Below are 57671 nucleotides of genomic sequence, written 5' to 3' on the forward strand. Positions count from 1 at the left end.
CATTGAGTCCTCTGCTTCGCTTAAGATAATCCGAATCGGAGCAGGCATAAATAATGGAAAACTCCCTTTAGAGAACCTATCCCATCTTATATTTAATTAGTCCCAGCTACTTAAACCGAAAATAACTGCATTTAAGACAAACAGGAATAAACCAAATGACAAAAGAATGAATGGAAAGGTGAAGAACCCTAAGATGGGTTTTAACAGAGCATTCAAAATTCCAAAAACTGCTGCGGAAATTGCGGCTTTTCCAAAAGTGTCAATTTCTACGCCAATCGGCAGCCGGGAAATAATTAAAAAACTGATAGTAGTGACTAACCAAGTGATGAGGATTCCAACCATAACCAAAACTCCTTATCATCAATCGTTTTGTTACAGGGTCGGGTAAGTTTCCATCTTCAGGGTCATCAATAAATGTGACCAGAAAGTGACAGCAACCTTGGAATTCAGAATTAGCTGAATAACCAGCCTTGGAAACCAGCAAATCTCGCCGGGAAAAACCGAATCAATTGGGTTCTCCATTGCGGGAGTCCCGAACCCAATCCAAACCGTCGCGAAGAAAAACTCCTCCTTATCTTCCCCCGCTTGCGCTTGAAGTGAGAGAGTTTTAAGTAAATTTTTGTAATTGAGACGATTTGAATTTTTTGCCGGAGAAGATTCGTTTGGCGGTGGGAATTCAGGGGAGCGGTGGGTGAGCAGTGAGCTTGCGATCGCATCCTCAACTCTGGTAAACCTGGAAATCTCGCTTGTAGAGCCACTTTTTTCTACAGAACATCCGGAGGTTTTTCCGCCGTTTACATTGCTCTTGCGATCGCTATTTAAAGATTTCTGCGAGCGCACATCTCAACCCAAGTGGTTGAAAGCATTACGCAAATTACCGCTCCAGCTTGCAATCGCGGTCATCTCCTGCGAATTTACGTGTTAAACCGATTGATGCTGAGGCATTGCGAGGAACGGTTCGGTAATATTCTAGGTACCGCTGATTCGTCCAGTTAAATTGGCAATTACTGCAATTAATTCAGCAGGTTCAACGGGTTTGGCAATATGGGATTGAAAGCCTGCTAAAAGCGCAGCCGTGCGGTCTTGAGTTCTTGCATAGGCGGTCAGGGCGATCGCGGAAATTCTGCCTTTATTGTTTGACTCCAAAGCTCTGACGCGACGCAACAGAGCATAACCGTCTTCATCTGGCATCCCAATATCACTGATTAATATATCCATCGGTGGTGAAGATTGGGTCAGTGCTGAGATGGCTTCGTCTGCTGAAGCGGCGGCGATGACTTCTGCCCCACAAACTTCCAGCGTGTAGGCGAGCAAATCCCGCATATCCGGGTCATCATCCACGATCAGTATCCTCAATCCCTCTAGTTGAGAGGAGCAGTCAAATGGGACACTGTCTCCCACGGTTGGATGCACCCGGTCTGGTTCAATCGCTGTTGGCCCAACGGCAAGCAGGGGTAGTTTGACGGTAAATGTTGCACCTTGTCCTTCTCCGGGGCTTTGGGCATGCACCGTTCCCCCATGCAGTTCTACCAATTGGCGAACGATCGCTAAACCCAGCCCCAATCCGCCAAAGGAACGAGTGATGGAACCATCTGCCTGACGAAAGCGCTCAAAGACGTAGGGGAGGAATTCTGCACTGATGCCTTGACCCGTATCTGCCACCACAATCTCAATATGAGAATTAATCCGTTGCAGGCCAATCTGAACCCGCCCCTGTTTCGGTGTGAACTTGATCGAATTGCTGAGCAAATTCCAGACAATCTGTTGTAATCGCTCGGAGTCTCCTAAAACAGGGCCTGCTGCTGGATCGAGCACCGACTGCAAGCGAATATTCTTGGCATCAGCAGCAGGACGCACCGTATCGATTGCTGCCTGAATCGCGGGCAATAGGTCAACTGTTTGCACATTGAGGCGAATCTTGCCTGTAATGATGCGGGAAATATCCAGGAGATCGTCAACCAACTGTGCCTGGGATCTGGCATTGCGCTCTATCGTTTCCAGCGCCCGATGCATCTTGGCTGCGTCTACCTTGCTAGTTCTCAGGATATTAGACCAGCCAAGGATGGCATTGAGAGGGGTTCGCAGTTCGTGGGATACGGTAGATAGAAATTCATCCTTCAATCGATTCAGCTTCTCAGCTTCTACTCGTGCTTTCTGTTCCTGCACCAGAAGTTTAGCTCGCTCTTCTTCCGCTCGTTGACGCTGCCGAATCTCTTTGGCTAATTCATCGATCTTCTTGTTCAGCAGGGTGAATCGGCTACTGGCAGATTCCTTGTTTTTCAACCGTAAGAGAATAAGTGCCGGGGATTCAGGCGATCGCGGTCGGATGACCGCTCCTTCACAGCGACACAAGCAAGTCTCTCCATTGTTGGCATTGAAGGTTAATGAGCCAATCACCATTTCTCGACTGCTGGAACAAGCACGCAGATACTGTTTAACCTTATCAGCAGGATCGACGACCATCTCAAAGAGCATTTTCTCTTGCAGGAGCTGACGGGGTAGCCCCAGCATCTTGGAAAATGGCGGATTGGCAGCCAGAAGCTGACCATTTCCGGCAATTAGGAGCATGGGTTCGGGTAAAGGTCTAGCGAATTCGAGAAACTGTTCGGGTGTCACCCCTCGTCATCTCCCTCACTCTCTCCTTTGAAGTATTCTCTGCCGTGACTTTCTTCCGCCTCTGGGGTGGGTTTTAAATAAACAACCACACGGCATCCAGGCGCACCCATTGCGATCGTCTCTTGCAGTTCTACTTTGGCGTACCCCAGATTGTCCGCTGCAATGGAGCCAAAAACATTGGAGGTCATCATACACATAGCGGGGCGATCGATGACTTTTTCGGCAAACGGGCACGCCCGGTTCCCTAAGACAATCTTTTCATCCGTTTGTTCAATAATATAAAAGTCACCTTGGATTCGCTTCTTCAAATCTACCAAAACATCAGCAACTTGCTCTCGCGTTAGATGGGATACCTCTAGAGCCGCTTTATAGTCCCGGTCGATTTGCCTCCCCATGTTTTGACCCACGACACTAATAAACCCGGAGGCTTCCTCTAAGCCCACGACATCCTGTAATGTACCTGCCAACTCTCGAATTAAGGTACGTAAAAATATATCCCGCTCTAAAGGAATTTCGAGTCCCTTCATGGATGTTTCAGACTTAAGAGAACTATTCATAGCAATATCTCGTGAATGGGGATCGGCAGCCCTTACTCAAGGCTATAATGCCACCCGGCGAAGTGGCACTTTAATACATCTAAAGATAGATGTCTATACTGATACTACATGGTCAGACGAGCGCTCTGTGGCGAGAGGGCGATCGCTCGTCAGCTAGTAATGGACTACTACCAATCTTCATCCTCATAACGACCAAGCTCACCGGACGCAGATTGCCTTTGCTTCATCTGACCATATAGCAGCGTTCCGGTGCAGCAACTTGTTAGGCTGCGGTCTAGATTTATGGAGTAGTTGAACTCTTTAGATATGCTGCTATAGCTTTATCTAAAATATCACCCCTTGCAGAAGCTAGATTAATCCAGTGAGTCATCTCATCTTTAGATAAGACAGAGGCAGCATACAACACTGCTCTTTTATCCCAAGGTCCCAAAACGTCCAGACTATCTTTGTACTCTTTTACCCATGTCGTGTCACCTTTACGCTTTGCTATCAAAGCCTTTTCTCTAATTCGTTTGACCGAATCATAATTTATTGGCAAATCAATGCTATTAAATCGCTCATTTTGAAATAAATGAAATATCCAAATATTTACATAAGGCAATTCAATATACTTTTGAGACAGAATATGTTCAAATTCGTTTCTATAACTTTGAATTTGCTTTTCAGAAAGAACTTTGTTGAAATAAATAACAATCTCCCTGATCGCAGGTAGAAGCTTTTCAAAATTTTTTAGAATTATTGGCACCAAACTCCGATATCTATATCTAGTTGCCTGCCGTAAAATATGCCGAGCAATACCAAGATCGAGGTATTTTTCAACTACAGTTTTTTGAAGTATATCTTCGTATGCAGCCGTTATTATTTTAAATTTTTCATCATTTTTTAATTTTTCTAAATCAGCATTATCCTCGTCATTAAACACTGCTAAATATAGATTATTTAACTCAATTTTCTTGTTATATAAATACTCAGTAAATTCATCTAAAATTGCTTCTTTCTCAATCTTTTCTTCGCTCTTATGGTATTTAGTTTGAAATTCTTTGACAGTAATGATGCAAGTTTTCTGAGCTGAAAGCACAAGTCTGTGGGAGGTATATAAATAGCGAGTCAATTCATGCAATACGAACTGTGCTTGCTCTTTAGATGGAAAAAATATCCTAATATCATCTACCCATCTAGTAAAGTCTCGCGTAAAAGTTGCTATTTTTTTGTCGATGTCTCCCATGATTGCCTCAGCCAACACAATGCTGGGTGCAGGACCTACAGGAATTCCTCTTGATGTGTTGGTGTTGAGACACATTAAAAAATCTTCTAAGACTTTCGCATGGCTAACGTATGCCCTACTTCCTGCTTCAGAAATAATATTTTGTATACGATGGAGATAAATTTGATTGTAAAAGTCAGTAATGTCACACAATAAAACATATCCTTCTTGATAGGATATGGCTAAATTTTCAGACTTTTCAATATAATTTGACCAACCATCGCTGTCTTTATCAAAGAAAGAACCCTTGACACTAGTTTCTATACGATATGAACAGGCAATACGTTCAGTTGCGGGAATCCGATACTCTTCTATTATTTGACTAACTTCATAAACAAGAGCTGTATAAATAATTGCGTCTATAGGGTCAAGTTGATGGACAACACGAAAAGTACCGCTTGCTTTAAATGCCAGAGAGGAAAAAGGCGTTTTTGGAGCGTATGTTAATAGATCAAGCCCTTGAATATAACTTTTAACTTCTGACCAGTAGTGAGCTATCGCTTCATACTCGAATAGTTTGGGGTAGAAATCACTATCGTAATATTTAGTTAGATGCTTAAGTGCCCACTCAAGAGAAGTTTCTTCGAGCTTCATAATGACTAGATTATTAATATTTTACAAAATTAATATAACTGCTTAAAAACAAGCTTCAATCCTTATCAAGGAGTATTCACAGCCTGTTAAAGTTGCGCTCATCCATTCATCACTATACCCAAAATACTGTTTAACACATAACCTTAAGGAAACTTAACTTAACACTACAAGAGATAGCCTTACGGTACTGCCAAAGCCGCAAATTTGATTACCATAACTATAGATTCACTGTCAAATTTACTAGGTAACACCCTGACTTTCCAAATTAGTCTGCATATATGCTGGATAACATCTAGTCTTAAGGTATTAAACAGAAAACTCACAGAATAAGTCTGGGAACTTGGGGTGTTATCTGTCATATTTGATAGTTAAGCCTGAAGATCGGGGCACTTATCCGTCAAAAGTGCTGGATAACATAACATACCGATACCTGAGTTGTCGATCAGACTTCTCTTCGGTAGTGAACAATTTCTCTTGATTGTAGGGCGATCGCTAATCCAGTAAAAGCACGATCGCCCATCGGAATTCGTCACTCGGTTCATTGCTAACTTCAAGCGTGCGATCGCTCTCACTCATGCACCGATCCATCGGGCATGATTGCTCCCTGCAACTCTGCATCCGTCAGCACAGCGCCTGTCAAATCAGCATCTCTCAAATTTGCCTTGTGTAGAATCGCACCCGTGAGATCGGCATAACTCAAGTCAGCTCCTCGCAAGTTGGCTGCGCTCAAATCGGTTGATTTCATTCCTTGTTGTGGCGTTCGATTTAAATGAGCGCGGCAAAGCTTTGCACCATTTAGATTTGCCCTATATAAAACAGCTCCACTTAAATTGGCGTAGCATAGGTCTGCATCGCTTAAAATCGCATGACTCAGATCCGTCGCTTGGTCGGACGTAGGACGCAAATTGGCGTCAAACAAATTGGCACGAAATAATCTGGCGCGGACTAAATTCGCACCTCCTAAGGTTGCTTTACTCAAGTTCGCTCGCTCCAGATTGGCGTAACTCAGCTCGGCACCACTCAAGTCTGCCTCTCGTAGAATGGCTCGATCCAAATCAGCTTCGCTCAAATCAGTTCCGCACAAGAGCGCTTCGCTGAGGTCTGCCTCCCGGAAGCTGGCTCGGCTAAAGTCCGTTTTACCCAATCGCGCTTGCCGTAAATCTGCCTGATTGAAGTTCACACCATGAAAGTGAGCATTCTGCAAATCAACCTCTCGCAGGTTGACCCTTTGAAAGCTTCGTTTGCCTTCGGCATACCGATTCAGGATCTCTTCAATAGTCATCTCTGTTGCCTTTAAGTGTTGCAACTGTAGGGGGTTCTCTTGAAAAGAGGTTCGCTCAGCCATCACCGTTCAAGCTAGGTATTATTCCCCAGTCTCATTATAGAAACGCAGTTTGAGGAACTTGTCAGGAAATGCGATCGCTAAAAGAGATCCCGCCACAGGCAGGTACGCACCCGATTCGATCTCAACACGTTCCGGTTAACTCCGCCATCACCTCAGCGACAGACATAATTCGGTCTGCGCGTCCGGCGTATGCTCCGAAAAAGATTAAGCCGTTCTCTATATCTCTATCCGCTGCCTTGGCGAGTGCCTGAATGATGCAATAGGTTTTTCGGCTAACCCGACACAGGCAGCTTTCTAAACACTTAGCCATGCATTGTCGTTCTAAATCTGGGGATGCAGCGGCAGCGATGCCTCTTCTAATTGATGGATGGCAGCCAATGCTGATGGTGTAAGAAATGTCATCGGATAGTCACCAAAACGTCACATTCGCTGAGTAGGCTGATAGTAAGAACTGCAAAGTTCTACTCCTCACACCATAAAATACAGCCCTCTCGTTCAACAGCAAGAGGGCTTTTTCTTTAATGACAGCAGTTCCAGATCGTCGTCAAGCAATTGTCATCACAATTACTTGAATAAATCTTTGGGTGAAAATTGCGATCGCAAGAATAACTGCGTAATGTAACAAGTGTTTCCTTGCCGCCAAACTCCGATACCCGTCTCGGCGTATTCGGCTTGCAAAATATTTGCGCGATGTCCGGGACTATTCATCCATCCCTCAACAGCTAACGGTACGGGTTGGGGAGCATTCACACTTTTAAACAAATTTTCCCCGACCATCCAGTAGGAGATTCCCCCCGCACGAACCCGTTTAGTCAAAGTGCTGCCGTCTGGACTATCGTGGCTGAAGAAGTTCTCACGAGCCATCTTCTGACTGTAATTGCGAGCAACCCGTGCTAATTTTTCGTTGTTTTGAAGTGGATTTAAGCCATTCTTTTGGCGGACTTCATTGATCCGCTGACGGACAGAAGCTTCCATCTGGGCACTGGTGGGGGATTGAGCGGCGCTGTTAGGCAATTTCGGCGCTTCGGGTACATCCTGTCCAGGCAATTGCCGCAATAACTCTGCGGCAGGTTCGCACCCCACCAATCCTAGAGCCATCGGTATCCAGAATATCCAAGCTATCCTTGGTCGTCGCTGACGCCTGATGGTTGCCTTTAAATTTTGCGCGGGTATGCTTCTGCTGGTTGCTGTTTTAGTTTGTTGAATTTGAATCAATCGAAAAATCCTTTTGTGATTCATCGCTGCTGGCATCAGCCATCATGTTGAGCTAGTATTCTCAGCTTAGCGAGAACCGAGATGGCTGTGCTGGACGACAATCGGCACATTCGACTTTGTTTGCGATCGCTGTCACTTTCTAGTCACATTTGTTACTAACACTAAAGAAAACAGAATCTATGCAAGAAACTAATCTCCTTTGGTTTTTTGTCTGCAAAAGATAGACTTCTTGCCTCTAAAGGAGCCAACAAAATGACAGCAACAGCGAAAGAGAAATCAGTGGGAAATCAGTGGCATCATCTACCTGTGGGAGAAGTTGCTCAGAATTTAGACAGCAACATAGAAACAGGTTTGACATCCGCTGAAGTAACAAAGCGACAGGAACGTTTTGGAGCAAACGAACTCAAGGGTAAAGCCGGAAAAAGTCCCTTAGTGCGATTTCTCCAGCAATTTAACCAACCGCTCCTGTATATCTTGTTAATTGCTGGTGCAGTCAAGGCATTTCTAGGGGAATGGGTGAATGCGTGGGTAATTTGGGGCGTGACGCTAATTAACGCCATTATCGGATTTGTCCAAGAATCAAAAGCCGAAAGCGCGATCGCTGCCTTAGCTTCTTCTGTCCAAACAGATGCAAATGTACTGCGCGAGGGTCAAAAAGTACAAGTTCCTTCGACTGAGTTAGTACCGGGCGATCTCGTACTCCTCACTTCTGGAGACAAAGTACCCGCCGATTTGCGACTGGTGAAGGTGCGTAACTTGCAAGTGAACGAATCTGCACTTACCGGCGAGTCCGTTGCAGTGCAAAAAGAGGGGGGAACGGAAGCCCCGCTTCTGCACCTAAACGCACCCTTGGCGGAGCGAACCAATATGGCTTATGCTGGCAGCTTCGTGACCTTTGGTACTGCCAGCGGCGTTGTGGTGGCAATTGGGGAAGCGACTCAAACCGGGCGAATCTCCCAGTTAATGGATCGGGGAAGCAGCCTGACAACCCCCTTAACTCGCAAATTTGACAAATTCAGTCGAAAGTTGCTGTACGTCATTCTAGGAGTCGCCGCGCTGACGTTTGCAGTGGGATGGGGGTACGGCAATTCCTGGGTAAAAATGTTTGAAGCTGCCGTAGCCTTAGCAGTGAGTGCGATTCCCGAAGGATTACCCGCCGTTGTGACGGTGACGTTGGCGATTGGCGTTTCCCGCATGGCTCGTCGTCATGCTATTGTCCGCAAGTTGCCAGCCGTTGAAACTCTGGGTGGTGCCACAGTCATTTGTTCTGACAAAACCGGCACCTTGACTGAAAACCAGATGACGGTACAAGCCATTTATGCCGGAGGTCAGCACTATACAGCCAGCGGTAGCGGCTACAATCCGGCAGGGGAAATCCTGTTAGAAGAAAAGCCGATTAACCTGAACAATTTCCCCGTTCTTCTAGAGTGTTTAAAAGCCGGATTGTTATGCAATGACTCTCACCTGGAAGTCAAGGACGAGCAATGGGTTGTGATTGGCGATCCGACAGAGGGAGCGTTAATTGCTGTTGCCAATAAAGTGGGATTAAAGCAGTCAAACTTAGAGCGAGAAATGCCTAGGCTGGATGTTATTCCGTTTGAGTCTGAATTTCAGTACATGGCAACGTTGCATGAAGGTAAAAGCGATGGGGACGGGCGGGGAAACCCCGGTACGACGATTTACGTGAAGGGTTCGGTGGAGGCAATTCTCCAGCGCTGTCAGCAGATGCTAGATGCTGATGGGAGTTTGATCCCTGTGGATGGACAAACGGTGCATCGGGAAGTCGATGCAATGGCAGAACAGGGGCTACGGGTGTTGGCGTTGGCGAAGAAGCCCGTGTCAGCCGAGCAACAATCAGTAGATCATGGTGATATTGCAAAGAATCTGATTTTTATCGGATTGCAGGGCATGATCGATCCGCCGCGAAAAGAAGCGATCGCTGCCGTGCAAGCCTGTCAGGAAGCGGGGATTCAAGTCAAAATGATTACGGGCGATCATGCTGTCACCGCCGCAGCGATCGCTTCTCGCATGGAATTGAAAAGGCATGGGGAAGTTCTGGCCTTTACCGGGCAAGAACTTGCTCAAATGAATGAACAAGAACTGGCAACAGCGGTAGAAGATGGAGTCGTGTTTGCCCGTGTTGCACCGGAACAGAAACTCCGTCTTGTCGAAGCTTTACAACTTAAAGGCGAAGTTGTCGCGATGACGGGGGATGGGGTTAACGATGCGCCTGCACTCAAGCAAGCAGATATTGGGATTGCAATGGGAGGTGCGGGTACTGAGGTGGCAAAAGAAGCCGCCGATATGATTTTGACCGATGATAACTTTGCCTCGATAGAAGCGGCTGTTGAGGAAGGTCGTACCGTTTACCGAAATCTCCTGAAAGCGATCGCCTTCATTCTCCCCGTTAATGGTGGCGAATCGATGACGATTTTGATTAGCGTGTTACTCGCTAGAGAATTGCCCATCTTATCTTTACAAGTTCTCTGGCTCAATATGGTTAATTCTATTGCCATGACCGTCCCCTTAGCCTTTGAGCCTAAATCTCAGCAGGTGATGCAACAGCCTCCACGCAACCCGAATGAACCCTTGCTTTCTGGCAGTCTGTTAAAGCGGATCTTAGTAATTTCTGCTTTTAACTGGATTGTAATTTTTGGCGTATTTGAATGGATGAAACAAACAACCGGGAATATTGATTTAGCCCGCACAATGGCAATCCAGGCTTTAGTGGTCGGGAGAATCTTTTATCTTTTAAGCATTAGCCACTTTGGAAATGCTGTCATCGCCAAAATTCGTGGCATCGGACGCATTCGCAATTCCCCAGCCCTGGCAATTGGGATTGCCTGCACTTTGCTTTTGCAAGTAATCTTCAGTCAGTGGAGCCTAATGAATGGCTTATTCTCCACAACACCACTGAACTTAAATCAATGGCTCATTTGCCTGTTGGTGGGGTTGCCAATGATTGCAGTAGCCGCCTTCGTCAATCGCTTTGATCCACAACACTAATCCCATTTTAGATTTTGAGTTGTAGAAGGCTTGCGGTTATCGCATCTGTTGTCAGTAGCTATCCGATTCTGGCTGCAAGGCTGAAGACATGGCTTGTTGTTTAAGCGCGTAGACCCGTCCAAATTCTGTGCTTCTGGTTGCTGATTCCAAACAACCCAAACTTACTTACAGTTTCTATGCAGCTTAACGTCTTCTTGAAGATACATTTTGTCAGCACTCAGCGCTTTGGATTTCACTGGAAAATAGGGCTGTCAGGATGGAGTCTCCTCGCCCATGCGGGTACTGACTCTTTTGATGCGATCGCGCACCGTTATCCTCGGTTAAGTGGAGAGAAGGGGAGAGAACTGCCGATCCAAGTATGCGAGCGCCTTTTGCCCCTACATCATCCTCAATATTGCGTTTTGTAATACTTTTATGGCTCTTTTCCAGATCAAATTCTAAAATGCTATCATCTCAAATGAGAGTTGATTCGGTTGCAAGGTTTTGTTTTTATTGACTGGCTTTTTCGTCTTGGTCTTAACAGACTCCTCTCCGAAATCTAAATCTCCACGTTCCTATGATTTTGGAGTCGATCTATGTCTATTTATGTAGGTAATTTGTCCTACGACGTTACCGAAGCCGATTTAACCGGCGTTTTTGCAGAATATGGTTCTGTAAAGCGGGTTCAGCTACCCACTGACCGCGAAACAGGTCGTCCGCGCGGCTTTGGTTTTGTGGAAATGTCTACCGAGGCTGAAGAAACAGCTGCCATTGAAGCCCTGGATGGTGCTGAATGGATGGGTCGTGACATGAAAGTGAATAAAGCCAAGCCCCGCGAAGACAGAAGTTCGTCCGATGGTGGCGGTCGCAGAAACAACAGTTTCTCTCGTCGCTACTAAAACATAAAGAAGAAGCCCCCATTTCTGGGGGCTTTTTTATTGGTCGCTGGAGTGCGATCGCGCTCCCTTCGCGCCCCCTTCGCACTCCAGACAGGTGGAGAGTTTAAGGTCTGGGGGGATTACCACACTGCGGGCTAGGATTATTTAAACATAGCCAAATTCCTGGCATGAGGTCGGTGTTGTTGTTGTTCATAGTACTTGTGGTTGAAGGACTAGCTGCGGGGCTAGCTTCAGGACTGGCTTCAGGACTAGCTTCAGGACTGGCTTCAGGGCTAGCTTCGGGACTGGCTTCGGGACTGGCTTCAGGACTGGCTTCGGGACTATCTTCGGGACTATCTTCGGGGCTGGCTGGCGCATCTTGAGCGAATAACTCTTGGCTACTCACAGTTAAATCAGCTTGCTCGGAGCCACTACCAGCATTGGAGTGATTATTAGGACTATTAATTAGTGCAGTAGCTGGAAAACTCAGCAAAATTCCAGCACTCACAACCAACATCATGCCAACTCGCGTTTTAATTTGAGTTTTAAGATCTTTATTCATCGGTATCTACTTGGTTTCTCCTAAAATCGGGATGCACTTGATTAAAACTCATTCCTCTGTAATCGTCTTCCTACTTCCGATAGAAGTAGAAGTAAAGTATACTCAATGCTTAAGTAGTGGGCACTCCTTAATAAGATTTGACGAGAGCTAAACCACCAAAATTAGTATTTGTTGTTTTTTTTGCTGCTAAAGTCAAGCTAAAATTATTATTTTTCAAGGAGCAGTATTGGGGCAGTCCCTACGTTAAAAAAATTCTTTTTCGAGAGTTGGTATCGCGGTTCTCGCTAAGTATGCGCTCCACATTGAACCTCAAACCCACTCGGCTTTCGGAGAGAAGCCGGAGGGGGGTTAAACTGTACTGCTCCAAACGAAAATTGCTATATAGTTTTCTATGCAAGTAGGGAATCGGAAAGTTACGTAGAAGCGAGAAAATATTTAAAAGTAGATTAACTGGATTTCGGTAGCGTTGATAACAAATTGCCAAAACAAATTGCCAAAGTGAGCTGTCATGATGAGCAGAGCGACGAATGCACTCTTCTGAAAGCAAGTAGAGATTAATCCATTGCCGCTAGCACCGCCTTGGGTGCTAATTTATCTTTAAACCAAACAATTCTTGCCGGTACATCGTTCAGTTTAACACCGGCTTTCTCCAAATTTAGCCGCTCAGAAATCGCTAAAATTAAGTTCTCGCATTCAGCGCGACGCACCTGAGAAAACTTCTTTTGCAAGTATTCGGGACGCCAGTAGCCGACTATTTCGAGTAAGAACGTGCGACCATCAGGATGCACGAGGCGAAAGTCAGGAATCATGACACTGCCTGGAATGGGGATAAGGTCAACTTCTCTTTCTAATACCCATTCACTTTTCAGCGCGTCCCAGCGGTCGGCAAAGGACGCCTCTAACATACTGTCATAAGGCTTGCCAGGTGGATAGTGGGACACCAAACCACATTCAGAATTCAGCGTAAAGCGTCCGGTTTTCCAGTTGCCAGTGAAGGCATCGCGGTTTTGCAGCGTGGCGCTGAGACTCCATTTAGTGACGTGGAGTAAAGCTGGGAGGAGTTTAGCGATCGCTAACCCATAGCGCGTACTCGGCTTAAATAAACTGGTAGGGCCATCCACTGTTATCGTGAAGCCATGATCCGCATCGCCTTCAATATATGCCATCAATTGAAATAATTTGAGATAGCGGAATAACAGCTTATATTCGCCCGGAACGTTGCGGTGAGCATTCAGGGTAATTTGACTCGCACGATAGAAGACACCCTGCACCTGGGATAAATTGTAGCGGTGCAACAAATTTTCGGGCGTGGGAGTGTCAAACTGGGTGAGGATGCGATTCTCGGCTAAATCCGCGTAAAGTCCCATGCGAATTTGACTTGCCAGCACTTCTCGATCGAGTTCCTGGCTAAGTTTGTCAGCTAATAAGCTTAGTGTCTGCGCCGAGGCTTGGGGGCTGGGAACAGATTGAGCCGCCAGCGCAAAGACTCGTTCCCGCAATTCTTGCGGTTCCAAGGGACTGACGATTTCAAACGTACACAAACTGCTTTTGAGAATGTGGGCAAGTCCTCGCTTCAGGCGATAATCTGGACTATCTCCTTCTAACTCCAGCAACTGGCGATCGAGTTCTCCCTGCGTACAACCAAGCGCTTCCTGAAAACAGGTAATCAGATCGGATGCAATCCCCAAATTCTGAGCATCAATATTTAAGCGCTTCGGGACTATTGTTTCGCCATTTTGACGATGGATTAAAAGGTCGGTAGGTAACATTTGGATTTAGATAATTGCTAATTGCTAATTGCTAATTGCTAATCGCTAATGGGTGGTTCATCCTCCTCTCCCCATTTTGCCGGTGACTCCGCTGCTCGCTTAGCGACATTAGAATTTACCCCATAAATCGGTTTCGACGGCAAAATCTCCAATTGTTTACCTTTCTTCTCCTCTCTTTCTTCGCGTTCTCTGCGCCTTGGCGGTTCGTTTTTCTTATCTCCCCGCCGCCGTTGGGATGTACCTTCCTCGCTGGTATTTTCCGCCACTACCTCATAGAGAATAGCGCGTTTATTTTTATCCTGACTTTTCCGCAAAACCCGCCCCATGCGCTGAATAAACTCACGCTGCGAACCTGTGCCGGATAAGATAATTGCGATGCTAGCGGCGGGGACATCCACCCCTTCATTCAGGACGTGGGAAGCGATCAGAGTTTTGTATTCTCCCTCCCGAAACCGAGTTAATATCTCGTGGCGTTCCTTCACCGGCGTTTGATGGGTAATCGCTGGGATTAAGAAATCTTGGGAAATGCGATAAACGGTAGCGTTATCAGCCGTAAAAATCAGAATTCGTTCTGGGTGATGTTCGGCAATCAAATTGGCGAGAATTCGTAGTTTGCCGTCTGTCCCCAAGGCGATATCTTTCGCTTCCCGGTGGGCTAGCATCGCCCGACGTCCCGCTGGCGAACCAGCACTTCTCATCACAAACTGCTGCCAACCTTGTATGCTACCCAGAGAAATATTTGATTCTCGCAAAAAGTTGTTGCGGAGTTGAATTAACTCGTTATAGCGATCGCGCTCTAATTGCGATAACTTGACTTTAATCTGCACGATCTCATGCTCAGCAAGTGCCGAACCAGAAAGTTCCTCTGCCGTTTTGCGGTAAACTTCGGAACCAATGAGAAGATTTAGATCGGCGTGTTTGCCGTCAGAACGCTCTGGAGTGGCACTAAGTCCCAGTCGGTAGGGAGCGATCGCATATTCGGCAATCACCCGATTAAAATCAGTCGGTAAGTGGTGACACTCATCAAACACGAGCATGGCATAGCGATTGCCCAAGTTTTCGGCATGAATTGCCGCACTGTCGTAAGTGGCAACCAGAATTGCTGTTCTATCCCGCGAACCCCCTCCCAGCAACCCCACCTCTGCATCCGGAAAAGCTGCCGTCAAGTGGGCATACCACTGGTGCATCAAATCCAGTGTCGGCACCACAATTAACGTACTGCGCGGCGTCGCCTGCATCGCCAGTTGAGCCAGATACGTCTTCCCAGCCGCCGTAGGCAGCACCACTACTCCCTGACGTCCCGCTTGCTTCCAAGCCATTAGCGCCTCGGTTTGATGCGGGTAGGGTTCCATTTCCATGCTGGCGACGAGTTCCAGCGCTTGAAAACCCTTCGCCTCATCGATAAAATTTGTTTCTTCCGCTTGTAGTGCTTCTACCAGTTGACGATAGTGCATCGCCGGAATGCGGAACTTTTCCACGCGATCGTCCCAAGTCGCATATTCCACCCAAGCTTTGCCCCTAGGAGGCGGATGCAATATTAAAGTGCCACGATCAAAAGATAAAGTAGGGCTACGAGCCATTATTTTTTTAAATTCTTAATCCCCCGATAATTTTAGGAGACTTAATGCACAATGCGATTGAACCCTTGCAGTAATTGGAGCTTTCCCTAATTAAGGGATGAATGCATCGGGGGTAGTAAATAGACTCTCCCAACCTCACAACCCAACCGCGCAAAATTGTTACAGTATGGTGCAATCTTGTGCAACAGCGTAATTGGAGCTGATTTTTGTGTTTAACACTGGCATCATCAGTATTTTGCAATATAGAGGCGCTAAATCTTGACATCTGGCTATGATACGGATCGAGGAGCCATTAGGGTAGATGTGCGAACCAGCGAACTGACAAGTCAGCGCAACGCGATCGCGCTGGTGCGGGAGATTCGTTTTTCATTTTTTACATTAAGAATCGGTGTTGGCATTAGTGCGAAGCGCTCCAAATGCCGAACCCGCCAGGAGAACAGAATATGTTAAAAAAAATCAACCCTCGATTACGGCGCTACGGTGTTGCTGTACTCGCCGTTGCTAGCGCTGGGGTACTGACGCTGTGGTTATTGCCGCACATTCAGCCGCACATTTCCCCACTTTTTTTTGCTGCCGTAATGTTGAGTTCCTGGTACGGCGGCTCGAAACCGGGACTGTTAGCTACTGTTTTGTCTACTTTAACGATTTCTTATTTTTTTATCCCGCCGTTCCATTCAGTTTTGTTTGGTGGAGGGGACATCCTGCGAGTGGCGGTGTTTGGGTTGGTGGCATTATTTATTAGTTGGCTCAGCGCGGAATTAAAAGCTGCCAAGCATCGATCCGAGAAGAACATATTAAAAGTACGAGCCAGCGAGGAGCGGTATCGTAGCATCGTCGAGACGGCTAACGAGGGCATCTGGTTATTGGATGCCCAAATGCGAATAGAGTACGTCAATCAACGGTTAGCCGAGATGTTCGGTTACGGTGTAGAAGAGATGCTCGGTCGTCCAATTTTTGACTTCATGGATGAAGAGGCTCGCATTCAGTTAGAGCAATCTTTGGAGCGAGGAAAACAGGGTATCAACGAGCAGTTTGACTTCCGTTACCGCCGCAAAGACGGTTCGACGCTTTGGGCAATTGTCTCCACAAATCTTATTTTTAATGAAGGCGGTGTCAGCGACGCGAAAGGTGAAGCGATGCCGAAAGCGATCGCGATGTTAACTGATGTCACCGAGCGCAAAGCCGCTGAGGAAGAATTAAAACGATATCAACTTCTTTCTCAACACAGTCGTGACATTGTTTTATATATTCAGATTGATGGTCAAATTATTGAAGCAAACCAAGCTGCTGTTAAAGCTTATGGTTACTCTAAATCAGAGTTGATCTCCCTGAAAATTAACGATTTACGAGCGCCACAAACTCGGGATTTAATCGCTCAGCAAATTGAACAAGCAGACAAAGAAGGGATTTTGTTTGAAACCATTCACTACCGGAAAGACGGGAGTTCTTTTCCGGTAGAAGTGAGTGCCCAAAGCTTAGGAATTGGCAATAAAAAAATAGTTTTAAGTATTATTCGAGACATTACTGAGCGCAAGCAAGCTGAAGCCTTGTTGCGGAACAGCGAAGAACGCTACCGCGCTTTTATTGAGCGGAGTTCAGAAGGAATTTGGCGATTTGAACTTGAGCAACCGATTCCCATAGAAGTGACAGAAGATGAGCAGATTCAGCGTTTTTACCAACATGGATACTTAGCTGAATGCAATCGGGTCATGGCTCAAATGTATGGGTTTAGTAGTGTAGAAGAAATTATTGGGGTAAGATTAGAAGATTTTTTAATTCCCTCGGAGCCACATAATATTGAATATTTGCGGGCGTTTATTCAGTCTGGCTACCGACTCAGCGATGCAGAATCCTATGAGGTGGATAAAGAAGGAAATCCCAAATATTTCTTAAATAACCTCGTAGGAATTGTGGAAAATGGTTTTTTAGTACGAGCGTGGGGAACTCAACAGGACATTAGCGAAAGCCTGCGGCACGCTACGCTACGCAAACAAGCGGAAGAAAAATCTCGGCAACTTGCAAACGAGCTTCAAGAACAAGCCAGTACGCTGGATGCAATTCTTTCGGCATCTGTCGATCACATTTACATCTTCGATCGTGAAGGCCGCTACCAATATGTAAGCGCTGGCGGTGCCCAAGTGGTGGGATTCCAGCCAAGCGAGCTGGTAGGCAAAACTTGGCGAGATATCGGCTTGCCAGAAGAAATTATGAGCCGATTTGATGCTCACAGAGAAGAAGTCATCTCTACCGGAGAACCGATCAGAAATGAGAACGAGTTCTTAGGTGCTAGCGGCTTACAACACTACGAATATATCGTCGCCCCCCTGCACAATCAGGATAAAAGCATCAAGGGGATCGTGGTTATTTCCCGCGACATCACCCAGCGCAAGCAAGCTGAAGAGGCTCTGCGAGAAAGTGAAGTACGGGCGAGACGCTTGATTGACTCAAATATTATCGGGGTCATCATTGCGGACTTTTCTGGCAATATCCTGGAGGCAAACGATGTCTTTTGTAACATCGTCGGTTATACACAGGAGGAAGTGCTATCCGGAAAAGCGAACTGGGCGGAAATGACGCCGCCAGAATATCGGCATTTAGATGTGCAGGCGATGGAGGAGATGCAGCAGACAGGCACCCATACGCCTTTCGAGAAAGAATACATCCGCCAAGACGGCACCAGGGTTCCCGTCCTAGTGGGGACAGGCTATCTGGGCGGAGCGAACAAAATCGGAGTGGGTTTTGCGATTGACTTAAGCGAAAGCCTGCGGCACGCTACGCTACGCAAACGCGCTGAGCAGGAATTGCGAATATCAGAAGCTCGCTTCCGAGCTTTGGTAGATCAGTCCCCGTTGAGTACGCAAATTATGGCTCTCGACGGTCGGATTCTTCAGGTCAACCAGGCTTGGGAGAAACTTTGGGGAATCACGCTTGACCAACTTTCGGAATACAACCTGTTGCAGGATGAGCAATTAGTCGCTAAAGGCATCATGCCATACATTCAAAAGGCATTTGCTGGCGAGGCGACAGCCATGCCACCCATCATCTACTATGTTTCGGAGCTAGGAGATTTCCACAAGCAAGAACGCTGGACGCAGGCTTTCATCTATCCCGTCAAAGATGAAACCGGAAATATTCGCGAAGTGGTTTTGGTACACGAAGATATTACAGAGCGCGTCCGAGCCGAGGAAGCACTTCGAGAAAGCGAAGAACGATTCCGAAAATTTTTTGAAGAGGCACCCATTGGCATCTCCGTGGTTGACATAAACGGTCGCTTGGTCAAAATGAATAAAACCTACTGTGAGATGTTGGGATACCCAGAGCAAGAACTCAGTCAATTGACCTTTACAGAGATTACCCACCCCGAAGATGTTGAAAAAGATTGGCGCTATACAGAGCAATTATTCACAGGTGAACTAACTCGCTATCAAGTAGAAAAACGTTATATCAAGAAAAATGGGGAAATTTTATGGATTAATCTTACAGCTACGGCAATTTACGATCGAGAAGGGAACCCCTGCTATGGATTGGGCATGGTTGAAGACATCAGCGAACGGAAGCGAGCTGAAAAAGCGCTGCAAGCAACGAACCAAACTCTTGACAGCCTGATTCAAGCTTGTCCCCTGGGGATTACAGTTCTCAGTATTGATGATGGAACGGTAAAACTGTGGAATCCAGCAGATGAGCGGATCTTCGGCTGGAGCGAACAAGAGGTAGTCGGCTGTTTTCTTCCTAGCATCCTAGAAGATAAACGAGACGAGTTTATAGCACAACTTGATGCTATCGAGCAAGGCGGAACATTAACGGCTATAGAAACACGTCGCCGAAAGAAGGACGGTTCACTGGTTGATATCAGTGTCTGGGCGTGTCCGGTGCGTGACGCTCAGGGAAATCTTAGCTGTATGTCCATTGTTGCCGATATTAGCGATCGCAAGCAGTTAGAGCAAGAACGCAACCAACTTTTGCTCAACGAACAACAACGGGCGACCCAACTTCGAGGCTTGGCGGATGCTGCTTTAGCCATCAACTCTACACTCTCGATTGATGAGCGGTTGCAAGCGATCGCTGACCAAGCGCGTACCATCATCGGTGCCCACCAGTCACACGCCAAACTAAGTTTTAATCAAGACTGGGCGCAGTCTCTCAACGCCATCTCTGTGTCAGACAAATATGCAGCTTGGCGCGAATCCCCTGAAAAAATTGATGTGACGACGAGCATCTACTCGCTTGTCTGCCAAAGGAACCGCCCGATGCGGATGACGCAAGCTGAGCTGGAGGCACATCCGGCTTGGAAAGAATTTGACAAAACTGTTGATAATCTACCGATGCGAGGCTGGCTAGCTGCACCCCTGACGGGACACAACGGGAAAAATATCGGTTTGATTCAACTGTCGGATAAATATGAGGGTGACTTCACCGAACAAGATGAAGCCATCTTCGTCCAACTGGCACAGATGGCTTCCGTCGCGGTTGAGAATGCACGCCTTTACCGGGAAGCCCAAGAAGCAAACCGCACCAAAGATGAGTTTTTAGCGACCCTTTCCCACGAACTGCGAACGCCTCTCAACGCCATGCTGGGATGGACTCAACTCCTGCGTACCCGGAAGTTTGACGCCGCCACTGCCGCCCGCGCCCTGGAAACCATCGACCGCAATACCAGGTCACTGTCTCAATTGATTGAGGATGTTCTAGATGTCTCGCGGATTATTACCGGCAAGTTGCGCCTAAATGTGCGTCCCATCGAACTTGTACCCGTGATTGAGGCGGCTATCGATACGGTGCTACCCGCAGCAGAAGCGAAAAACATTCAAATTGACTCTAGATGCGATCGCTCAGTCGGACTCATTTTGGGCGATTCCGCTCGTTTGCAGCAAGTCGTCTGGAATCTGCTTTCTAACGCCGTCAAGTTCACCCCCAAGGGAGGGCGGATCGAGGTACAACTTTCTGTAGGCAGGGGGAATGGGAACGAACAATTCCCGATTCCCAACTATGCCGAAATCAGAGTAACTGACACGGGACAAGGGATTAGTGCCGACTTTCTCCCTTATGTATTTGAACGCTTCCGTCAAGCCGATGGTACAACGACGCGATCGCATGGCGGACTCGGACTTGGACTCGCGATCGTGCGCCACCTCGTAGAATTGCAAGGGGGAACCGTCCGCGCCCAAAGCCCCGGAATTGGCTTAGGCGCAACCTTTATTGTGAATTTACCGCTCCGAAGGGAGGAAGCAGAAAACCGGAAAGATGAATTAGATTCTCACCTTCCTCCTTCCGCCGCCGACTTCGCTTCCTGTGCCGTAACGCTGGATGGCTTGCGAGTGCTAATTGTGGATGATGAACCCGACGCCCGCGAAGTGCTAACTGCCATCTTGGAGCAATACCACGCCCAAGTCACCGCTGTGACGAGTGCCCGCGAAGCACTGGAAGCCCTCCACCGCTTGCAGCCGGATATCTTGGTAAGCGATATTGGGATGCCGGGAGAAGATGGCTACGACCTGATTCGTAAAGTCAGGGCGCTGGATACACAAGGTAGAAAAATTCCGGCTGTAGCGCTGACCGCCTACGCTAGAGTTGAAGACCGTACAAAGGCGCTCCAAGCAGGTTTCCAGGTACACATTTCTAAGCCAGTCAACCCCGTGGAGTTAGCGACAGCGATCGCTAACCTCACCGGACGCACCCATTCTTAAATGGTGGTCAGGAAAAGGGATTGGTTTAAGAAAAAAAACAATCATCGCCAGTAGTAAGTGATATGTTAGGGGGCAATCGCGATCGCTCTGTTGCGCCACAATAATGCCTATTTCTCTAAGGTCTAAGCGTTTTTCCGCAGCACTGGTGACAGTTCTTGTCTCTGTCTCCGTGTCTTGGTGCGACAAAGCACCCGCAGCATTTGTACAGCCCCTCCGAAGCAAACGGGGGATGGTTGTCTCCGCTCACCGACTGGCAAGTGATGCCGGGTTGAGTATGTTACGTAAGGGAGGCAATGCAGTCGATGCAGCCGTGGCAACTGCTTTTGCCATTTCCGTTGTCGAGCCTTTTTCGGCTGGGATCGGCGGCGGGGGTTTTGCCCTGGTACGCTTGGAGAAAACTGGAGAAATCAAAGCGCTTGACTTCCGCGAACGCGCCCCCCTGAAGGCAACGCGGGATATGTATCTGGATGCAGCAGGGAAAGTGCGTCCCAATGCCAGTGTCAATGGATATTTGTCAGTCGCAGTGCCCGGAACGGTAGCGGGACTGTACGAACTCCATCGCGAGTATGGCAAACTTCCCTGGAAAGAAACGATCGCACCGGCGATTCGTTTTGCCAACGAAGGCTCTACGATTAACCCTACCTCGCGTTTTGCCCAAGTTGCGGGAAACCGTAAGGATGCCATTCTCAATAATCCCGCAGCCCGACAAATTTTTGCGCCGAACGGCACTTTGTTTGCACCGGGAGAGAAGCTGGTACAAAAAGATTTGGCCAAAACCTTACAAGCGATCGCCCTCAATCCTCAAGACTTCTATACTGGCGACATTGCCCGCGCGATCGCGAGCGATATGGCAAAAAATGGGGGTTTGATTTCCCTTGATGACCTAAAATCTTATAAAACGGCTTGGCGTGCCCCCGTCTGCGGCAATTTCCGCGCTGCTCGGATTTGCTCGATGCCGCCGCCTTCGTCAGGAGGCGTTCACCTGCTGCAAATCTTAAATATTATTGGGGAAACTGACTTAAAATCCAAAGGATGGCACCACCCAGACTCCCTGCATTTGATGGTGGAAGCAATGCGGATCGCTTATGCGGATCGGGCTGTACATTTGGGCGATCCGGCTTTTGTAAAAGTCCCGGTTAACGCTCTGATCGATCCGGCATACGCCGCCAAAAGACGCCAGGAAATTAGTCTAGAACGGGCACGAGCTTCCACTGAGGTAAAGGCAGGGAATCAGGAGACGCTACAGGGCTTTGGCAAGCCCAAGGAATCGCAAGATACGTCTCATTTAACGGTAGTCGATGAGGAGCGCAATACTGTCAGCCTCACGTTCACGATTAACTACGGGTTTGGATCGGGTGTAGTGGTGCCGGGAACGGGAATTCTGCTAAATGACGAGATGGACGATTTTGCCGCTGCGCCGGGAGTCCCCAACGTTTTTGGATTAGTGGGCGGTGAAGCGAATGCGATCGCTCCCGGCAAAATTCCCCTCTCCAGTATGACCCCAACGATCGTCACCGAAAATGGCAAGCTGCGGATGGCTGTCGGTGCGCCTGGAGGTAGCACGATCATTACTACCGTGATGCAAGTTGTCCTCAACGTCCTGGAATACGGCAGGGATGCCGGTGCCGCCGTTTCTGCCCCCCGCATCCATCATCAATGGCTTCCTGACAAGCTGAACGTGGAACCTTACGGTTTAGACGCTGCCACGCTTGCAGAACTGAGTCGTCGAGGGCACAAAATCGAAGAGCGATCGCCTTGGGGAAATGCGAACGCGATCGTCGTTACTCCTGATGGCTTATTAGAAGGGGCTGCCGATCCTCGCGGCGAAGGTGCCCCAAGCGGTTATTAGAGAGGGCTGAGGGAAGAGGACTGAGGGCTGAGGACTGAGGACTGAGGACTGAGGGCTGAGAGAAAAAGAGTGAGGGCTGAGGAGTCAGGGAAGAGGGCTCAGGGAAGAGGATTGATTTCAACCGCCCTCAGCTAGATGTGAGAAGCTTTCCTTAAAGAGCGGGAGTGTCAATTGTTATTGCCCAAAAATTGCACTAAAGGTTGAAAAGTTGAGACGAGTTCGGGACGACTCACGACTAAAGTCGGGAAAGAAATACTGCCATAATTTACTCCTTTTTGCAAAGGAAACACGGGTTTTGAATTTAGCGGTATCCAAACCCCACCCGCCGCCTGCAAAATTGCCCAGACTGCTGCAATATCCCAAACTTTGGGGGTAGATTCAACCCCGCCCAAGCTGGTACCGGAAGCAACTGCCAGGAAATTGTAGGTAGTGACGCCCAGCATCCGGATTTTGCAGGGGAAAGGTTTCTGCAAAATAGAGGTACTTCTGGCACACACGCAGAAGAAGTGACTATTACTCGGAGCATCTGGACTAGTGTGAATCGGGCGATTATTTAAAAAAGCACCATTGTCACCACCTTCACCGTGCCAAAAACCGTGAAAAGATTGTCTGGTGGGGGGAAAATACACGTACCCGAATACCGGAGTGCCTTGATACAGCAATCCCATTGAAATTCCCCAGATCGGAATTCCCCGCGTAAAATTGGTGGTGCCATCAACCGGATCGATCACCCAGCACCATTCGGAACCGAAAAAAGTATGTTCTGCCTCTTCGCTTAAAACATCGTGAGTCGGGAATGTGCGCGCGATCGCTTCTCGAATTTCTCGATCCGCCCACTTATCTGCCTGCGTTACCAAACTCCCATCTGCTTTATGTTCTGCCTGGATCTGCCCAAAATCTTGCAGCAGTTGCTCACCGAGTCTAACCGTCGTCTCTTGTGCAAAGCTGAGAACCTTCTCCCAAAAATCTGTCATCTGCGTTCGTGGTTCGGGGTTGATGGCTAATGGCAATACAATTCACCATTAGCGATGATCTATTCGCAATTCGTTAGTCTAATTCACCTTCCAGGACAGTTGCGATCGCATTTTTGGCATCTGTGCGAAATTCTGACACATTTACCCGACTGAGGAACCAAACCGCTAGCACCATCCCCACGGCTTGCAGCGCAAATACCAATCCATAAGAGAGTACCGGGTTTGCAAATAGCTGTTTCCCCACATCCAAAACAGCACCTCCCGTCACGGTTGCCAGTGCCCGTGCCATTGCCTGCGCCAATCCCCAAGCACCGATAAACGTACCGGCTGTTTCCGCTGCTGTCAGATCCAGCATTAAGCTAATCGCGCCGGTGGTTGTGACACCAGAGCCAAGCCCAAACAAGAATAACGCACCCTGCAATAACTTTTGATTTTGGCTAAATCCTGACAGGATAATCAACACAAAACAAGCGGCTACTAACAAACAGCCTAGCTTAGCGGTTTTTTGCTTACCTAGGCGCGGCACAATCAAAAAACCAGTGCTGCTAATTCCAATCAGGGTTCCCAGTCCCCAGTAAGCATTCAGCTTGGTTGTTTCCGAAACTGGCATTCGGAAAACCTCGCCCCCATAAGGTTCTAAGACTGCTTCCTGCATAAACAAACTAATCGTCATCACCAGCAAAAACGTAAAAAAGATTCCCGTTTGCCGGTTAGCGGTTAACACTCGCAATGCCTTACCCAAGGTAATGCTATCTTCTCGCTCTACTAAAGTGGAACGAGAGGTATAGCGGGAATATTTTTTCTCGACGCCCACCGTCGCCAGCAATGCCAGACCCACCACGGTCGCCGGTACAATCATAAACAAGCGGTCGATCGAGGCTTGCAATGCTGATAGGGGTGCGTCTGTGCCGACTTGCTTGAGCAAACTGCTGCCGAGAATTGCCCCGATAACAATTCCCACCATCAACATAGACCAGACAATCCCGACGAGTTTAGAACGATTATCTTCATCGGAAACATCCACCAACATCGCGGCAAAGGGAGTCGAACTCATACTCAGCGCCACGCCATAAAACACGAACACAAGTGCCAGCAAACCAGTCCAGCCGTAGGTTTGGGTTGTCCACGACCAACCCCCAGCAGCTTGCACCACATTGCCCAGACGCCACATAACTTGTACGGCGAGGAAGGATGCGATCGCAAACAGTGTTGCACCTATCCACACATAACCCGTGCGGTGATACCCCAATATCGGCTTTGCATCCGACATTTGCCCAAACCACACTCGCACTGGGGCAACAAACTGGTGCATCGCCAAGGCACCCGCTGCAATTGTGGCAGGAATTGCTAACTCCCCAATCATGACTCTGTTGAGGATGCCCAGCGCCAAAACGGACATCATCCCCAATCCCATCTGAAATAAGCCGAGTCGGAACATGGTGAATAAATTCACCTTGGGAGGAAATGACTCGCGGGGTTTCGAGTCTTCTGGTTGCAAATTTGATATATCACCTGTTGCCATCTTTTTTTAAAAGCAAATGAAAGCATCTTTTGCTGTTTTCATTTCACCATACTCATCTGCGACTGTCTGCGACGTTAAACTGAAAAATATAAAGTTTTGTAAAGAGTAGAAATTTTGAGCCTACAAACGATTACTTTAGGACGCGATGGTCCCACAGTCACCCAACTCGGTATCGGCACTTGGGCTTGGGGGGACAAGCTGTTTTGGAATTATGGCAGCGATTACGGGGAAGCCCAACTACGAGAAGCCTTTGAAGCCACGCTAAATTCCGGCATTACCTTTTTTGATACTGCTGAGATTTATGGGTTCGGAGAGTCAGAGTCACTTTTGGGAAAGTTCATGCAAGAAACTGGATGTCCTGCCCAAATTGCTACTAAATACGGCCCTGCCCCTTGGCGATTCACGGCTCAATCGGTCTCAGATGCTTTAACAGAAAGTTTAAAACGTCTGCGGGTTGAGCAAGTCGCCCTCTATCAGGTGCATTGGCCTTTTACCTTTTTGATGAGTCAAGAGACGCTGATGAATGCTCTAGCCGATGAGGTGAAGCGAGGCAGAATTGCGACAGTCGGCGTCAGCAATTATTCAGCCGAACAAATGAAAGAAGCCCACCAACTGCTGGCAGCCAGGGGTGTGCCTTTAGCGGTGAACCAAGTACGCTATTCTCTGCTAACTCGACAAATCGAAACCAACGGCATTCTAGACACAGCGCGTCAACTGGGGGTGACAATCCTGGCTTACAGCCCTCTTGCACAAGGGTTACTCACTGGTAAGTACACCGTTGAGAAGTACCAGGAACCGACGGGTGCCCGCAGATTTGACTCTCGCTTCAGCCGCAGCGGCTTAGAGAAAATCTCCCCAGTGACATCCTTGCTGAGTCAGTTAGGGGAAAAGTATCAAAAAACCCCCGCTCAGGTTGCCCTCAATTGGTTAATCGCTCAGAACGATGTGATTGCGATTCCAGGCGCAAAGACAGCCGAACAGGCGCGGCAGAATGCCGGGGCGCTCGGTTGGGAATTGAGCAGCGAGGAAGTTGCCCAATTGGAACAGGTGAGTCGTCCTTGGCGAAATTAAACCGATTTTAAATTTGGTTCGCAATCGAGGCACCGCCTCGATTGTGTCCATTATTGAAGGAACGACGCGAGCCGTATTCGACCCGTAGGCGCAGCCTGCATCCGCCAGAGCGACAAAGGTAGCAGTACCGACCTAACTTCTACAGAACACAGCATTTTTTTAGCCAATTAGAAAAGCGACACATAAAATTTAACTTAGTTACCACTTCAGGCTAAAATTACTGGATGGTGTGAGTACACAGAAATATCTGTTTAGCTGATGTCCACTCGTTCATCTACACTGACCCGTCCGCAAGACTCTGTTGGCAATTCCGAGCCGCTGAGCAATCTTTTGACAGCCCCAACTGGTGAAAAGCATCTGAAGCCTGTGACCAAAGCTGTCTATCAAGCCGACCAGCAAGTTAAGTTCCTGCATTTGCAGGCGGAAGTTGAAATTCTCTTGCAACAGCTGCAAACAATCAAACAGCAGCGGTTAGCATCGGATCGCGAGATGGCGGCGACACCCAGCACCGCTAACCCGTAAGGTTCGTAGGAAGAGGCTTTTATCCCTAGAAATGCTGTTTGTAACTCTATCGGCAACTCTTCGGTGCTAGCTTCGTTTGCCCGAAGTTATAAATCATTCGCCGATCAAAAATACTGCCTGCCACAAATCTGTATCGGGCAGTATTTTTGTGCGCGTATAAACGCACTGCACTCAACGAAAACCACGAGAACTTTAATCTCTGCATGACATCGACCATCCCAGCAACGATCCCGAACTCGGATGCAACCACTGACAGCCTGCACCTAAGAGACATTTTGAGAAGTCTACCGCGTGAGGTTTTTACCAAGAATCGCCGCAAAGCTTGGCTCACAGCGCTGATTAACGTTTTAATGGTTGGCTTGGGCTACTGGGGTTTAGCGATCGCTCCCTGGTTTCTTTTACCTCCCCTCTGGATTTTTATCGGCACAGGGTTGACTGGTTTTTTTGTGATTGGTCATGACTGCGGACACCGCTCCTTTGCCAATCGGCGCTGGGTGAACGATCTCGTGGGGCATTTATTCATGCTGCCGCTAATTTATCCTTTCCACAGTTGGCGGATTCTGCACAATTACCATCATGCCCACACCAATAAGCTTAATGAAGACAATGCTTGGGAACCCTTTCAACCAGAGTTTTATAACAGTTTAGGAAGCTTGGGACAGTGGGGCTATCGCTTACTGCGGGGTCGATTTTGGTGGGTGGCTTCGATTGTCCACTGGGGCGTTATGCATTTTAATTGGTGGCAATTTAAAGGCAAAGACCGCCAGAAGGTGAAATTATCGGCGATAGTCGTGTTGGGATTTGCCAGCGTAGCTTTCCCCTTATTAATTGCCACAATCGGCATCTGGGGGTTTGTCAAATTTTGGCTTCTACCCTGGCTGGTGTACCACTTCTGGATGAGTACCTTTACCTTGGTTCACCACACAGCGCCGGAAATTCCCTTCACCCCCGCCAACGAGTGGAATCAAGCTCAAGCGCAACTCTTTGGAACCGTCCATTGCGATTATCCGCGCTGGGTGGAATTTCTCTGCCACGACATCAACGTTCATATTCCCCACCATATTTCTACCGCAATTCCCTCCTATAACTTGCGACTAGCTCATCGCAGTATCCAAGAAAAGTGGGGAGACTCAATTCGTGAATGTCGCTTCTCTTGGTCTTTGATGAAGCAGATTACAGATGAATGTCACCTGTACAATCCCGAAGACTCTTACTACCAGTCTTTTGAGGACTACCACTTTGGGCGATAGGCTAGCAGCTCCAAAATAATCAGGTATACACTCTTTCAAGCACCCTTGACTTTTTAGGAATGGGGTGTTTTTTTTGGCAAAAGGGTATTTTTAGGTGACGGATCAACTGCACGCCGGTCGAGATGTACCCACCACTCCGGAATTTCATCTGCACGAAAAATTTCACGAGTTTGGTTAGGCGGCGTGCCTGGAAAACCCAAATTTGCAGTAACAGATAATTTGGACAACTTGAGCAATAAACTTTTCCTAGTTTGGTTCTCCACCTAGCGTTTATAGCTTGGGGCAAGGGTGCTTAGATAGAAAGTAATCCCTATTCCCACAGGAATAATCTCGATTAATAGCAAGATAAAGGCAGAACTAGCTAAACACAAAAATGGTATCTTTTGCGCTGGGGATGAAACATCTTCATCAGTTTGCCTTTGCTGCGGGTGAGTGAGGCTACCGTTACCAACCACTGCTCAACCAACTCCAAGAATTAGAAATTAATCGCTATTGCTCAGTTGCTGCCATGTCGCTTGATAGTCTTACTCCTATTACTTCGTAGACTTTTACCGTCCTTCTTACCACATCCTGGTCATCAAATTCACGTAACACCTTCTCTCTCCCGGCGTCCCCCATTGCTTTGCACAGATCTGGATCTTTCAGGAGTACCTCAATGGCATTAGCCAGCAGCCGAGCATTTTTAACTGGAACCAGAAAGCCATTTTCGCCAGGAATAACCACCTCTCGACAGCCAGGGACATCCGTTGCTACCAGTGGTTTCCCCATCGCAGCTGCTTCTAGTAAAATCCGAGGCACACCTTCCCGGTAGGAAGGAAGCACAACAACGGTTGATAAGGCGATCGGGTTTTCCATCTTCTCTACATACCCTAGAAGGTCAACCGCTCCTTCCCTGCGCCACTGCTCCAAGGTCGTCTCAGAAATTGAAGATGGATTTCCGGTGTCTGGGACACCTGCTATTTGAAAGGTCGCGCAGACTCCTTTTGTTTTGAGGATGCGGGCAGCTTCAACGTATTCAATCAGACCCTTATCAACTAGCAGCCTAGCGGCGAACAACACAACCGGAGCAGGTGGAGCATCAGGGTGACTAGGACGTGGTGAAAAGCGCTTCAAGTCAACACCAGAGCTTCTGATTAGTACCGTCCGGTCCGGAACGATCAACTTTCGGTCTGCAAAAGCTTGCAGATCATCCATATTCTGGAACACAACCCTCACTCTACGAGCAGTCAATATCTGCCGATACAGAAACCGGATAATCGGTTGTAAAATACGAGCCTTCCACTCGGTGCTAATAAAGATGTAGCCCAAGCCGGTTACAGCATTCACAACTGCTCTGGTTCTACTTAGCTTTGCACCAATCGTTCCGTACAGAACGCACTTAATTGTAAAGTGATGGACAGCGGAGGGCTTCTCACGAAGGTAAATGTATGTTAAGTGAGCAATGGTTAAGAGTTCTACTAGAGGGTTGATACTCCGCCGACTCAGCCGCAGTTGAATCCAACGAAACCCTTCTGCTTCCAGCCTTTCGACGTAGGCATCCCAAGGGGAAACTAAAACGACTTCGATTCCCTGAAGACGCAAAAATCTAGCTAGAGGCAGACGGAAGTTATAAAGATACCAGCCCGTATTAGCAACTAGCAAAATTTTCAGGCGATTTTTGTTTTCCACACAACTTAATCTCACCCTAGTTTTATCAATTAGTTTATATGCAGGTATGGAAATATATAAACTTGATAGTGAAACCAATACTAATAAGGTTGTCTATAAAGTCAATTCGCCCAGCTTAGATGTGTTCTTGGTAGGGGCTCTCTTCAGAGCTAACAATCTTAGGGAAAAACAGGGTTCTATCGATTCATTCCTAGTTGAATGCTTCGCCACTACAAGATAATTAGCGCCTTACAGATATACTCTAAAGACTCCAATAATGGATAGTGGATGGTAATGTAGCAGGGTCAAGAACCGATTTGACATCCATTAATACTCCACCTGAGCGCAGACAAGTGAGTAGTTGAGCGCTGGGCATGTCTAGGTAGACTTGATGACTGACTGCAAGGATCAGCCCCTCCAGATCGGATAAGACTTGCCAAGGGACAAGGTCAATGTTGTAGTAGCGCTGGGCTTCATCGGGATCGACCAAGGGGTCATGTACGAGTGGCTCTACACCAAATTGTTGCAGCTCTGCGACAATATCTGGCACTCGGCTATTGCGAAGGTCTGGCACATTTTCCTTAAACGTTAGCCCTAGAATCCCAATTCGCGACCCTTTGATGGGCAGATTAGCCTGAACTAAAAGCTTGACTAGGCGCTGTCCTAGGTATGTACCCATGCTGTCGTTGATACGGCGACCGGCTAGGATGACTTGAGGATGATACCCCAGCTCTTCTGCTTTAGTCGTCAGGTAATAAGGATCGACCCCAATGCAATGACCCCCGACGAGTCCAGGTGTGAAGGGCAAAAAATTCCATTTGGTTTTGGCTGTTGCCAAAACATCCCAGGTACGGATGCCTAGGCGATCGCAAATTAAGGCTAACTCGTTCATCAAGGCAATGTTCAAGTCTCGTTGAGTGTTCTCGATGACTTTGGCTGCCTCGGCTATTTTGATGGAAGGGGCGCGGTAAACGCCTGCGTCAATGATGCTGCCGTAGACATTGGCAACCCGTTCCAGGGTTTCGGCATCCTCCCCAGCTACGACTTTGACCAGGTTTTCTAGGGTGTGAACGCGATCGCCAGGATTGATCCGCTCTGGTGAGTAACCTAGCTTAAAATCTATACCTTGCTGTAAGCCTGATACCTTTGCTAAGACCGGCCCACAAATATCTTCTGTTACTCCCGGATACACAGTGGATTCGTATACGATTACTGCTCCTGGTTGTAGCACTTTGCCAATTGTTTCAGAAGCTTGGATCAGGCAGGTTAAGTCCGGTCGGTGGTTGCGATCGATTGGCGTTGGTACGGCGACTACAAAAAAATTTGCTTCGGCGAGGTTGGCGATCGCGGTGGATATCTGGAGATTGGAGGTTTTTAAGTCATCATTGCTGACTTGACGCGCAGGATCGATGCCCTGCATGAGGATATTGACTTTCTCAACATTACTATCAAAGCCAATTGTGCCGGGGAACTTTTTGGCAAACGCCAAGGCAACAGGTAAACCAACATAACCAAGACCGATGACGGCAATGCGATTTGTTTGCCTAAACGCTTTGCGATCGCTCATGATACTTGCTTCTCTTTGATGTTTAGAACCGGATCGGTCTGCCTTTAGTCATCTAACCATGCCTGGAACATTAGGACAGCCCATAGATAATATTGCCAGCTTGCGATCCCCGATAGATGCTTCTTCTGTTTCTGACCAATGGGTTGAGGATTGAAACAACCCCAATGCTGCGATCGCTGTTCTCAAAGCAATGCTTCTCACCAGTGGCACACAGAACTCTGGCAACCAGCATTTAATCGAGATACCAAAGCCCATTTTGGTTTCCTCAATCAAGTTCCGAGGCATATACTTACATAAAACTTGCGGCAAAAGTTATGTACCCTAACTTTTTTTAATTTTAATTGTCAGTGGCACGCACTTAGCAAATTCCATAACTACAAAGCTAACAATTTATATTAGCGACTCAGAAATTTTTTAGAAAATGTTTCATTCCTACACCATTTATCCCACCCTAGTATTACCAACTAATTTCTATTCCACGTTTTGAAATATTTTAATTTACTAGGCGTTCTAATACCAAACTACAGCACCTTTGCTATACACCTTACTTGGCGTATTCAGCTTGATACCTATAGATTATAATCAATCATTTGTTGTAGCTTTCAAGCAATGCTCCTGCTTCATAAGAGGGTATACGCACTTTTTACCTCAGTAGTTTCAAAGGCAAGTTTAAGTAGTAGAGATTTACACGATGAAGCCTTAATTCTTTGTCGTGAGTCCTGTGGTACAATTCCACAACCGAATACCGCCATTATACCTTCTGGTATATGGTAGGCTGTGCCCGCCTCGACTTGATGTATTGTAATGCCTGCTGATTCCCAACTAAAATCAATACTTTCTCCATTTTTATTCTTATAAATAAATTTCTTTAATTTAATGTCTATAGCAGGAGGCGTTCTAATAGTAATACTAAGGCTACTAGTGATTTCTTCAACCTTGAATAGTGGCTTCCCACTCATAGAGTAACAGTTATTCAACTTTTGAATGAGATGGTATCTTACTTCTGGGTCGGGAATTTCTACAGCAATCTGCGGCACCATTGCCAGAAGTTGCTTGTAATCTGTTTTTTGTAAGCCGAATACACCCATAAATTTGGGGATATCTGAAATTGCCGATGAAAACCCTTGATATTCATCCCGATGAATTGCGGCTTGCCCCATACTGGTGGCAAAGACTAAAGTTATTTCTGGATTTACTTTGCACAATTGCATGGCATCAGCCAACATTTTGTCAAGTATTTCAAGAGCGAAAATCATGGTAGCCGCATGGATCTTGGGTTGAGTGAAGTAGCGATCGCCAAATTCTTCAGGAAAAATATGGTGCCAGTAGCGGTGCATTACACTAGCCACATGATTCGTAAAAAATGTAGAAAATGCGGGTGGGTTATGGGCGTTATAGAGAGATTTGAATATATCCCATAAAAGGATAGTCTGGAAAGTTGATCGACGTGCAACACGTGGTGGGTCAATCCATTCCATACAAAGCTGCTTGGCGATTTGTATGATGGTACTCCTGGAAATACCAAGTTTAGGTAGAGAAGCTAATAAACCTGATAAATCTTTAGAAATCAGTCTATCTTTTTTGACAACAAGACCGTTTTTGGCAACTTGCCCCAGGTTGAATTTTTGGAAAGACTCAATATATCTGGGAATACACCTTTCGTCGTGAGCAAAAGTATCGGGAATGTAGAATCCACCCTCACCTGGATCGCTAGGAGGCCAACTTTGTAAAGAGCCACAGATACCAATACTTAGACCAAGTTCGCGAAATTCCTCCCAGAGTGGCTTACCTTTGAAAGTACCGGGATTTTGCCCTAAATTTTTGATTCCATGCTCTTGATTACTCATACCCCGATAAAATGAAGGCCAAGTAACCCAAGGTGAGAGTTCACCGCTATCAACTGCTAACGTAGTGTAAGTTTTAGCGTTGTCAAAAAACTTTCTGATGTGAGGAAAGCGTGGATCAGTTTTGAATCTATCGATAAGCTGCCACGGAACTTCATTGATTTCCAATAACAGAATTTTGCGGAGTGGTCTAACTAGATTAGACATTTATATCCTCCAATAGTTTATTTTTAGGGGCAGAGTAACTGGATCAATTACTGACTTAACATTTATCAAGTTTTGATAAGGAATTCAGATAAAGAGTGTCAGGCATCTAACCAAGCTTGGAACATCAGGACATCCCAAAGATAGTATTGCCAGTTGCGATCGCCCGCAAGATGCTCCTTCCATTTCTGACGAATCGGTTGCGGATTGAAAAAACCCTCATCCCGCAGTCGCTGTTCAGAAAGTAGTTCCTCTGCCCAGTCTCGTAAAGAACCGCGCAACCAACGTTTAATTGGAACGCCGAAGCCCATTTTGGGACGCTCGATCAGGTTACTTGGCACATACTTACACAAAACTTGGCGCAACAGCCATTTACCTTGCTTATTCTGAATTTTCATAGACAGCGGCACGCGCCAAGCAAATTCGACCAGCCGATGGTCTAACAGCGGTACGCGGGCTTCTAAACCCACACCCATACTCGCTCTGTCTACCTTGGTAAGGATATCGTCCGGTAGATAGGTGACAGTGTCGAGGTACATCATTCGCTGAATAAAGGATGGTAGGCGCGTCCAGTGTTGACGGAGGGCAGAGTCCGAACCATAGGCATCGCTTAAGATTGTCGGTGGTTCGCAGCTACCTATGACTACAGCTTCGGGGTTTTTCCAGTGAGAAACTAGACCTTTGTACATGGCATCGGGATGAGACACTGCCAAAATCTCAGCCAGCTTATGCAGTTTGTCTCCTGGATGGCGTTGCTGGAGTCGAGCCGGTAGTAGGCTATCAAAATGTGTAAAGCCCCGATCCCAAGCTTGAGGGGATAAGCGGGTTAATGCACTCGCTGCAACCTGCCGCAAACTTGGTGGTATCCAGCCAATCTGCTGCCAAATTTTGGCACCCCAGAAGTAGCGGTTGTAGCCAGCAAATAGTTCATCGCCGCCATCTCCGGAAAGGGCAACGGTAACTTGCTGTCTGGCAAGTTGAGACACTAAGAAGGTAGGAATCTGGGATGAGTCGGAGAAGGGTTCATCGTACAGCATCGGTAGCTTGGGGATAACTGCTAGTGCTTCCTCTGGTGTCACATACAGTTCTGTATGGTCTGTACCTAGATGCTTGGCGACAGCCTTGGCATAAGCTGCTTCATTGAAAGCGTCTTCATCAAAACCGATGGTAAATGTTTTCACTTGTTGGCTGGAAACCTGCTGCATCAAGGCAACTACAGTCGAAGAATCGATGCCCCCTGACAGGAAAGCACCCAAGGGCACATCTGCCACCATTCGCAGATGTACTGCTTGCTGTAACAAAGCTTCCAACTGTTCTACTGCTTCCGACTTTGAACCTGTGAAAGGGTTAGCAATACCCGATTCAGCAACTTCCTTGGCAGACCAATAGGGTACGGTAGGAGAACGAGTCGCACCCCCATTCCAACTTAGAAGAGTGCCAGGGGGTAGCTTGTAAATACCTTTATAGACGGAATAGGGTGCTGGGATGTAGTTATGCCGCATAAACAAGGCTAAGGCATCCCGGTTAATTTCAGCCTCGAAATTAGGATAAGCCTTGATAGCTTTTAATTCAGATGCAAATAAAAAAGTTCCATTTATCCAGCCGTAATAGAGGGGTTTTTCGCCTAGTTTGTCTCGCCCTAAATGTAAAACTCGCTCTTGCCAATCCCACAACGCAAAGGCAAACATCCCGTTAAAACGTTTGACTGCTGGTTCCACGTCCCACTCGCTGAAAGCAGCCAGCATCACCTCTGTGTCGGAACGACCGCGAAACCGATGTCCTAGCCGTTCCAATTCTCGCCGCAATTCTAAAAAGTTATAAATCTCGCCATTGAATACAATTACATAGCGCCCATTTGCAGACACCATCGGCTGATGTCCTTCTGGGGAAAGGTCTACAATCGCCAGTCGCCGATGCCCAAAACCAATCCCAGATGCAGCATCCACCCATACTCCGCCGTCATCTGGCCCTCGATGGAGTAGGGTATTTGACATTTTCTGCGCGATCGCCTGCATCTGCAATGCGCTTTTTTGGCAGGATGTGTCCCAAAAACCTGTAATACCGCACATCTATTTTTTGTAGCCCACTGCACACCAGTAAGGAGGGCGATCGCTAAATACAATCTCTTCCAGCCCCGCATTCTCCATCATTTGATATATCTCATTTTTAGAAAATCTTTTCTCTAGTTTTGTGCCAAACCGATCTAACGCATCATTCCGCATCACATAAAAACTTTTATTTCTGTAAAAAGACAGAGGTATAGAACTAACATTCACACCAAAATTTTCCAGAATTAGCGAGAATCTCGCCAGCGGCAGATAAATAATAAAGGCTATAACTTGACTTAACAGGTATCTTATGAAGTAAGGTGAGCGAGAAATTATAAAACGCCCAGATTCACTAATTTTCCATATTATTCTGAACCACCCAGGTCGATTATCAAATGAGTAGTACAAATAAAGCAGAAAGGGGGCACCTGTTTTTAACTTTAGTACACAAGACTTAATTCCTGCTTCCGTATCGGGAACATGGTGCAACACCCCTAGAGCATATCCAAAATCAGCGAATCCATCAACTAAGGGAATTTCGTCAACACTTACTAGATGAAACTGGCAATTATGATGTTGGCATAAATTTTTTTTAGCCACATTTAATGCAGCAAGGCTTGGATCTATACAGTGCAATTTGCCAACTCGCGGTGCAACTAGCTTGGCCCAACGACCGCTACCACACCCAAGGTCAAAGCCAACAGCATCTTTTGGCAATTTATCCCAATCTAAAATATCAAAGTATGAGTTAAATATTTTTAGATTTTCTTGATCTGAAAGTCCGGATTGGTCAAATTTACTCCACTCATCACCAAATCCTTCAACTACTTTAAAATCAATATTTTTATCCATAAATTACCTGTTTGTACGTTTCTTCATATTGTTTGACTATACTCTCTATGGAAAACTTCTCTTTAATACGTTCCCGTGCTTTTCTCCCTAGTTCATATCTTCCTTTAGCTCCTATTTCCATTAACTGTAACCACCCTCTACTTAAAGCTTCTGGATTGCTGGGTGGCACTACGCAACCTGTTTCTCCCACAATCCAGGCTGCATCCCCTACATCCGTAACTACGCAGGGTACACCACAAGACATAGCCTCGCCAATGACATTCGGAAAACCTTCACAATAAGAAGAACAAGAAGCAATATCCAGAGCAGCCGTGAGGCGCGGCACATCTTGACGTTCACCAAGTAAGTGTACGTAGGGATAAATTCCTAGCTCCTGGATTAGCCGACATAAAAGTTGATTTTGCCAATCAACTCCCTGACCAGCAAGAACAAACTTTACATCTGGCTTAATTTTTACTAATAATGCAGCAGCTTTAAGAAAGTTTTCGTGGTCTTTCATGGGATGAAAACGTCCAACTAGACCAATCATAAAACTCTCTTCAGCCAGATTTAGCTCTAAGCGAACAGTGGCACGAGCTTCTAATGATGGTGTAAATAGTTCTGTATCAAAACCATTGGAAATAATGATGTTTTTCTTGTTGCAATAGCCAATTTTATAATGCTCGTCGGCACCAACTTTACATGCATAAATCACTCTCTTGGGAAAGTAAGATAAGTAGGAAAGAATTTTAATAATTAATATAGTTTTTACTTTAGTGTCTGATAGTGACAAAGCAGAGTGACGAATATTCCACGCTACAGGAACTTGCCCGGGTAAAAAAATGTTAACTAATTGTGCAGCAAGATTGCCGTGAGACATCCAGCCTTGAATCAAATGAGGTTTAATTTGGCGTACTGTGCGAATTAGTCGCCCTATAGAGGCTAATGTCGGGATTCCATGTTGCATGCCAATGGTGTGAACTGGGATATCTAGGGCGGCGATGCGCTCGCCCAAGGTTCCTCTATCCATTAAAGAGATCAGAACCGGATTAAACTCTTCCCGATTTATCCGAGATAACAGCTTATAGAGCATCATTTCAGCACCGCCAGTCCCTAGGCCAGTAATGATAAAAGCGATACATAATCGTCTTGTTGATTTAGCCGCCCAATTAACCATATGGATTAATATCGAGTGGATACTTACGAGAGTTTTTTACAAAAATTAATTGAAGTGCAAAATAAAATAAAAAATATATTAACAAGGGAGTTTTCAACTCTCCTATTGATATTATTAGACCATTTCTTACAAGATTTAGCGCTAGGTTGATTAGAATAACAAGTAAGATAGGTGACTGGTGTATGCGCCATAGATATGAAACAAGAGCTGCAAAAAACATTGGGAAAAAATACGAAGTATGGTTTTCCAAAAAAAACGAGAACGCAGTCCCTTGACCTGTTTCTAGCCTCAATCCAGAAATTGTAGCAATTTGGGCATAAAAGTGCTCGAAATTTTTAAAATCATAAAATCGTTCGCTTAAAGGAAAAAGTTTTATAATGTAACCTAGTAAATCAGGTTTTAGCTTATCCAAATTTGACAATCCAATATATGTATTAGTAGTTATGGCAGCTATTTCTTTCGGTATAAAAATGTTATAAGTCTCAAAAACTCTTAAGAAATAATTAATAAATCCATATTTGCCTACCCAATTATAGAAAAAAATGTATCCAGCTACTACCCTTGATAATTCGCTCAATACTAAACCAATAATTGTTAAGACTACTACTTTTACTACCGGTAACTTATTTCTAGCTTGATAATTTAAAATGAATAACATAAATAAGATACCTACATAGTATCTAAACCCTTGAAGCAAGCCAACTATACCCACAATAAGCATCAAAGCATAGATGATGTATCTACTAAATTTTTTTTTACTAGTTGAAGCAACCCCGTAAAAACCACTTAGTAAGAAAAGATGATAGTTAATAGAGATAAAATAAAGATTGGGTGTTTTTTTTAAAATTTCAGCAAATCTAGTCGCTTTATTTAATAAAATAAAATCCTTTAAACCATAGAAAGCTAATTCGTTTAGAAGTGCTAAAGAACCTAAGCTTATGAAAATATATGATAAAATTCTTAATTTATTAATTTTAATTGAATAGTTACTTTTTATTGTATTCTTAAAATAAACCCTATCTAAAATAATAATAGCTAGCATACTTAAATTAATAATTATAAGTAAAATGTAATTATCTGCATTAAAATTTATATGAAATATCTCATAAAAGTATTGAAATTTAAAATCTTTAATGATAAACCCTAAAGAATAAATAGAATAAACAAACCCAAATATCAATAAAAAATAATTTTTGCTGTTTAATGAACCCCAAACAACAGGGGACAAGGTGGCTAAATATAGTAGATATGCAAACAGTGAATCCACCTTAGTTTTCCTCCCTATTTTATATAGGTTAATTATAAAAATTATGGAATATTTTTATTTAGTATTGCACAGGTTCTTTCGATATACCTTGCACAATTAAACTCAGAAATAATTCTCATCCGTGTTCTGATTACTGAGATGTAGTTCCGATTAAGGAGCTTATCTAGTATTAGCTGCTTAACTCCGGCTGCAAATGCTTCTGGGTTTAATGGTGGTACTACTACCCCAGTATCACCCACAATCCAAGCGGAATCTCCCACATCTGTCACCAGACAGGTTACACCACAGGCCATTGCCTCGCCAATTACATTAGGAAACCCTTCGCTATAAGAAGAAGAGGTAGCAATATCGAAAGCATTGTAAACCGCAGGCATATCGACACGTACTCCTGCCCAGATAACTTTTTCAGAAATATCTAACTTCTCCGTCAACTGATACAACTTTTGAGCATAAATCTCAGGACCAGTACCCACGCAGACAAAGCGTACATCTTGGCGTTGTTTGCACAAGAGTGCAGCTGCTCTAAGAAAGGTTGGATGGTCTTTTATGGGGTCTAGCCGTCCCACTAAACCGATTAAAATGCTATCCTCTGAAATCCCCCATTCTGCTCGCACTCTTGCCCTAACTTCTAAATCAGGCTTAAATAGCTCAATGTCGATGCCATTAGGAATGACTATACTCGTTTTAGCGCGATAGCCTTGAGCTTCGTGGTAGGCTAGCCCTGCCTTAGAATTAGCTACGATCAAGGGAACGGATGCCGAAATCCATTTACACAAACTGAAAGGTATCGCTCGTTTCCAATTTAATTTCAGATTAGATGCCCTGATCCCCCATATTAAAGTGACACCAGGCATCCAGCGCACAGCAAGCCAAGCGATTAGATTACTCAGGTACAAAAAACTATACACGAATAGAGGTGTCTGCTGTTTCCGCAACACGCTCCGCAACCGTGGGATAGCCCAGATTAACTGTAGTCCAGCGGGGATAGTTCCACTGAACTTCTTTGTGAATAACGGATATATTCGGACTTGACCTCGAGCTTGAAGCCATTCCCAGTTTTGACCACCAGGGTAGAAAGTTACAACACACACATCATGGTTTCGTTGGGCCAAGCCATCAGCAAGTTGCACAATCTGATACTCGGCACCGCCTGTCTCAAGGCTACCAATAAAAAATACAATCTGCATGAGGAGTTATGTTTTATACCCATACTGCTGCATAAGCCATCCTGCAAGTAGCCAAAACAGATTTTGCTCCTGAACTGGCAACCTATCAATCCATTCTGTGTCCGCCTGCAACTGCACTGTCCCTCTCATACGCAAGCGGTTCCCAGCAATAGCGTGACCGACTTTCATAGCTTCTCCCGCCGTAACTGCATTAGCTACTTCATCAAAATCACATTCAATTAAATGCCCAATCCTCTCTAATGTTTTCTTAGGATTAGTTGCAAAATCTTCATATAAAACTCTGATTGATTTTCCAGGGTCAAATTGAGAACGAAGCAATTCTGATTGCAGATTGACATCACTCCAGAAAATAGCGGTCTTCCAAACTGGCCAAGCTTGAAGCGTCTCTTCTATTCCTCCTTTTTGATGCTGTTTGTATGCTTTTTTCAGTGAATGTGCTACTCCTCGACCATCTCGTACTAAATGAATTAAGTACACGTCGATCTCAGGCATCATAGAGAGCGCTAAGGCTCGAACTGGGTTCTTAGAGGAGTCAACGATTATAGACTTTTTACTCACCGAGCAGATGGTTTGAAAGAGGGCACAAGTCCATTCGCTATAAGCCTGAAACTGAGGGGAGCCGTTCATGCGCTCTCTAAACAAACGCAACCAACACAAAAAGCTTTTCATGCTTTGAAAGTTCATGCTTTCAAAGGTATTCTGAAGAGCTAAATACCTCTCAATATCGTCAAATCCTATGCTTTTTACCCATTCCGCACGCACCTTTGACCAGAACGAACAGATAGAGCAACGCTCACCGCAGGCGCAGTATTCGTTATTAATCCAGCCTCGGCGCGGTAAGTTGGTTAGTTCCCCTACGCTTTCAATAGAGGGATGATTCCCAAGCAGCGTGCTGAGTACTGTGGAGCCACTGCGACCCACACCGCCAATGTACAGAATACGGATAGATGGCATGGAAAAAATTATTAATTTTGTTTACCTTGAACGGACTTTTGTCGGTCAATTAGAGCATGAAGATAATTAATCATTGCTTTATGAAAACAAATTGATTGTTACCTAAGCCACCTCCACAAGTAATTAAATTTTTTAAGACAAAACCTTTATTTTGATAGAACTTAAATATATCTTCTGGCTTTGCCACCTCAAAGGGATAGCCACCTAACCAATCAAACCAATCATAAACTCTGGACATTCCCCTTGATTTTTTGTACTTAGTATAGCGGATTACTGGATTTCGAGCCTTCAGGAGATCGATAGCTAACCCACCCAGGATGAAATATGGAATAAAGAAGATAGAAACTAGAGACCTGCCTGCGATTCCTGAACAGTAAAGTTGCTTGACTCTGCGCCAACGTAGAGACTTACCACCTTGATCGTTGTAAATACCAATAAACAGCATCCCCCCATCTGCAACAGGCAAACTAGCATTTTCTAGAGCTTGCCACATTGCGCCGGTGTGGTGAAGCACACCCCAAGCATAAACAATATCAAACTCCCCTAGAGATTTGAGATAATCTACATCTAGCACTGAACCCTGTTCAATAGTCCAGTTAGAATCATCAGGAAAGCATCGACATTGAAGTTCTTTCGTGCAAGCTACTGACTCTGTATCGTAATCAAATGAATGGACCTTTGCCCCTAGGCGACGGGCAGCAAGTGAGAATAATCCACTGCCAGAACCAATATCAAGAAATGTTTTACCCTGTAAATTTTCTACTGCTAGCATTTGCTTGAGAGACTTCTCTGCTTCTGCTATGCGTTCGTCATTAAGAACTGATAAAAACCGTCTCCAATTTTTACCAAACTCAAAGCGATCGCCCTCTTCAACTTCCTGAGCGTAACTGTTCATCGTCAGCTTTTCCAAGCTATAGCACCATTATGTAGTTATAGGAAGAACGCCTATAAATTTTGTAGCCTTTGGACTGTAATAACTCAATGGCATTACCACCTGCTTTTTCAATCCAGTCTGGATTATATTCAATAATTATAAACTTGGGATACAGCTCGCATGCGGCGGCTGCGAAGAACTTAGTTAAAACTCGGAATTCAAAGCCTTCAATATCAAATTTAGCTCCTTCAATCTGTTTGATTCCTTGCTGTGATAACACCTCATGTAAAGGGTAACACTGTATATCTATACTATTTGAATTAGCAAAAAGAAAACCGTTTCCCCCCCGATTTCCGGTAAGATTTAGTCCTAATTTTAATATTTCTTGTTGATCTGAAATACCTACGTTGAGAGGTTGAATATTTTTTGTGTTGTTTAACCAAATATTTTTTAATAACTTATTATAAGTATAAGGATCGGCTTCAATAGCTACAACCTTGCCTTTTTCCCCAACCAGCCTAGAGGCGAGCAACGAATAGAATCCGATATGTGCGCCCACATCTAGAAAGCAGGAATTAGCTGGTAAGTTTTGTTTAATAAATGCAATCTCTTTATAATCATATAACTGGGGATAAAACAGAATGCCCCCATCAACACATTCTTTAGGATTTACTTCCATTTTGAAGTCAAATATATCAGTAATGACAATATTCCTTGATTTTCGGTTGTAAATTTTTTTAACTACGTTAGCAATAACTCCAGCTCCACGTACTTTGGGCAAACATCGGGTAAAAAATAGCCATAGTTTGAGTTCTCTATCCATCTCAATTCTGTGCTTATATAGACGAAAGCTTTATCAAAATATTTTGCATTTTATTTCACCAGCCCTTGATAAATTTTCGTATTTTCCAACGAAGCCATCGTCGTAAGGAAGAATCATCCGCATCAATATCAACCTTTTCCTTTCCATCACTAAAAGGAGTAAATGGTATTAGTTGAGTATCGAACCGCCCATCTGGTAAAAAACCACCCTTGGGTGTTATAGCAGGATGATTCCCGGCTTCGACTCTAATAATAGAAAGACCTGCATTGAAGGGCAGGTGGGTAATAGAAATTTTGTGTTCTTTTGTCGCATCTCTGATTGCTGCCAGCATATTACGATTTAGGTCTGGTTGCTGCGTGTCATGCACGCAGATCATACCAAAAGTCTTCATCTTGGGTAAAATTAGTTCTAAATCTAATTTGACTTGAAAATAATCATGTGCAGCATCATGAACAACAAGATCAAAAGGAGGTTCTAGCGAGCTTAATAAAGTTTCACTAGCGCCTAAGTACAATTGCCAATGCTTGTCTTGTAATTTTAATAAAGATGAGAATCTTTTAGCATCACAATCGCAACTTATAACAACTCCACCTGTTTTTAATGCTGCTGCACGCAAAGCTCTTGTGGTTGAGCCTATCCCTAAATCAATTATTATTTTTGCATTTAAGCCAATAGCCAATGAGTAAATAGTTAATAAATGTTTGGAAGTGGCAACATCGGAGGTATGAAAAGCATTTAATAATTCTGCGTCTGAAAAAGGCTGGATGTTAATCATATTACTTTTTTCGGTTTTGCCAGTAAACTAAATATCCTACTGGGAAAGCTACTAGCCAAAGTAATTTACCAAGTGCTGTGTTAAGCGCTTGAAACTGTTCCCTAATAGTAGTTTCTGTATAAAAAGAGAAACGGCTATAGTGAACAGCCGAGCGAAAGAAATTGAATGGTGCATACCCAAACCAGATTATTTCTTCATTAAGAGCAGCCAAATGACGCATTCGACCCCCAACAGCATTCTTACTTGGATGTTGATAATTCACCATTGATTGCTGGTCAGTCCAATAAATCCTCAAAGCCTCATTTACAAATCTTGTTTTATATTTCCTAGCAATCTTATTCCATACCAAACCTTCCGGAATGTAAGTCTTTACGAGTTCTTCAGGAAATGAAAACTGCCGGAGTATATCAGTACGTTGGAAACCCCACTTCTCTCCTGTAACTTTGAAGCGATAACGAATCTCAAGAGGATCTGAATCAGTTGGATCAAATGGATAACGGCTACCAATGACCTGATTATTCGGGCTTTTACACAGGCAAGTTACGGCTGAAAATTTCTCTTTTTCGGATTCTGCAATCATATCCCAATAATACTTGAATCGCTCCAAGGCTTCTGGGACACAACCATCATCTGAATCAAGATTTAGAAATAGTTCTCCCTTGGCTTCTCGCACACCGCGATTAAAAGCAATATGCTTGCCAGCATTTCTTTGATAGATATAGCGAATAGAGAAGTCAACCTCCTTCTGCCACTGTTCTACCAACTCACGGGTACGATCGGTGGAGCCATCATCGATAATTAACCACTCAAAGTCTCGATAAGTCTGTGCTTTAAGGCTTTCATAAACACGATGCAACGTATGAGCGCGGTTGTAAGTTGGGGTGAAAACGGTAAACACATACGGACAGGCTATTTCTATTACTGTTATCTGCCGAACTTGGTCTACCATTGTTATCTTTCTCCCATCACTTCGCTGATTAACGCCTCCCACATTCCCATAATCTTCTCTAAACTAAATCGCTCAGTGACATCCGCTGCACGGTCAGCGAGACGTTTGCGTTCTCCCCTATCGGACATCAATCGATCCATAGCTACAGCTAATGCTTCCACATCACCATTCTGCACTAAAATACCATTTACACCATCGCGAATAATTTCTCTTGGTCCACTAGGGCAATCTGTTGAAATGACCGGCAACCCACAAGCCATTGCCTCGATTAAGACATTGCCAAACCCCTCAGTTCGGGAAGACATAACAAATAACTTTGAGAGTTTTAATATAGGAAAGGGATTGCTCATAGACCCTAGAAAAAAAACCCGCTCGGTTAATCCTAAACTATCTCTCTGGTTTTCGAGTTCTATCCGAAGGTTGCCTTTTCCTAATATCAAAAGTTGCCAGTCTAGATGTTTATCAGCGATTTTGCTAAAGGCGGATAATAAAATATCAAACCCCTTTATGTACGTTAATCGACCCATAGCAATAACTAACTTTTTACCTAAGTCAGCACCTTTAGGTAAAGTTATTGAATTTTGCTCATCCTCACCTATCGCCAGTGGATTATAGATTACGGTTCTTTTTGTTTTAGGTAACCAGTCAAAATAACTATCAACTCCTTGACTTACGCTCACCAGCCTAACAGTGTACGGATAGGTCAAGCGTCGCAACTTCTCCCACAAGCTTCCGCAACTAATTATACTTGGGTCACAATGCTCAGTAGCAATCACTGGATAGCTTGTCTTAATAAGAGCTAGCAATGTTAATACATTTGTTTTATCTAAGAAGGAAATAACCACGTCAGGTCGAGTTGATATAATTGCTTCCCTCAATATCCATATGCGATACAGATTGTTCCATATAGCATGGGCTGGCGTTGGTGAGTTTTCAGCAATATTGAGAGCTAATCTATGAACTGCATCTGGCAGTTTATAAAAATCTGACTCTATTCCAGAGAGTGTTAGTACAGCAACCTCATAACCTTTCCTAAAAAAACCTTGAGCAAGCAAAGCCAAAACCCGCTCTGCTCCACCACAAGAAAGAGATGAAATTACTAAGGTAATTTTCAAGGTCTACTCTATTTAAAAATATCACTTGCAGTGTTTACGCCTTGCATAATAACAAAGCACCCATCCTTGTTTTTGCCCTTTCATTATCAAATATATAGGCAATATCAATAAACTAATCACCGTGCGTTTCCAATTGTACAACCAAATAACTGGCAAATTTCCACCAGCCCAAACATCCAAACAGATAAATCCTGTTTCACATAACATATTTATCATTTCTACGTTACCAATCGGGTTTATGTGTCCAATACTAGCCCAAGAGTTTTGATTAAATCCCCACAACTCTCCTGTTATTAAAAACCAGAATCTACCCCACCAAGAGCTAATGTTTGGTGTTGTAATTACTAAATGAGTATCTTGACGACAAAGCTGATATAAATTTTTTAGAAACTGCCAAGGATTCTTAATATGTTCAATGACTTCTATGGACACAATTAGATCAAATGAACCACCATGTTTATTGATAAAACTTTCAACTTCTAAAGAATGATTGAAGTCTATTTTGTAAAATACAGGACCTTGAGCTTTAAAGTTATCAGCGTCTCCATCAACGGCGATAACATTGTAGCCAAGATCGTATAACCGCTGAGAAAAAGCTCCTTCTCCACATCCCCAATCTAAGACGCAAGGTTTTTCCCCGTGTATGTCAATCAATTCCAGCTTATTATTAATAAAATTTGATAACTGCTCGTGAAGATTAGTATCAGTTTTCATACGAAGCCCCTTATAATAATGAGACTCTTTTTTATCAAAGCCAAAAAGGGGAGATGATTTAAAGCGATTAGGACTATTCATTAATTAAAGTTTTAGATAATGATTCGATTTTTTTCATTTTATATAGGTAGTAGCGCATTAGAAAAACTAGAGAAATCAAATATACGCAGCTGGTTGATAAAGCGATACCTGGAAGCCCAATTTTTCTCATAAATATAAAATTGAATAACACATTGGTTGTTAAATTAATTATTGCTCCTCCCAAAAGGATATGATTTGACAAGAGTGATGAAAGCAGTCTTACTAACAAAATGCCAGTAAGATAGAAAGGGATTTGTAAAGCATAAAAAGCCTGTACTTGAGCTACTAAGCGAGTGGCTTCATGTGTAAATGAACCTCTTTGAAACAACACTTGGATTATAGTTTCAGAAAAAAAGAACAAAAATCCTGTGAGCGGCACAGTAATCGTAATAATCAAACATATATAACGCTTCAGTGTATAGCGCACTCCTGTCCAATCTTCACAGGCAACTTTTTTTGAAAAATAGGGAATCACAGCAGTTCCCAATCCTGTAGCCATTAGCCCAATTGGAAATGCAATTACTCTATTACCATAATTCAACGCGGCGACACTTCCCGGTGACAACATTGCCGCCATTGATTGATCCACTAGATTGGTGCTGCTCATTAAAAAAGCTCCAGCAATCATCGGTACATACTGACCAGCTACCTGACGCAAGTGAGGATCAAATCCGTACCACCTGGGGCGCAATGAGATACCTTGCCGCTTCAGCGCCACTCCCATAACTACCATCTCCAAAACTGCACCGCACAGTAAACCACCTGCCAAGGCAAAGATTCCCCAAGACGAACATACCAGCAGAAATATCACACTGATAACTGGGGTAATAATCGGAGAAAGTGCAGCTAAAGCGAAACGCTCACCCGCATTCAAAAGTGCAACCCAGATAACTACCAGCCCATCCAGCAGCACAACAGGCGCGATCACCCACAGAAGACGAAACGTGAGGTCTAACTTTTCGCGGCTAAACCCCCTAGCAATCCAGGGTAGATATAGAGGCGCAGTAACCACCATCAGTATGGTAGTAATTAACAACAACCCTAAACTCCAGACTATTACCCCGGAGAAAAGCTTTTGCGCTGCCTCTACACCTTCTTTCTCTCGTACCTGAATATAGGTGGGGATGAGGGCAGCATTAAAAGAGCCAGCTACCACATTGATGATAAAAGAAGGAACGAGCAAGGCAATTAAAAATGCATCGAGTTCGTCCCCAGTGCCAAATTTCCAAGCAACTACCAATTCCTTACCCGCAGCTGCTACTTTTACCAACGCTGTCATCAGAGCAACTGTAACAGCTGCACCAAAGATTTGGCGGTTGGTCGAGCCACTAGTCAGCTTTTTCCAAGAATGGAGCAGCTTTTGTGCTGCTAGAGTTTGTTTCACCTACACTTAGCTCAAGTTTTCAGCTCGCTGAGCGATTTCATCCCAAACTCCCTGATAGGGACTGATAGTAGCAGCGCTCAACCCCATAGATCCTCATTAATTGACATCAAATTTGGAATTACCATTAACCTGCTCCAAAAGCCGCATTCAACAATGCAGCCAGGACAGATTGAATCGCTAGCAGCTCATCGGGAGGCTCGCTCAAAAATACGCCGCTACTGGAGTTGATGAGAGCATTATATGCTTCCACTGCCGCCGCCAGCCGAACCGCATCGACCCTACCATTTGCGGTTAGCCCTTGCAAGTTGGCAACCACGTTACGAGCCAGGGTTGGATTAATGCCTTCAGTAGCATTCACCAGACCGCTTTCTAGCTGGCTCGCGCTAGCAGCAACATTTCCAGTCCCTGTCAAAACGTTCCCTAAGCTATTATTGGCAGTCTGGGAGTTGACTGAGGCTGCTGCCTGGTTGACAGCAGACGCGATCGCTGCTGTTCTGAAGGCGAGTCTTCCCCGCCCGCCTCTGTCGGGTATGAAGGCTCCGTTGACAACGTCGCTAGTCGTCATAATCGGCCCAGTGACATCTGAATTGCCTGGAGTCTGGGCAAATGCTGTTTCCGAAAACAGTAGAGAAGAACCCAAAGCTAAACCCAGACCGAGATTTAAAGAAAGACGTTTGATGTTCATGGCTTTTATTTTACGAGCAAAAAACTTAGAAAGTGATGCCGTAACCGACGCCTAGGATGAAACGCGCACCATCACCGGCATTTCCAGTTACATCAGCAAGCGCTGGAGTGATGATCAGCGGTATATTCTCGAATGGAGCGATCGAAGCACCCACATTCAAATCTTGACCGCTCCATTCGGCAATGACCGATATCGGTTGAGCGACCCGTACGCCAATACTGCCAAACGGATTGACCGAGTCTCTGCCAGCCTCAATATCAGGTACTGAACGAAAGCGACCTCCACCCAGACCCACAGAAGCAGTAACTGAGGGGGAGAAGCCTGCCGTTGTCCGAGATCCTATCGGAAAAACTTTACTGACGACACCGTAAACGGTGCTGTACCCTGGATCGGGTTCTCCAAACGTCTCGATATTTTCCACCCCAACCGCAACGGCTAGGTCATTAGCAAACTGACGGTGAATCTTGAAGCTAATCCCACCATCTTCAAAGCTATCATCGCCGAAGAGGTCATAAATTGAGATAACGCCTTCTACACCCACTGCTCTCCGAGCATCGCCCAGACCAATACCTGCTGCAATTACCCCGTCTGCCTTATTGGTGTTGCGGGTTCTTTCTTGGAAGCCCCCTCCGATAAAAGCCTGACCCCGATCGGCTCCGAAAGCCGTGGGTGTTGTAATGCTAGAATTTCCGCCAATTAACCGCCGCAGCTGTTCTACTATCGGGGGTGCTGGAAGCCGATACTGTTGGCGCAAGGCTGCAACTTGTTCTGCTGTCAGGGGAGGTGGTGTTGTCGCCACGGGTTCGTAGCCAACCACGTAACGAGCGGCAACATCCGTTGCTGGAATCTGCGGCGCTTGCCCCGCATTCACTAAAGCCTGGTAAATAAACGCCGCCACGTCAGCACGGGTGGCTAACTGATTAGGATTTAACAGCGCCACATCTGGATAGTTGACAACCAGTTGATTTTGTGCGGCTGCGGCAACACTGGTGCGGGCATAGGCAGGAATGCTGCCAGCATCCTGAAATAAACCATTTAAAATCGAGGCGGTATCTGCGGTTGGATTCAGGTTAAGTCCACTGACCAAAGATACCAAGACTTGGACGCGGGGGATGTTTTGATTCGGCTGAAAAACCTGGTTGGGGTATCCCTCTAGAAATCCCGTCCGATAAGCTTCCTGAATTGCTGTGTAACCCCAGTAATTGGCAGGTACATCCACAAAATCCACCGCTTGGCGAGTAGCGGGTCTTTGAAAAGCCTTCCGGATCATGGCGGCAAACTGAGCGCGTGTCACCGGCTCGTCAGGGCGGAAAGAGCCATCTGGAAAGCCTACGATTACTTCTCGCTGTGCGAGTGCTTCAATAAAAGTCTGCGCCCAGCTACCTTGTACATCCGGGAAGGTGCTGGCTTGAGCCAATTGAGTCGGCGTCGAGACGGAGCCGGGTTGCTGTAAACTTCTTCCTGGGGCGGCTGGATTGCGAATCGCTGGTAGGGAAGAGCTGGAACGGGTGGTGGTTGAAGGAGTAGCCGGGTTGTTAGAACGCAGCGCGTCAGCTCCCAGCATCGTTTTTAAGAGTGCGTCACCCATTGAACCGCTACCCTTGGCTGGTGCTGAAGTGTTCCCGTTGGTAGAACTTGCCTTGGTGGTAGCCAGACTGGCAGCCGCATAGAGGATCGTACTGCCCAAAAACATGGAACTTAGTAGGATGCGTAATCGGTACCACAATTTCTTTTCACTTGTACTGACACGGCTCCCACCTGTTGCTGGCGTCATAACCTTTCCTCCTCATACCCAAATATTCCTTGCCACCTCAAAGGTACACGAGTTTGGGAAAATTACGTTGGTGATTAAAATTTATAGTGCAACTTTTTACGGATTGCATCCGTCAATGGCGTGACTTGTGTAACGAGGTTTAACAGATTTGGAATGGAGAGTGCTAAGTTGAGCGCCAAAAGGCATCGTGAAACAAGCTGTAGTTTTTGTACGAGCGGTGCTGGTTTTCCGAAACTGGCTGCCCGAACCGTTGCGGGCTTCGCGCTTCTAGCCGTGGCAGCAATGACGGTTTCACCAGCGATCGCGCAACTCCCCGGATTGCGCCCTTCTGCTGCCCCAGCGGGAACATCTACCAGACGTGGACCGGATGCCCCATATACTCTAGGCGCAGGCGATCGCGTCCGGCTGGATATTTTTGAGGTTCCTGAATACAGCGGAGAGTACCAGGTGCTAATCGATGGTACGCTCAACCTGCCAATCATTGGCAGCGTACCCGTTCGGGGATTGAGCCTCGAAAGAGCAACCGATGAAATTTCTAGCAGATACGGTCGCTACATCCGACGCCCCTTGCTGACCATTACTCTGCTGGCACCCCGTCCGGTCAAAATCGCAGTGGCTGGGGAAGTCAATCGTCCGGGTTCCTATACCGTTAACCTAACCGAAGGCAATCAATTTCCCACCGTCACGCAAGCACTGCAATTGGCTGGGGGCATTACTCAAGCCGCCAATATCCGCCAAGTAGAACTGCGCCGTATTTCACCCGGTTCTTCGGGAGTCATCGCTGTCAATCTCTGGGAATTACTCAACAACGGTGATTTGAGTCAAGACCTCACCTTGCGAGATGGAGACTCGCTGTTTATCCCCACCAGCCTCCAAATCAACGCTGATGAATCCCGTACCTTAGCGGATGCCAGCTTTGCGCCCCAGAACACCGGGCCGATCAAGATTGTCGTCGTCGGAGAAGTATCCCGTCCAGGGCCTTATATCGTGTCACCAACCACCATTGCCACTGCGAATACTCCCCCTGAGGCGAATGCGACTGCGGCTTCTAGCAGCACTCCTGCCACCGTGACCCAAGCCATTCAAGTCGCAGGGGGAATTACCTCCTTAGCAGATATTCGCCAGGTTCAAGTCCGCCGTTCCGCCCGTTCGGGACCCGAAAAAGTCCTCAATATCAACCTCTGGCAACTTTTACAGTCCGGGGATGTCACCCAAGATGTCATCTTGCAAGAGGGAGATACCGTTGTGGTGCCTACTGCCAGCAATATCGACCCCTCTGAGGTACCCCAAGTCGCATCGGCTAGCTTCTCTCCCAATACCATTCGGGTCAATGTGGTCGGGGAAGTTGCCAAAGCAGGGACGATTGAACTGCCACCCAATACGACCTTGAATCAAGCGGTGCTGGCAGCCGGAGGATTTAACAATCGTGCCCGGAGGAGTTCGGTAGAGCTGATTCGTCTCAACGCCAATGGCACCATATCAAAGCGGAACGTCCCGGTCAATTTTGCTCAGGGCATCAACGATCAAAACAATCCGATTCTACGCAATAACGATGTGGTGGTGGTGAACCGCTCTAACCTCGCTAATTTCTCAGACACGCTGGGGACGGTATTGAGTCCGCTGGGAGGGGTTTTCAGCTTATTCAACTTCTTTAGAATCTTCGAGTAAAAACGTGGCTGGCTAGGTCTGGAGAGCCACAATCAAGAGCTGAGTAAAAAATTCGATCGTTTGGATGTAGCATCCTGCACATTCATGGTACAAAATGAGGCTAGAACCAGGAATCTCCCTGGCGATCGCGTCAACCAAGCCAACAAGGTGCAGGGGTTTAGATGGAAGCGGGCCAATTTTCTCAACCGTCATCGCCGAAAGGGAATGGCAAGCAACTTCAGCCATTGCCGCTAACCGACGAAACTCAGTTTCTAGAAAACAGCCAGGACGACTTGAATGTTCGTCAGCTCTTGAATGTGGTGCGTCGCCGTGCTTTGGTGATTGCGGGGGTGGCGATCGTTGTCACGACTGGAATCGGCTTATGGACATTCAGCCAAACACCCAAGTATGAAGGAAAGTTCCAACTCCTGGTGGAACCCGTTACGGCTGAAAATAAGCTGACGAAACTTACTCAATTACAGGCAATCGAGCCAGCTCTAAACGACTCTAGTCTGGATTACGAAACCCAAATTAAAGTTTTACTCAGTTCCGAACGGATGGCGGCATTCATCGCTCAGATCCAAAAGCGCTATCCCGATATCGACTATGAGTCACTCATTCTTGAAAACAACCTAACAATTACCCAAATAGATAAAACAAAAATTTTAGAAGTACGTTACCGCGATACCGATCCCGATAAAATCAAGTATGTATTATTTGAGTTAGCTAAAGTTTATTTGAGGTACTCTCTTCAGGAGCGGCAAACTAACCTCAACCAGGGAATTAAGTTTGTAGACGGTCAACTTCCTGGACTTCAACAACGGGTGGACAAACTCCAGGGACAACTGCAAACGTTCCGGCAGCGGTACAACATCCTCGATCCGGAAGAACAAGCCAAACAACTTGCCGTGCTAGCCTCAAATGTTGAGGAACAAAAACTCGATAACCAACTAAAACATAATGAAGTCCGGTCGCTGTATGCAACGCTACAAAAGCAGTTAGGGCTACCCCCCAATCAAGCGATCGCTGCTGCATCTCTTTCGGAAGCACCCCGCTACCAACAGTTACTCAACAAACTTAAGGAAGTCGAAACAAAGCTTGCCACCGAGTCAGCCCGATTTCTGGCAGAAAGTCCAACCATTCAGTCACTCAAAGAGCAGCAGCAAAATTTGCTGCCCCTCTTGCAACAAGAAGCGGCGGCAGTACTGGGAAATAATCTATCTGGTCTCAACGAACGGCAATATTTGTCTTCCCCCAGCACGGTGCGCTTAGAGCTGATTCAGCAATTTGTGGATGCGGCAAACCAAGTGCAGGTTCTGGAAGTTCGCGGCAATGCGATCGCCCAAGCCGAAAAGCGCTTAAATCAACAAGTTAGACTACTGCCCCTGATTGCCCGTCAGTACACAGATTTACAGCGGGAACTCAACGTCGCAACCGAGAGTTTAAACCGCTTTCTAGCCGTTCGGGAAACCCTGCAAATTGAAGCAGCACAGAAAGCTCTCCCCTGGCAGCTGATCGCCAAACCCCAAAAGCCAGAAGATCCTATCTTTCCCAAGCCCAAGCGAAATCTGATATTAGGCGCGATCGCAGGGGTAATGTTAGGGCTGGCATCTGCCTTATTAGCAGAGCGACTCGACAATGTCTTCCACTCCCCCGAAGAACTCAAAGACAGCACCCGACTGCCCATTCTTGGCTTGATTCCCCACCACAAAGAACTCAAACTATTCAAACCCATTGCAGAAATCGCCAACTTTGCCCAGCCAAATGGAAACGGAGCCTCAGCCAAAAACCAAAACGGAGAAACCCCATCTAAAGAGCGTGCCACCACTCGCAAAGCTAGCTGGTACAATGCTTCTCCCTTCTTAGAATCCTTCCGTTCTCTCCATACCAATATTCGTTTTCTCGGTTCTGATACCCCTATCCACTCGCTAGTGGTTAGCTCAGCGTCTCCAGGTGATGGTAAATCCACTGTATCCGTACACCTAGCACAGGCGGCTGCGGCAATGGGACAGCGAGTTTTGCTGGTAGATGCAGATTTGCGGCGTCCTCAGGTTCATAACGTCCTCGGTTTAGAAAATCACCAGGGATTAAGCAACGTCATTGCCACAGGTCTAACTCCCAGAGAAGCCATCCAGCGCTTGCCCTCCTGGGACAATCTCTACGTGCTAACCGCTGGACAAATCCCACCAGACCCAACCAGGCTGCTTTCCTCCAAGCGAATGCAGTATTTGATGGAGCAGTTGAACGCTGTTTTTGATCTAGTGATTTATGACACGCCACCGATACTAGGTCTGGCAGATGGCAGACTCCTGGCTGTCCATACCAATGGCGTGATCATGGTAGCGAGACTGGGCAAAACCGATCGCTCCATCCTGCTACAAGCGATAGATGCATTGAAAATCTCTAGTGCCCCCGTCTTGGGTATGGTTGCAAACGGTGTGAGAAGAAACGCCGGTGGATCGTACTATTACTACGATCGCTACTACACCTCTAATCAAGAATCAGAAGTAGAGAATGCCAAGAAACTCTTGCAAAAGAAACTTGGATTGCGCTAGCTGTTCGTGATTAATTGTTAGGAAGTAGTCATTAGTTTCTAGTCATTTTTAAAATCATGGATAGAACTAATGACTGATGACTAACCGCTAAGCCCCATAAAAAGAGCGATACCACTCAACAAAACGCGGAATTCCAACCTCGATGGGTGTACTAGGTTTGAACCCAACATCTTTTTGTAGATCGCTAATATCGGCATACGTTTCAGGAACATCTCCCGGTTGCATTGGCAGCATATTTTTCACTGCCTTCGTACCGAGGCAATCTTCCAAAACCTCGATAAAACGCCCTAATTCAACCGGCGTATTATTGCCAATATTGTAAATTTTATAAGGTGCGGCACTCACTCCCGGATCGGAGTCAGCTCCTGCTAGATCAGGATTTGGGTGTGGAATTTTATCAGCTACTCGTAAAACTCCTTCTGCAATGTCATCAATGTATGTAAAATCGCGCCGCATTTTACCATAATTAAAAACATCAATCGGACGCCCTCCTAAAATGGCTTTGGTAAACAAAAACATTGCCATATCTGGACGACCCCACGGCCCATATACTGTAAAAAAGCGCAAGCCAGTCGTTGGTAAACCATACAAATGACTGTAGGTATGCGCCATCAGTTCATTTGCCTTTTTACTAGCTGCATACAAGCTGACCGGATGATCTACATTGTCATGCACCGAAAAAGGCATTTTCTTATTTGCCCCATAAACTGAACTAGAAGAAGCAAACACCAAGTGTTTAACTTGCGAATGCCGACACCCCTCTAAGATATTCGTAAATCCCACCAAATTGCTATCAACATAAGCATGGGGATTTTGCAGCGAGTAACGTACACCGGCCTGGGCAGCCATATGTAGTACTTGTTCAATCTGGGAATTCGCGAATAACTCCGCAATTCCTTGACGATCCGCCAAGTCAAGTTTGTAAAACTGAAAATTATTTTTGTCCTTCAGTTGCTCCAAACGAGCTTGTTTTAAATTGACATCATAATAATCATTGAGATTATCGATGCCAATGACCTCTTCTCCTCTATCTAGCAGCAGTTTACACAAGTAAAAACCAACAAAACCAGCGGCACCAGTAACTAAAATTTTCCCCATATTTTTGTTTCTACTAGCTGTTAGCAGGTTGGTAATTGATGTAGCGTCATTGACAAATAATGGCGATGAGCGCGACAAATCCAAAGGCGTTCAAGTCCAAAGTCTAGCCCAATTACTCAGCCGAATGCCATAGTTCCGCACATGAACCCCTGGTGGCACTAAGGGTTCATGTGCCCTTACAACCCCATCAAACTGATGCAAGCTACCTGGAGCGTGTCCTGTGTACGCTCCAGGCAGCTAACTGGGAGCATTTTGTTGATGAGAGCGAAAAGTGCTACGCGAGGAGCGCAGGTACGTGTATACGCTCCTCACGTAGCGTATGCTGCTTTATGCGGCTACTCCCTTACCTGCATCTGCCGCCTAGGAGACGCTCCTGCTTCCCTGAAACAAGGAACTATCCCAGCCGTGTCTAGTCTGATGAAGAGCTTTAAGTTTAATTCTGCTTAGCGTCGGATTACGGGGTTTGTCTATTCCGTTTCATTTTGCCCATTCAACTTAAGTCTGTCACCTTACCTATGGTAATCACTCACCTGCACAAATTTTTAACAACCTCGACTGCTAAAACTTCTAAATCTCAGATGATATTTTGGTTCACTTTAAGCTTAACTTTCGCCCTCATTTATAGTTCTTTAGGACTCAAGCAGGCTTTCAGTAGCTCATATGTGGTGCAAGATGATGCACGGGTGTATGTGTTTTGGATGCAGCGATTTGTAGACTCAGGCTTGTTTCCGAATGATTTTATTGCTGACTATTTTCAAGCTATAACCCCCTCTGGATATGCTGCTTTCTATCGACTGATAGCATTTTTGGGGATTGAGCCACTTGGCTTGAGTAAATTACTACCAGTCTTTTTGACACTGCTGACAACCGCCTACTGTTTTGCAGTCTGCATGGAAATATTTCCGGTACCAACAGCAGGATTTATTAGTACGCTGCTGCTCAATCAAAATCTTTCCATGAGGGATGATTTAGTTTCTAGCACTCCCCGATCTTTTATTTATTTATTTTTTCTAGCATTTTTGTACTATCTGCTGCGGCGCTCTTTATTTTTATGTCTAGGCGCGATCGCTTTGGCTGGATTGTTTTATCCCCCGTTGTTGTTCATTTTAGCCGGAATCTTAATCTTGAGACTGTGGCGCTGGGACGGACAGCGACTCCATCTATCTAAGAATCGGCTTGATTATCTGTTCGGCGCTACTGGGCTGGGATTTTGCCTGCTAGCGATCTTGCCCTATGCTTTGAAATCCTCTGAAGTTGGCCCAGCGATCGCTGGGATGGAGCTAAGATCGTTACCAGCATTTTCTCAAACGGGAAGAATTCCTTTTTTTGATAACACTAATCCCCTGTGGTTTTGGCTATTTGGGCAACATAGTGGTCTTTTGCCTAATGTGTTTGAACATCCCCTATCTCTGCTGGGATTATTCTTGCCAATCTTGATGCGCTATCCCGACAGGTTTCCCCTAATTAAGCAAATTGCCAGCAACATCACCATTTTGCCTCAGATTGCGCTAGCATCTTTCGGGATATTTGTGGCTGCCCATGCCATGCTCTACAAGCTTTTTGCTCCGGCTCGTTACACGCGATATAGCTTCAAGTTGGTGATGATTTTGAGTGCAGCAATCGTATTAGTCGCACTGATAGATACAGTTTTTAAATGGGCAAAGCAGCAAGATAAACTATTAATTCGGCGGCAGTTTATAGCTTTGGGATTCACCACTCTACTAGGAACTACAATCCTCTTTTATCCGTACTTATTGGAGAAATTTCCAAACAGTAACTATGTCGTTGGTAAGGCACCTGCACTATATGAATTTTTTCAGAAACAACCTAAAAATATTCTGATTGCTTCTTTATCGGAAGAAGTGGATAACCTGCCTACTTTTTCCCAGAGAGCTATTTTAGTCGGGTGGGAGTATGCAAATCCTTATCATGTAATATACGAGCGTCAAATTCGCCAACGAGCTACCGATTTAATTCACACTCAGTACACTCAGAATTTGGCAGAAATTCAAAATTTTATTCAAACCTATGATGTGGATTTTTTCTTGCTGGATCGCGCAGCATTTACTTCTGAATATATTACCAACAATCCTTGGTTTAGGCAGTGGCAGCCGCTAGCGAAAGAGATGTTAGGAATGCTAGATCGGGGAATGATTCCAGCCATGTCTGGTCTGATGCAGCGTTGTTCGGTTTTTGAGACAGGGGAGCTGGTTGTACTGCAAGCCAAATGTATG

The 57671-nt window shown here is 45.8% G+C and carries 44 protein-coding genes and 1 pseudogene (1 of these 45 running past the window's edge); 12 read left to right on the forward strand and 33 right to left on the reverse strand.

Annotated elements, in window-relative coordinates:
• Positions 1-105: 105 nt before the first annotated feature.
• The 8 genes and pseudogenes from NDI44_RS20665 to NDI44_RS20700 form a co-directional block, all read right to left on the reverse strand.
• A pseudogene (locus NDI44_RS20665) lies at positions 106-342 on the reverse strand (phage holin family protein); the annotation flags it as partial.
• A 30-nt stretch (positions 343-372) separates the two neighbouring features.
• Positions 373-840, reverse strand: coding sequence for a hypothetical protein (locus NDI44_RS20670; RefSeq protein ID WP_190416064.1), 468 nt, complete (start codon positions 838-840; stop codon positions 373-375).
• A 129-nt stretch (positions 841-969) separates the two neighbouring features.
• The gene (locus NDI44_RS20675) at positions 970-2616 is read right to left on the reverse strand and encodes an ATP-binding protein (protein ID WP_190416065.1); all 1647 of its coding nucleotides are present in this window, start codon (positions 2614-2616) and stop codon (positions 970-972) included.
• Positions 2613-3173 carry a methanogen output domain 1-containing protein gene (locus tag NDI44_RS20680; protein WP_190416066.1) on the reverse strand — a complete coding sequence of 187 codons (561 nt, stop codon included), beginning with the start codon at positions 3171-3173 and terminating at the stop codon, positions 2613-2615. Before NDI44_RS20680 ends, NDI44_RS20675 begins: the two co-directional genes overlap by 4 nt.
• A 280-nt stretch (positions 3174-3453) precedes the next feature.
• Positions 3454-5031: an RNA-directed DNA polymerase gene (locus NDI44_RS20685; RefSeq protein ID WP_190416068.1), complete on the reverse strand. Its 1578-nt coding sequence runs from the start codon at positions 5029-5031 to the stop codon at positions 3454-3456.
• 568 nt (positions 5032-5599) lie between these two features.
• Complete coding sequence (locus NDI44_RS20690; RefSeq protein WP_190416069.1) at positions 5600-6313, reverse strand: pentapeptide repeat-containing protein; 714 nt, start codon at positions 6311-6313, stop codon at positions 5600-5602.
• Between the two features lie 184 nt (positions 6314-6497).
• A complete protein-coding gene (locus NDI44_RS20695) occupies positions 6498-6686 on the reverse strand; it encodes a hypothetical protein (RefSeq protein ID WP_190416070.1) in 189 nt (62 codons plus the stop codon).
• 254 nt (positions 6687-6940) lie between these two features.
• Positions 6941-7591 (reverse strand): CAP domain-containing protein, encoded by a 651-nt coding sequence (locus tag NDI44_RS20700; RefSeq protein ID WP_242031267.1) that lies wholly within the window; start codon positions 7589-7591, stop codon positions 6941-6943.
• 252 nt (positions 7592-7843) lie between these two features.
• On the opposite strand from NDI44_RS20700, the gene NDI44_RS20705 reads away from it, so the two are divergent.
• The 3 genes from NDI44_RS20705 (at position 7844) to NDI44_RS20715 (ending at position 11475) form a co-directional block, all read left to right on the forward strand.
• Positions 7844-10597 carry a cation-transporting P-type ATPase gene (locus tag NDI44_RS20705; RefSeq protein WP_190416071.1) on the forward strand — a complete coding sequence of 918 codons (2754 nt, stop codon included), beginning with the start codon at positions 7844-7846 and terminating at the stop codon, positions 10595-10597.
• A gap of 176 nt (positions 10598-10773) precedes the next feature.
• Positions 10774-11004 (forward strand): hypothetical protein, encoded by a 231-nt coding sequence (locus NDI44_RS20710; RefSeq protein ID WP_190416072.1) that lies wholly within the window; start codon positions 10774-10776, stop codon positions 11002-11004.
• A gap of 168 nt (positions 11005-11172) precedes the next feature.
• Positions 11173-11475, forward strand: coding sequence for an RNA-binding protein (locus tag NDI44_RS20715; RefSeq protein WP_190416073.1), 303 nt, complete (start codon positions 11173-11175; stop codon positions 11473-11475).
• Between the two features lie 103 nt (positions 11476-11578).
• Here NDI44_RS20715 and NDI44_RS20720 read toward each other — a convergent pair whose 3' ends face one another.
• The 3 genes from NDI44_RS20720 to NDI44_RS20730 all read right to left on the reverse strand — a co-directional run bounded on the left by NDI44_RS20720 (position 11579) and on the right by NDI44_RS20730 (position 15365).
• The gene (locus NDI44_RS20720; protein WP_190416074.1) at positions 11579-12016 is read right to left on the reverse strand and encodes a hypothetical protein; all 438 of its coding nucleotides are present in this window, start codon (positions 12014-12016) and stop codon (positions 11579-11581) included.
• A gap of 554 nt (positions 12017-12570) precedes the next feature.
• Positions 12571-13785 (reverse strand): DUF790 family protein, encoded by a 1215-nt coding sequence (locus tag NDI44_RS20725; protein WP_190416075.1) that lies wholly within the window; start codon positions 13783-13785, stop codon positions 12571-12573.
• 38 nt (positions 13786-13823) lie between these two features.
• Positions 13824-15365 carry a DEAD/DEAH box helicase family protein gene (locus NDI44_RS20730; RefSeq protein WP_190416076.1) on the reverse strand — a complete coding sequence of 514 codons (1542 nt, stop codon included), beginning with the start codon at positions 15363-15365 and terminating at the stop codon, positions 13824-13826.
• A 258-nt stretch (positions 15366-15623) separates the two neighbouring features.
• On the opposite strand from NDI44_RS20730, the gene NDI44_RS20735 reads away from it, so the two are divergent.
• The 3 genes from NDI44_RS20735 to ggt all read left to right on the forward strand — a co-directional run bounded on the left by NDI44_RS20735 (position 15624) and on the right by ggt (position 22898).
• Positions 15624-15815 (forward strand): hypothetical protein, encoded by a 192-nt coding sequence (locus NDI44_RS20735; protein ID WP_190416077.1) that lies wholly within the window; start codon positions 15624-15626, stop codon positions 15813-15815.
• Positions 15809-21049 (forward strand): PAS domain S-box protein, encoded by a 5241-nt coding sequence (locus NDI44_RS20740; RefSeq protein WP_190416078.1) that lies wholly within the window; start codon positions 15809-15811, stop codon positions 21047-21049. The genes NDI44_RS20735 and NDI44_RS20740 overlap by 7 nt, the downstream gene beginning before the upstream one ends.
• 103 nt (positions 21050-21152) lie before the next feature.
• Positions 21153-22898 carry a gamma-glutamyltransferase gene (gene ggt, locus NDI44_RS20745; RefSeq protein ID WP_190416079.1) on the forward strand — a complete coding sequence of 582 codons (1746 nt, stop codon included), beginning with the start codon at positions 21153-21155 and terminating at the stop codon, positions 22896-22898.
• A 167-nt stretch (positions 22899-23065) separates the two neighbouring features.
• Here the strand turns inward: ggt and NDI44_RS20750 are convergent, their stop codons facing one another.
• Positions 23066-23872 carry an inositol monophosphatase family protein gene (locus tag NDI44_RS20750; protein ID WP_190416080.1) on the reverse strand — a complete coding sequence of 269 codons (807 nt, stop codon included), beginning with the start codon at positions 23870-23872 and terminating at the stop codon, positions 23066-23068.
• A 73-nt stretch (positions 23873-23945) separates the two neighbouring features.
• Positions 23946-25394 (reverse strand): BCD family MFS transporter, encoded by a 1449-nt coding sequence (locus NDI44_RS20755; RefSeq protein WP_190416081.1) that lies wholly within the window; start codon positions 25392-25394, stop codon positions 23946-23948.
• 114 nt (positions 25395-25508) lie between these two features.
• Here NDI44_RS20755 and NDI44_RS20760 point away from each other — a divergent pair, with 114 nt between their 5' ends.
• The 3 genes from NDI44_RS20760 (at position 25509) to NDI44_RS20770 (ending at position 28237) form a co-directional block, all read left to right on the forward strand.
• Positions 25509-26465, forward strand: coding sequence for an aldo/keto reductase (locus NDI44_RS20760; protein ID WP_190416082.1), 957 nt, complete (start codon positions 25509-25511; stop codon positions 26463-26465).
• Positions 26466-26723: 258 nt separating this feature from the next.
• Positions 26724-26987 (forward strand): hypothetical protein, encoded by a 264-nt coding sequence (locus NDI44_RS20765; RefSeq protein WP_190416083.1) that lies wholly within the window; start codon positions 26724-26726, stop codon positions 26985-26987.
• A 203-nt stretch (positions 26988-27190) separates the two neighbouring features.
• Positions 27191-28237 (forward strand): fatty acid desaturase, encoded by a 1047-nt coding sequence (locus NDI44_RS20770; RefSeq protein ID WP_190416084.1) that lies wholly within the window; start codon positions 27191-27193, stop codon positions 28235-28237.
• A 489-nt stretch (positions 28238-28726) separates the two neighbouring features.
• Here NDI44_RS20770 and NDI44_RS20775 read toward each other — a convergent pair whose 3' ends face one another.
• The 19 genes from NDI44_RS20775 to NDI44_RS20865 form a co-directional block, all read right to left on the reverse strand.
• Positions 28727-29905, reverse strand: a complete 1179-nt coding sequence (locus NDI44_RS20775) for a glycosyltransferase family 4 protein (protein WP_190416086.1) — start codon at positions 29903-29905, stop codon at positions 28727-28729.
• A gap of 241 nt (positions 29906-30146) precedes the next feature.
• A complete protein-coding gene (locus tag NDI44_RS20780) occupies positions 30147-31451 on the reverse strand; it encodes a nucleotide sugar dehydrogenase (RefSeq protein WP_190416087.1) in 1305 nt (434 codons plus the stop codon).
• A 48-nt stretch (positions 31452-31499) separates the two neighbouring features.
• Entirely contained in the window at positions 31500-31706 is a 207-nt protein-coding gene (locus tag NDI44_RS20785; protein ID WP_190416088.1) for a hypothetical protein, read from the reverse strand.
• A gap of 365 nt (positions 31707-32071) precedes the next feature.
• Positions 32072-33502 carry a hypothetical protein gene (locus NDI44_RS20790; protein ID WP_190416089.1) on the reverse strand — a complete coding sequence of 477 codons (1431 nt, stop codon included), beginning with the start codon at positions 33500-33502 and terminating at the stop codon, positions 32072-32074.
• A gap of 98 nt (positions 33503-33600) precedes the next feature.
• Positions 33601-35568, reverse strand: a complete 1968-nt coding sequence (gene asnB / locus NDI44_RS20795) for an asparagine synthase (glutamine-hydrolyzing) (RefSeq protein ID WP_190416090.1) — start codon at positions 35566-35568, stop codon at positions 33601-33603.
• A complete protein-coding gene (locus NDI44_RS20800) occupies positions 35569-36399 on the reverse strand; it encodes a class I SAM-dependent methyltransferase (protein WP_190416091.1) in 831 nt (276 codons plus the stop codon).
• Positions 36392-37555: a glycosyltransferase gene (locus NDI44_RS20805; RefSeq protein WP_190416092.1), complete on the reverse strand. Its 1164-nt coding sequence runs from the start codon at positions 37553-37555 to the stop codon at positions 36392-36394. The genes NDI44_RS20800 and NDI44_RS20805 overlap by 8 nt, the downstream gene beginning before the upstream one ends.
• Positions 37548-38822, reverse strand: a complete 1275-nt coding sequence (locus tag NDI44_RS20810) for a hypothetical protein (protein WP_190416093.1) — start codon at positions 38820-38822, stop codon at positions 37548-37550. Before NDI44_RS20810 ends, NDI44_RS20805 begins: the two co-directional genes overlap by 8 nt.
• 41 nt (positions 38823-38863) lie before the next feature.
• Entirely contained in the window at positions 38864-40009 is a 1146-nt protein-coding gene (locus NDI44_RS20815; RefSeq protein ID WP_190416094.1) for a glycosyltransferase, read from the reverse strand.
• A gap of 6 nt (positions 40010-40015) precedes the next feature.
• Entirely contained in the window at positions 40016-40963 is a 948-nt protein-coding gene (locus tag NDI44_RS20820; RefSeq protein WP_190416095.1) for a sulfotransferase, read from the reverse strand.
• Between the two features lie 70 nt (positions 40964-41033).
• Positions 41034-41873, reverse strand: a complete 840-nt coding sequence (locus tag NDI44_RS20825; protein WP_348235312.1) for a class I SAM-dependent methyltransferase — start codon at positions 41871-41873, stop codon at positions 41034-41036.
• 1 nt (position 41874) lies between these two features.
• On the reverse strand, positions 41875-42660 hold the full coding sequence (locus tag NDI44_RS20830) for an FkbM family methyltransferase (protein WP_190416097.1): 786 nt from the start codon (positions 42658-42660) through the stop codon (positions 41875-41877).
• Positions 42661-42715: 55 nt separating this feature from the next.
• Positions 42716-43435: a class I SAM-dependent methyltransferase gene (locus NDI44_RS20835; RefSeq protein ID WP_190416098.1), complete on the reverse strand. Its 720-nt coding sequence runs from the start codon at positions 43433-43435 to the stop codon at positions 42716-42718.
• A gap of 1 nt (position 43436) precedes the next feature.
• Positions 43437-44384, reverse strand: coding sequence for a glycosyltransferase family A protein (locus tag NDI44_RS20840; protein WP_190416099.1), 948 nt, complete (start codon positions 44382-44384; stop codon positions 43437-43439).
• Between the two features lie 2 nt (positions 44385-44386).
• Positions 44387-45499 (reverse strand): glycosyltransferase family 4 protein, encoded by a 1113-nt coding sequence (locus tag NDI44_RS20845; protein ID WP_190416100.1) that lies wholly within the window; start codon positions 45497-45499, stop codon positions 44387-44389.
• 21 nt (positions 45500-45520) lie between these two features.
• The gene (locus NDI44_RS20850; protein ID WP_190416101.1) at positions 45521-46294 is read right to left on the reverse strand and encodes a class I SAM-dependent methyltransferase; all 774 of its coding nucleotides are present in this window, start codon (positions 46292-46294) and stop codon (positions 45521-45523) included.
• Positions 46287-47678, reverse strand: a complete 1392-nt coding sequence (locus NDI44_RS20855; protein WP_339380853.1) for a lipid II flippase MurJ — start codon at positions 47676-47678, stop codon at positions 46287-46289. The genes NDI44_RS20850 and NDI44_RS20855 overlap by 8 nt, the downstream gene beginning before the upstream one ends.
• 124 nt (positions 47679-47802) lie before the next feature.
• Positions 47803-48363, reverse strand: coding sequence for a hypothetical protein (locus NDI44_RS20860; RefSeq protein WP_190416102.1), 561 nt, complete (start codon positions 48361-48363; stop codon positions 47803-47805).
• 25 nt (positions 48364-48388) lie between these two features.
• Positions 48389-50137: an S-layer homology domain-containing protein gene (locus NDI44_RS20865; RefSeq protein WP_190416103.1), complete on the reverse strand. Its 1749-nt coding sequence runs from the start codon at positions 50135-50137 to the stop codon at positions 48389-48391.
• A 153-nt stretch (positions 50138-50290) separates the two neighbouring features.
• Here NDI44_RS20865 and NDI44_RS20870 point away from each other — a divergent pair, with 153 nt between their 5' ends.
• Positions 50291-51805 carry an SLBB domain-containing protein gene (locus NDI44_RS20870; RefSeq protein WP_190416104.1) on the forward strand — a complete coding sequence of 505 codons (1515 nt, stop codon included), beginning with the start codon at positions 50291-50293 and terminating at the stop codon, positions 51803-51805.
• Between the two features lie 161 nt (positions 51806-51966).
• Entirely contained in the window at positions 51967-54339 is a 2373-nt protein-coding gene (locus NDI44_RS20875) for a polysaccharide biosynthesis tyrosine autokinase (RefSeq protein ID WP_190416105.1), read from the forward strand.
• An 87-nt stretch (positions 54340-54426) separates the two neighbouring features.
• Here the strand turns inward: NDI44_RS20875 and NDI44_RS20880 are convergent, their stop codons facing one another.
• Positions 54427-55437, reverse strand: a complete 1011-nt coding sequence (locus tag NDI44_RS20880) for an NAD-dependent epimerase (protein WP_190416147.1) — start codon at positions 55435-55437, stop codon at positions 54427-54429.
• Positions 55438-56099: 662 nt separating this feature from the next.
• On the opposite strand from NDI44_RS20880, the gene NDI44_RS20885 reads away from it, so the two are divergent.
• Positions 56100-57671 carry the 5' portion of a hypothetical protein gene (locus tag NDI44_RS20885; RefSeq protein WP_348235314.1) on the forward strand. The gene runs 21 nt beyond the window's last position, so the window shows 1572 of its 1593 coding nt (coding positions 1-1572); its start codon is at positions 56100-56102; the stop codon falls past the right edge of the window.

Origin of the sequence: Trichocoleus sp. DQ-A3 (assembly GCF_039961975.1) — a bacterium.
Classification (GTDB): domain Bacteria; phylum Cyanobacteriota; class Cyanobacteriia; order Cyanobacteriales; family FACHB-T130; genus FACHB-T130.

Bases quoted from the DNA above. Each gene is read 5' to 3' on its own strand.
- NDI44_RS20680 (WP_190416066.1), bottom strand. From the start codon at position 3,173: ATGAATAGTTCTCTTAAGTCTGAAACATCCATGAAGGGACTCGAAATT.
- NDI44_RS20685 (WP_190416068.1), bottom strand. From the start codon at position 5,031: ATGAAGCTCGAAGAAACTTCTCTTGAGTGGGCACTTAAGCATCTAACT.
- NDI44_RS20690 (WP_190416069.1), bottom strand. From the start codon at position 6,313: ATGACTATTGAAGAGATCCTGAATCGGTATGCCGAAGGCAAACGAAGC.
- NDI44_RS20695 (WP_190416070.1), bottom strand. From the start codon at position 6,686: ATGGCTAAGTGTTTAGAAAGCTGCCTGTGTCGGGTTAGCCGAAAAACC.
- NDI44_RS20705 (WP_190416071.1), top strand. From the start codon at position 7,844: ATGACAGCAACAGCGAAAGAGAAATCAGTGGGAAATCAGTGGCATCAT.
- NDI44_RS20710 (WP_190416072.1), top strand. From the start codon at position 10,774: ATGCAGCTTAACGTCTTCTTGAAGATACATTTTGTCAGCACTCAGCGC.
- NDI44_RS20715 (WP_190416073.1), top strand. From the start codon at position 11,173: ATGTCTATTTATGTAGGTAATTTGTCCTACGACGTTACCGAAGCCGAT.
- NDI44_RS20720 (WP_190416074.1), bottom strand. From the start codon at position 12,016: ATGAATAAAGATCTTAAAACTCAAATTAAAACGCGAGTTGGCATGATG.
- NDI44_RS20725 (WP_190416075.1), bottom strand. From the start codon at position 13,785: ATGTTACCTACCGACCTTTTAATCCATCGTCAAAATGGCGAAACAATA.
- NDI44_RS20730 (WP_190416076.1), bottom strand. From the start codon at position 15,365: ATGGCTCGTAGCCCTACTTTATCTTTTGATCGTGGCACTTTAATATTG.
- NDI44_RS20740 (WP_190416078.1), top strand. From the start codon at position 15,809: ATGTTAAAAAAAATCAACCCTCGATTACGGCGCTACGGTGTTGCTGTA.
- ggt (WP_190416079.1), top strand. From the start codon at position 21,153: ATGCCTATTTCTCTAAGGTCTAAGCGTTTTTCCGCAGCACTGGTGACA.
- NDI44_RS20750 (WP_190416080.1), bottom strand. From the start codon at position 23,872: ATGACAGATTTTTGGGAGAAGGTTCTCAGCTTTGCACAAGAGACGACG.
- NDI44_RS20755 (WP_190416081.1), bottom strand. From the start codon at position 25,394: ATGGCAACAGGTGATATATCAAATTTGCAACCAGAAGACTCGAAACCC.
- NDI44_RS20765 (WP_190416083.1), top strand. From the start codon at position 26,724: ATGTCCACTCGTTCATCTACACTGACCCGTCCGCAAGACTCTGTTGGC.
- NDI44_RS20770 (WP_190416084.1), top strand. From the start codon at position 27,191: ATGACATCGACCATCCCAGCAACGATCCCGAACTCGGATGCAACCACT.
- NDI44_RS20780 (WP_190416087.1), bottom strand. From the start codon at position 31,451: ATGAGCGATCGCAAAGCGTTTAGGCAAACAAATCGCATTGCCGTCATC.
- NDI44_RS20785 (WP_190416088.1), bottom strand. From the start codon at position 31,706: ATGGGCTTTGGTATCTCGATTAAATGCTGGTTGCCAGAGTTCTGTGTG.
- NDI44_RS20790 (WP_190416089.1), bottom strand. From the start codon at position 33,502: ATGTCTAATCTAGTTAGACCACTCCGCAAAATTCTGTTATTGGAAATC.
- asnB (WP_190416090.1), bottom strand. From the start codon at position 35,568: ATGTGCGGTATTACAGGTTTTTGGGACACATCCTGCCAAAAAAGCGCA.
- NDI44_RS20800 (WP_190416091.1), bottom strand. From the start codon at position 36,399: ATGGATAAAAATATTGATTTTAAAGTAGTTGAAGGATTTGGTGATGAG.
- NDI44_RS20805 (WP_190416092.1), bottom strand. From the start codon at position 37,555: ATGGTTAATTGGGCGGCTAAATCAACAAGACGATTATGTATCGCTTTT.
- NDI44_RS20815 (WP_190416094.1), bottom strand. From the start codon at position 40,009: ATGCAGATTGTATTTTTTATTGGTAGCCTTGAGACAGGCGGTGCCGAG.
- NDI44_RS20820 (WP_190416095.1), bottom strand. From the start codon at position 40,963: ATGCCATCTATCCGTATTCTGTACATTGGCGGTGTGGGTCGCAGTGGC.
- NDI44_RS20830 (WP_190416097.1), bottom strand. From the start codon at position 42,660: ATGGATAGAGAACTCAAACTATGGCTATTTTTTACCCGATGTTTGCCC.
- NDI44_RS20835 (WP_190416098.1), bottom strand. From the start codon at position 43,435: ATGATTAACATCCAGCCTTTTTCAGACGCAGAATTATTAAATGCTTTT.
- NDI44_RS20840 (WP_190416099.1), bottom strand. From the start codon at position 44,384: ATGGTAGACCAAGTTCGGCAGATAACAGTAATAGAAATAGCCTGTCCG.
- NDI44_RS20850 (WP_190416101.1), bottom strand. From the start codon at position 46,294: ATGAATAGTCCTAATCGCTTTAAATCATCTCCCCTTTTTGGCTTTGAT.
- NDI44_RS20860 (WP_190416102.1), bottom strand. From the start codon at position 48,363: ATGAACATCAAACGTCTTTCTTTAAATCTCGGTCTGGGTTTAGCTTTG.
- NDI44_RS20865 (WP_190416103.1), bottom strand. From the start codon at position 50,137: ATGACGCCAGCAACAGGTGGGAGCCGTGTCAGTACAAGTGAAAAGAAA.
- NDI44_RS20870 (WP_190416104.1), top strand. From the start codon at position 50,291: ATGGAGAGTGCTAAGTTGAGCGCCAAAAGGCATCGTGAAACAAGCTGT.
- NDI44_RS20875 (WP_190416105.1), top strand. From the start codon at position 51,967: ATGGAAGCGGGCCAATTTTCTCAACCGTCATCGCCGAAAGGGAATGGC.
- NDI44_RS20880 (WP_190416147.1), bottom strand. From the start codon at position 55,437: ATGGGGAAAATTTTAGTTACTGGTGCCGCTGGTTTTGTTGGTTTTTAC.